Source organism: Halogranum amylolyticum, from assembly GCF_900110465.1.
Lineage (GTDB): Archaea > Halobacteriota > Halobacteria > Halobacteriales > Haloferacaceae > Halogranum > Halogranum amylolyticum.
In genome coordinates this window covers 57672-113659 of sequence record NZ_FODV01000011.1, presented here as the reverse complement: position 1 = coordinate 113659, position 55988 = coordinate 57672, and the positions used below count along the sequence as shown (strand labels likewise).

56 protein-coding genes and 7 pseudogenes (2 of these 63 cut by a window edge) are annotated in these 55988 nt (G+C 57.0%); 30 read left to right on the top strand and 33 right to left on the bottom strand.

Annotation, left to right across the window (positions count from 1 at the left end; all coding sequences use genetic code 11):
* Both BSG17_RS17265 and BSG17_RS17260 read right to left on the bottom strand, forming a co-directional pair.
* A protein-coding gene (locus tag BSG17_RS17265; RefSeq protein WP_089826316.1) for a hypothetical protein crosses the window boundary here: on the bottom strand, positions 1-313 show its 5' portion. 140 nt of this gene lie to the left of the window's left edge; 313 of the gene's 453 nt are visible here — the first part of the coding sequence; its start codon is at positions 311-313; its stop codon lies off the left edge, out of view.
* Between the two features lie 226 nt (positions 314-539).
* Positions 540-1556 (bottom strand): hypothetical protein, encoded by a 1017-nt coding sequence (locus BSG17_RS17260; RefSeq protein ID WP_089826314.1) that lies wholly within the window; start codon positions 1554-1556, stop codon positions 540-542.
* 101 nt (positions 1557-1657) lie between these two features.
* Between BSG17_RS17260 and BSG17_RS17255 the strand changes: the two genes are divergently transcribed.
* Positions 1658-2395, top strand: coding sequence for a hypothetical protein (locus tag BSG17_RS17255; RefSeq protein WP_211609187.1), 738 nt, complete (start codon positions 1658-1660; stop codon positions 2393-2395).
* A gap of 68 nt (positions 2396-2463) precedes the next feature.
* Positions 2464-2790: a hypothetical protein gene (locus tag BSG17_RS17250; RefSeq protein WP_089826312.1), complete on the top strand. Its 327-nt coding sequence runs from the start codon at positions 2464-2466 to the stop codon at positions 2788-2790.
* 191 nt (positions 2791-2981) lie between these two features.
* Here the strand turns inward: BSG17_RS17250 and BSG17_RS17245 are convergent, their stop codons facing one another.
* Positions 2982-3227, bottom strand: a complete 246-nt coding sequence (locus BSG17_RS17245) for a CPBP family glutamic-type intramembrane protease (RefSeq protein ID WP_170864842.1) — start codon at positions 3225-3227, stop codon at positions 2982-2984.
* 38 nt (positions 3228-3265) lie between these two features.
* Here BSG17_RS17245 and BSG17_RS17240 point away from each other — a divergent pair, with 38 nt between their 5' ends.
* Positions 3266-4153 carry a CPBP family intramembrane glutamic endopeptidase gene (locus BSG17_RS17240; protein WP_089826308.1) on the top strand — a complete coding sequence of 296 codons (888 nt, stop codon included), beginning with the start codon at positions 3266-3268 and terminating at the stop codon, positions 4151-4153.
* Between the two features lie 89 nt (positions 4154-4242).
* Here the strand turns inward: BSG17_RS17240 and BSG17_RS17235 are convergent, their stop codons facing one another.
* Complete coding sequence (locus tag BSG17_RS17235) at positions 4243-5034, bottom strand: 2-oxo acid dehydrogenase subunit E2 (protein ID WP_089826348.1); 792 nt, start codon at positions 5032-5034, stop codon at positions 4243-4245.
* A gap of 548 nt (positions 5035-5582) precedes the next feature.
* A complete protein-coding gene (locus tag BSG17_RS17230) occupies positions 5583-6146 on the bottom strand; it encodes a hypothetical protein (protein ID WP_089826306.1) in 564 nt (187 codons plus the stop codon).
* A 264-nt stretch (positions 6147-6410) separates the two neighbouring features.
* Here BSG17_RS17230 and BSG17_RS17225 point away from each other — a divergent pair, with 264 nt between their 5' ends.
* Both BSG17_RS17225 and BSG17_RS17220 read left to right on the top strand, forming a co-directional pair.
* On the top strand, positions 6411-7406 hold the full coding sequence (locus BSG17_RS17225) for an ABC transporter ATP-binding protein (protein WP_170864845.1): 996 nt from the start codon (positions 6411-6413) through the stop codon (positions 7404-7406).
* Entirely contained in the window at positions 7403-8242 is an 840-nt protein-coding gene (locus BSG17_RS17220; protein WP_089826302.1) for an ABC transporter permease subunit, read from the top strand. Before BSG17_RS17225 ends, BSG17_RS17220 begins: the two co-directional genes overlap by 4 nt.
* A 40-nt stretch (positions 8243-8282) precedes the next feature.
* On the opposite strand, the gene BSG17_RS17215 is transcribed toward BSG17_RS17220, so the two are convergent.
* The 3 genes from BSG17_RS17215 to BSG17_RS17205 all read right to left on the bottom strand — a co-directional run bounded on the left by BSG17_RS17215 (position 8283) and on the right by BSG17_RS17205 (position 11243).
* Positions 8283-8939 carry a hypothetical protein gene (locus tag BSG17_RS17215; RefSeq protein WP_089826300.1) on the bottom strand — a complete coding sequence of 219 codons (657 nt, stop codon included), beginning with the start codon at positions 8937-8939 and terminating at the stop codon, positions 8283-8285.
* Positions 8940-9066: 127 nt separating this feature from the next.
* Positions 9067-9939, bottom strand: coding sequence for a polymer-forming cytoskeletal protein (locus BSG17_RS17210; protein ID WP_089826298.1), 873 nt, complete (start codon positions 9937-9939; stop codon positions 9067-9069).
* Positions 9936-11243 (bottom strand): MFS transporter, encoded by a 1308-nt coding sequence (locus BSG17_RS17205; protein ID WP_089826296.1) that lies wholly within the window; start codon positions 11241-11243, stop codon positions 9936-9938. Before BSG17_RS17205 ends, BSG17_RS17210 begins: the two co-directional genes overlap by 4 nt.
* A 224-nt stretch (positions 11244-11467) precedes the next feature.
* Between BSG17_RS17205 and BSG17_RS17200 the strand changes: the two genes are divergently transcribed.
* Positions 11468-11908 (top strand): SDR family NAD(P)-dependent oxidoreductase, encoded by a 441-nt coding sequence (locus BSG17_RS17200; protein ID WP_170864841.1) that lies wholly within the window; start codon positions 11468-11470, stop codon positions 11906-11908.
* A 47-nt stretch (positions 11909-11955) separates the two neighbouring features.
* Here BSG17_RS17200 and BSG17_RS17195 read toward each other — a convergent pair whose 3' ends face one another.
* Positions 11956-12765, bottom strand: a complete 810-nt coding sequence (locus tag BSG17_RS17195) for a CPBP family intramembrane glutamic endopeptidase (protein WP_089826292.1) — start codon at positions 12763-12765, stop codon at positions 11956-11958.
* A 170-nt stretch (positions 12766-12935) separates the two neighbouring features.
* Here BSG17_RS17195 and BSG17_RS26180 point away from each other — a divergent pair, with 170 nt between their 5' ends.
* On the top strand, positions 12936-13184 hold the full coding sequence (locus BSG17_RS26180; RefSeq protein WP_139246678.1) for a hypothetical protein: 249 nt from the start codon (positions 12936-12938) through the stop codon (positions 13182-13184).
* Between the two features lie 135 nt (positions 13185-13319).
* On the opposite strand, the gene BSG17_RS17185 is transcribed toward BSG17_RS26180, so the two are convergent.
* The 3 genes from BSG17_RS17185 to BSG17_RS17175 form a co-directional block, all read right to left on the bottom strand.
* Positions 13320-14186, bottom strand: coding sequence for a hypothetical protein (locus tag BSG17_RS17185; RefSeq protein WP_089826287.1), 867 nt, complete (start codon positions 14184-14186; stop codon positions 13320-13322).
* Positions 14183-14764, bottom strand: a complete 582-nt coding sequence (locus BSG17_RS17180) for a flavodoxin domain-containing protein (protein WP_089826285.1) — start codon at positions 14762-14764, stop codon at positions 14183-14185. Before BSG17_RS17180 ends, BSG17_RS17185 begins: the two co-directional genes overlap by 4 nt.
* A gap of 148 nt (positions 14765-14912) precedes the next feature.
* Positions 14913-15809, bottom strand: coding sequence for a CPBP family intramembrane glutamic endopeptidase (locus BSG17_RS17175; protein ID WP_089826283.1), 897 nt, complete (start codon positions 15807-15809; stop codon positions 14913-14915).
* Positions 15810-15904: 95 nt separating this feature from the next.
* Here BSG17_RS17175 and BSG17_RS17170 point away from each other — a divergent pair, with 95 nt between their 5' ends.
* From BSG17_RS17170 to BSG17_RS28315, 5 genes are all read left to right on the top strand, one after another.
* Complete coding sequence (locus tag BSG17_RS17170; RefSeq protein WP_089826281.1) at positions 15905-16333, top strand: universal stress protein; 429 nt, start codon at positions 15905-15907, stop codon at positions 16331-16333.
* A 719-nt stretch (positions 16334-17052) separates the two neighbouring features.
* Positions 17053-17367, top strand: coding sequence for a DsrE family protein (locus BSG17_RS17160; RefSeq protein ID WP_211609186.1), 315 nt, complete (start codon positions 17053-17055; stop codon positions 17365-17367).
* 481 nt (positions 17368-17848) lie between these two features.
* Complete coding sequence (locus tag BSG17_RS17155; protein ID WP_089826277.1) at positions 17849-19252, top strand: selenium-binding protein SBP56-related protein; 1404 nt, start codon at positions 17849-17851, stop codon at positions 19250-19252.
* Positions 19253-19258: 6 nt separating this feature from the next.
* On the top strand, positions 19259-19576 hold the full coding sequence (locus BSG17_RS17150; RefSeq protein ID WP_089826275.1) for a 2Fe-2S iron-sulfur cluster-binding protein: 318 nt from the start codon (positions 19259-19261) through the stop codon (positions 19574-19576).
* A gap of 73 nt (positions 19577-19649) precedes the next feature.
* Positions 19650-19766, top strand: a complete 117-nt coding sequence (locus tag BSG17_RS28315; protein WP_280141188.1) for a plastocyanin/azurin family copper-binding protein — start codon at positions 19650-19652, stop codon at positions 19764-19766.
* A gap of 3 nt (positions 19767-19769) precedes the next feature.
* On the opposite strand, the gene BSG17_RS17140 is transcribed toward BSG17_RS28315, so the two are convergent.
* Positions 19770-20408 (bottom strand): helix-turn-helix domain-containing protein, encoded by a 639-nt coding sequence (locus BSG17_RS17140; protein ID WP_089826271.1) that lies wholly within the window; start codon positions 20406-20408, stop codon positions 19770-19772.
* 293 nt (positions 20409-20701) lie between these two features.
* On the opposite strand from BSG17_RS17140, the gene BSG17_RS17135 reads away from it, so the two are divergent.
* Positions 20702-21814, top strand: a complete 1113-nt coding sequence (locus tag BSG17_RS17135) for a heme-copper oxidase family protein (protein ID WP_211609185.1) — start codon at positions 20702-20704, stop codon at positions 21812-21814.
* Between the two features lie 78 nt (positions 21815-21892).
* Here the strand turns inward: BSG17_RS17135 and BSG17_RS27890 are convergent.
* Together BSG17_RS27890 and BSG17_RS17130 are read right to left on the bottom strand one after the other, a co-directional pair.
* Positions 21893-21991: pseudogene (locus BSG17_RS27890) on the bottom strand (glycosyltransferase); the annotation flags it as partial.
* 120 nt (positions 21992-22111) lie between these two features.
* A complete protein-coding gene (locus tag BSG17_RS17130; RefSeq protein ID WP_089826269.1) occupies positions 22112-22846 on the bottom strand; it encodes a helix-turn-helix domain-containing protein in 735 nt (244 codons plus the stop codon).
* A gap of 89 nt (positions 22847-22935) precedes the next feature.
* Here BSG17_RS17130 and BSG17_RS17125 point away from each other — a divergent pair, with 89 nt between their 5' ends.
* The 6 genes and pseudogenes from BSG17_RS17125 (at position 22936) to BSG17_RS17100 (ending at position 29312) form a co-directional block, all read left to right on the top strand.
* Entirely contained in the window at positions 22936-24048 is a 1113-nt protein-coding gene (locus BSG17_RS17125; protein WP_089826268.1) for an MBL fold metallo-hydrolase, read from the top strand.
* A 3-nt stretch (positions 24049-24051) separates the two neighbouring features.
* Positions 24052-25344, top strand: a complete 1293-nt coding sequence (locus tag BSG17_RS17120; RefSeq protein WP_089826266.1) for an MFS transporter — start codon at positions 24052-24054, stop codon at positions 25342-25344.
* 517 nt (positions 25345-25861) lie between these two features.
* Positions 25862-26698 carry an alpha/beta fold hydrolase gene (locus BSG17_RS17115; protein ID WP_089826264.1) on the top strand — a complete coding sequence of 279 codons (837 nt, stop codon included), beginning with the start codon at positions 25862-25864 and terminating at the stop codon, positions 26696-26698.
* 159 nt (positions 26699-26857) lie between these two features.
* Positions 26858-27220: pseudogene (locus tag BSG17_RS17110) on the top strand (MFS transporter); the annotation flags it as partial.
* Positions 27221-27990: 770 nt separating this feature from the next.
* Positions 27991-28866, top strand: a complete 876-nt coding sequence (locus BSG17_RS17105; RefSeq protein ID WP_089826262.1) for a ParA family protein — start codon at positions 27991-27993, stop codon at positions 28864-28866.
* The gene (locus tag BSG17_RS17100) at positions 28866-29312 is read left to right on the top strand and encodes a DUF7970 domain-containing protein (protein WP_089826260.1); all 447 of its coding nucleotides are present in this window, start codon (positions 28866-28868) and stop codon (positions 29310-29312) included. The genes BSG17_RS17105 and BSG17_RS17100 overlap by 1 nt, the downstream gene beginning before the upstream one ends.
* Positions 29313-29409: 97 nt before the next feature.
* Here BSG17_RS17100 and BSG17_RS17095 read toward each other — a convergent pair.
* A pseudogene (locus BSG17_RS17095) lies at positions 29410-30683 on the bottom strand (RNA-guided endonuclease InsQ/TnpB family protein).
* Between the two features lie 389 nt (positions 30684-31072).
* Between BSG17_RS17095 and BSG17_RS27120 the strand changes: the two are divergent.
* Entirely contained in the window at positions 31073-31330 is a 258-nt protein-coding gene (locus BSG17_RS27120) for a hypothetical protein (protein WP_089826258.1), read from the top strand.
* Positions 31331-31813: 483 nt separating this feature from the next.
* Here BSG17_RS27120 and BSG17_RS17085 read toward each other — a convergent pair whose 3' ends face one another.
* The 3 genes and pseudogenes from BSG17_RS17085 to BSG17_RS17075 all read right to left on the bottom strand — a co-directional run bounded on the left by BSG17_RS17085 (position 31814) and on the right by BSG17_RS17075 (position 33203).
* Positions 31814-32389, bottom strand: a complete 576-nt coding sequence (locus tag BSG17_RS17085) for an outer membrane protein assembly factor BamB family protein (protein ID WP_244531583.1) — start codon at positions 32387-32389, stop codon at positions 31814-31816.
* Between the two features lie 36 nt (positions 32390-32425).
* A pseudogene (locus BSG17_RS28640) lies at positions 32426-32770 on the bottom strand (outer membrane protein assembly factor BamB family protein); the annotation flags it as partial.
* Positions 32736-33203: an outer membrane protein assembly factor BamB family protein gene (locus tag BSG17_RS17075; RefSeq protein ID WP_089826253.1), complete on the bottom strand. Its 468-nt coding sequence runs from the start codon at positions 33201-33203 to the stop codon at positions 32736-32738. The gene BSG17_RS17075 and the pseudogene BSG17_RS28640, both read right to left, overlap by 35 nt.
* A gap of 752 nt (positions 33204-33955) precedes the next feature.
* Between BSG17_RS17075 and BSG17_RS17070 the strand changes: the two genes are divergently transcribed.
* Positions 33956-34666 carry an RPA family protein gene (locus BSG17_RS17070; protein ID WP_244531578.1) on the top strand — a complete coding sequence of 237 codons (711 nt, stop codon included), beginning with the start codon at positions 33956-33958 and terminating at the stop codon, positions 34664-34666.
* 19 nt (positions 34667-34685) lie between these two features.
* On the opposite strand, the gene BSG17_RS17065 is transcribed toward BSG17_RS17070, so the two are convergent.
* Positions 34686-34928 (bottom strand): hypothetical protein, encoded by a 243-nt coding sequence (locus tag BSG17_RS17065; protein WP_211609183.1) that lies wholly within the window; start codon positions 34926-34928, stop codon positions 34686-34688.
* A gap of 216 nt (positions 34929-35144) precedes the next feature.
* A complete protein-coding gene (locus tag BSG17_RS26165) occupies positions 35145-35747 on the bottom strand; it encodes a cupredoxin domain-containing protein (RefSeq protein WP_139246676.1) in 603 nt (200 codons plus the stop codon).
* A gap of 479 nt (positions 35748-36226) precedes the next feature.
* Between BSG17_RS26165 and BSG17_RS17055 the strand changes: the two genes are divergently transcribed.
* From BSG17_RS17055 to BSG17_RS17045, 3 genes are read left to right on the top strand one after another with little or no spacing between them, the layout of a single operon-like run.
* The gene (locus BSG17_RS17055; RefSeq protein WP_089826249.1) at positions 36227-37093 is read left to right on the top strand and encodes a PIG-L deacetylase family protein; all 867 of its coding nucleotides are present in this window, start codon (positions 36227-36229) and stop codon (positions 37091-37093) included.
* Positions 37090-38394, top strand: coding sequence for a neutral/alkaline non-lysosomal ceramidase N-terminal domain-containing protein (locus BSG17_RS17050; RefSeq protein WP_089826247.1), 1305 nt, complete (start codon positions 37090-37092; stop codon positions 38392-38394). The genes BSG17_RS17055 and BSG17_RS17050 overlap by 4 nt, the downstream gene beginning before the upstream one ends.
* A 51-nt stretch (positions 38395-38445) precedes the next feature.
* Positions 38446-39177, top strand: coding sequence for a glutamine amidotransferase (locus BSG17_RS17045; protein WP_089826246.1), 732 nt, complete (start codon positions 38446-38448; stop codon positions 39175-39177).
* A gap of 76 nt (positions 39178-39253) precedes the next feature.
* Here BSG17_RS17045 and BSG17_RS17040 read toward each other — a convergent pair whose 3' ends face one another.
* The 3 genes and pseudogenes from BSG17_RS17040 to BSG17_RS28635 all read right to left on the bottom strand — a co-directional run.
* Positions 39254-40318, bottom strand: a complete 1065-nt coding sequence (locus BSG17_RS17040) for a glucose 1-dehydrogenase (RefSeq protein WP_089826244.1) — start codon at positions 40316-40318, stop codon at positions 39254-39256.
* Positions 40315-40701, bottom strand: a complete 387-nt coding sequence (locus BSG17_RS17035; protein WP_089826242.1) for a Rid family detoxifying hydrolase — start codon at positions 40699-40701, stop codon at positions 40315-40317. Before BSG17_RS17035 ends, BSG17_RS17040 begins: the two co-directional genes overlap by 4 nt.
* A gap of 147 nt (positions 40702-40848) precedes the next feature.
* A pseudogene (locus tag BSG17_RS28635) lies at positions 40849-41181 on the bottom strand (hypothetical protein); the annotation flags it as partial.
* A gap of 194 nt (positions 41182-41375) precedes the next feature.
* Here BSG17_RS28635 and BSG17_RS17025 point away from each other — a divergent pair.
* Positions 41376-42107, top strand: coding sequence for a fumarylacetoacetate hydrolase family protein (locus BSG17_RS17025; RefSeq protein ID WP_089826343.1), 732 nt, complete (start codon positions 41376-41378; stop codon positions 42105-42107).
* Between the two features lie 150 nt (positions 42108-42257).
* A pseudogene (locus tag BSG17_RS17020) lies at positions 42258-42753 on the top strand (RNA-guided endonuclease InsQ/TnpB family protein); the annotation flags it as partial.
* On the opposite strand, the gene BSG17_RS17015 reads toward BSG17_RS17020, so the two are convergent.
* The 3 genes and pseudogenes from BSG17_RS17015 to BSG17_RS17005 all read right to left on the bottom strand — a co-directional run bounded on the left by BSG17_RS17015 (position 42725) and on the right by BSG17_RS17005 (position 45193).
* Positions 42725-43321 carry a sulfatase family protein gene (locus BSG17_RS17015; RefSeq protein ID WP_089826238.1) on the bottom strand — a complete coding sequence of 199 codons (597 nt, stop codon included), beginning with the start codon at positions 43319-43321 and terminating at the stop codon, positions 42725-42727. The pseudogene BSG17_RS17020 and the gene BSG17_RS17015 sit on opposite strands and share 29 nt — an antisense overlap.
* Positions 43322-43462: 141 nt before the next feature.
* Positions 43463-44728: pseudogene (locus BSG17_RS17010) on the bottom strand (RNA-guided endonuclease InsQ/TnpB family protein).
* A gap of 192 nt (positions 44729-44920) precedes the next feature.
* The gene (locus BSG17_RS17005; RefSeq protein ID WP_211609182.1) at positions 44921-45193 is read right to left on the bottom strand and encodes a hypothetical protein; all 273 of its coding nucleotides are present in this window, start codon (positions 45191-45193) and stop codon (positions 44921-44923) included.
* A gap of 178 nt (positions 45194-45371) precedes the next feature.
* On the opposite strand from BSG17_RS17005, the gene BSG17_RS17000 reads away from it, so the two are divergent.
* Together BSG17_RS17000 and BSG17_RS16995 are read left to right on the top strand one after the other, a co-directional pair.
* Positions 45372-45980, top strand: coding sequence for a hypothetical protein (locus BSG17_RS17000; protein WP_139246675.1), 609 nt, complete (start codon positions 45372-45374; stop codon positions 45978-45980).
* Between the two features lie 2 nt (positions 45981-45982).
* The gene (locus BSG17_RS16995; protein WP_089826234.1) at positions 45983-46837 is read left to right on the top strand and encodes a metallophosphoesterase family protein; all 855 of its coding nucleotides are present in this window, start codon (positions 45983-45985) and stop codon (positions 46835-46837) included.
* Positions 46838-46869: 32 nt separating this feature from the next.
* Here BSG17_RS16995 and BSG17_RS26160 read toward each other — a convergent pair whose 3' ends face one another.
* The 3 genes from BSG17_RS26160 to BSG17_RS16985 all read right to left on the bottom strand — a co-directional run bounded on the left by BSG17_RS26160 (position 46870) and on the right by BSG17_RS16985 (position 49458).
* Positions 46870-47976, bottom strand: coding sequence for an oligopeptide/dipeptide ABC transporter ATP-binding protein (locus tag BSG17_RS26160; protein ID WP_394327973.1), 1107 nt, complete (start codon positions 47974-47976; stop codon positions 46870-46872).
* Positions 47973-49049, bottom strand: a complete 1077-nt coding sequence (locus tag BSG17_RS26155) for an ABC transporter ATP-binding protein (protein WP_139246674.1) — start codon at positions 49047-49049, stop codon at positions 47973-47975. Before BSG17_RS26155 ends, BSG17_RS26160 begins: the two co-directional genes overlap by 4 nt.
* A 139-nt stretch (positions 49050-49188) precedes the next feature.
* Entirely contained in the window at positions 49189-49458 is a 270-nt protein-coding gene (locus BSG17_RS16985; RefSeq protein ID WP_089826232.1) for a hypothetical protein, read from the bottom strand.
* Between the two features lie 99 nt (positions 49459-49557).
* On the opposite strand from BSG17_RS16985, the gene BSG17_RS16980 reads away from it, so the two are divergent.
* Complete coding sequence (locus BSG17_RS16980) at positions 49558-49908, top strand: hypothetical protein (protein ID WP_089826230.1); 351 nt, start codon at positions 49558-49560, stop codon at positions 49906-49908.
* 356 nt (positions 49909-50264) lie between these two features.
* Here BSG17_RS16980 and BSG17_RS16975 read toward each other — a convergent pair whose 3' ends face one another.
* The 3 genes from BSG17_RS16975 to BSG17_RS16965 form a co-directional block, all read right to left on the bottom strand.
* Positions 50265-52124, bottom strand: a complete 1860-nt coding sequence (locus BSG17_RS16975) for an ABC transporter substrate-binding protein (protein ID WP_170864837.1) — start codon at positions 52122-52124, stop codon at positions 50265-50267.
* 281 nt (positions 52125-52405) lie between these two features.
* Positions 52406-53428: an ABC transporter permease gene (locus BSG17_RS16970; RefSeq protein WP_089826227.1), complete on the bottom strand. Its 1023-nt coding sequence runs from the start codon at positions 53426-53428 to the stop codon at positions 52406-52408.
* Position 53429: 1 nt separating this feature from the next.
* A complete protein-coding gene (locus BSG17_RS16965) occupies positions 53430-54452 on the bottom strand; it encodes an ABC transporter permease (RefSeq protein WP_089826225.1) in 1023 nt (340 codons plus the stop codon).
* A 788-nt stretch (positions 54453-55240) separates the two neighbouring features.
* Between BSG17_RS16965 and BSG17_RS16960 the strand changes: the two genes are divergently transcribed.
* Positions 55241-55988, top strand: the 5' portion of a protein-coding gene (locus tag BSG17_RS16960) for a DegT/DnrJ/EryC1/StrS family aminotransferase (RefSeq protein WP_089826223.1). Its footprint extends 572 nt past the window's final position; the window shows 748 of its 1320 coding nt (coding positions 1-748); the start codon lies at positions 55241-55243; its stop codon lies off the right edge, out of view.

The following is a 55988-nucleotide window of genomic DNA, read 5'->3' as shown; positions in this document are numbered from 1 at the left end:
CAAGCGTATCCTCGCTTGCGGAGATTTCCAAGTGTATGTCGGAGACAGCTGCGTGGATCTCGGCTACCGTGAACGCCTGCGGATAGTTCTCACTCAAAAACGCGAGTGCCTCTTCCGGCGTTGTGCACGAATGCTCGGGCGACGACCGCGGGCGTGAGCTGGAATATCTCCGCTGGGGCAAGTAGATGCGCTGTATCAAATGCGAGGACGACAACGACGATAGCCCCCAGATGAGCCAGGTCGCTGGCCGCTCGTCGACGGTCCGTGCCCCGAGGCGGACGTCGACGCCGATGAGTTCGAATCGTTCGATCAACCGGGGTACGCGAAGCTGGCGATCGGCGTTTCTGTGTGTCCCTCTGGTACCGATCGGACCCTCATCACCTACGAAGCACGCAGTGCCACGGTCGACAAATCGTCCCGGTGATGATTCAGGCGGTACTGGACGCTCATCGGCCCGTTCGCTGGGTACCTGATGGGAAAGGTGCTCGATACCGTCACAGCTGACCACGAACGGACGATGACCGCAGTCGGGTAACGGATTATCTTTTCGGATCTCGCGATGGCTCGATCCATCTCGTCGGTACCACTGTAGCCAGAAGCAGTACTGCCGGGCCGACGATGAACCCGGCCCAGGTCACCAGACTCACCGCTCCTGCGACCGCAAGACCGCTCCGCGTTCGGAACCCCAACACGAGGTCGTCGCGGAGCGCACATCGTAGCACCCAGGCGCCACACACCGCCGGGACGACGATGAAGATTGCCGTGACGAGCATTCCCGCTGTCAGGCCGACCGAAAACAGCGCGATCCCTATTTGGACGAGCGCACTCAGACCAGTCCCGAGAATTAACGAGCCCGCGCCAATCAACCCGTAGCGAATTATTGAACGTGCCCGGTCATCGCGTCGTCGAACGCGAAGCAGTGCGGCGCCACCGAGGAGGGTAACGAGCCAGGGACCGGCGACGACGAGTGGGTGTTGACCCTCCCAGAGGTGGATTCGAACGAGGTCGAACGGGACGGTCAGGTACTCGGTCGGCGAGAACTCCTCCTCGTATCCAATGGTTACGCCGACCGGACCGCTCGCGTCCCCGGGCGCGTAGATGGCCATCAGATACACCCCGTCCTCCTCGACGGTCCGATCGACGCTGACCGTGTGATAGTTCGCAGACGGGGTGAACGGCTCGTAGGTCGCTGCATCGGGACGTTCGCCCTCGAACACTACCGTACCCATTCCTTCCGGAACGGACACTCCGCTCGGCACCCGATCGGTCCGGGTCACCGACTCGCTCATCAAGACTACCGAGGGAGTGAACTCATCGCTCGATGGCGTGAAGGCCCCGAATCGCAACCGCTGGCCATCCTCGAGGGTCAATCTGTAGTACTTGGCCTGCCCGCGCTCCAGGCGGTCGTAGAACGACCACGACTTGGCCGCGTCCGGAACCACGAGTGCTCGCTCGGGGCTCGTGTTGTCGCCGGGAAACGCCGGCACGTGTGCGAGCGCTGGCGTCGCAACGAAGGCGAGCGCGAGCACGACGATTGCAATCCGGGTGACGTCCATCTCCAACGCCGTACTATTGGTCGCCCGGGGGCAAAGGTTCAGCGAGGAAGGGTTCACGACTATGTCGTCAGCGCGACTATATTGATTCAGGAGGAAATCGTATGACCACAGCTCGGGAGAGTGACCAGCTCGCATCGGACAACACGGCCTCGACGACGATAGGGCGGTGGCGGCGACGGATCGGATGGACGACGGGTGTCGCACTCCTCGTGGCAGCTTACTGGAAGCTCCTCCGCCCGCGGATGCTAAACTGGGGCGCGACGCCAATGGAGGTCAGCCGGTCGCTCCCGGGTGACGACCTGCTTGCGGACGCGGGCGCCGAGTCGACGATGGCGATCACTATCGACGCGCGGGCCGATGCCATCTGGCCGTGGCTGTGCCAGCTCGGCCAGGAGCAGGGCGGGTTCTACAGCTACGAGTTGGCGGAGAACCTCGTCGGACTCGACATCCACAACGCGGACCGTATCGTCCCGGAGTGGCAGGACCTGGCGGTGGGCGATCGGATCCGGCTCGGCGGGGGCGACCAGTCCGCTTACGCGACGCTCGAGGTCGCCACACTCGATCCGGAGCGGTCGCTAGTCCTGCGAACGCCCGACGATCCGACCAGGTGGGTCTGGTCGTTCGTGCTCGATCCGCTCGACGAGACGACGACACGGCTACTGATTCGCTCGCGCATCCGCCTGCCCGAGAACCCGGTGGTCCGAGTCGCTTCCCTCGCGGCTCTCGACCCGGTTTCGTCGCTGATGACTTACGGGATGCTCCAGGGGATACGGAGCCGGGCCGAACGACTCGCCCGGACGGGAAGGACCGAGACGGGGAGCGATCCGAGCCAGGAGTAGTGACTGCGATGCTCGGACTCGCGGTCGCGGTCTTCCTCGTACTACATGGGCTCGTCCTCCTCTGGTAGGTGGTCCTGAGCCATGGGTGGGTCGAGATGGAGGACGCGATGGGCTGGAACGGTCGGTCGTGGCTGCTCTCGGACCTACTGGCAGAGGGGACAGTCCTCTCGCTGGCGAGCCTCATTTACGTGCTCGTCGCGGTGGGGTTCCTCGTGGGTGGCGTGGGGTATGGGCTCGGTCGTGACTGGGCGACGCCCGTCCTGGTCGGCGCTGCCGTCCTTTCGACGGTCGTCCTCGTCGCGATGTGGGACGGCCGGTTCGACCTGCTGGTCGAGAAGGGCATCGTCGGCGTGGCTATCAACGTCGCTGTCGTGGGGCTTCTTACCCTCCGGTGAGTTGGTGGCGGACGACCGTGCCCCGTCCCCTCACTGTCCCCTCCTCCCCGTTCCTGACGTTCACGAGGAACCCTACGCGCTAGCCTCGCCCTTGCCTCCATGTCGTGGGGGAAAATGCTGTGCCCTCCGAGTCACAGTGGAACAGACGGAACTGGCTCCGATACGGCATCGATGGCCACGCTGCGTCACCGTCACAGGAGGAGTCCCATGCCCGCGAGGAACGTCCCACCGGCCAGTCCCAGTGAATCCTGGACGATGTGCGAGACGGTCCCCCATCGGATCGACCCGGTCACCCACGAGTAGTACCCGTACGAGAGCCCGAGGAGGATCGCATAAAGGACGAACGAGTACGGCGCACCGGGGAACTCGCTCGTCAGGACGGCCTGCGGGGCGAAGTGCCAGAGATCGAACCAGGTCGCCGGGTAGAGAAGACCCAACCACGGGTCCTCCGGAAAGTGGATGCCGGATTACAGACATGGCCTCACGAATAGGGGACTGGATACGAAACCACCGAATAGCGTCGTTCTTCCTTCTCGCGTACGCCATCTCTTGGGGCCTGGACGCCTCGGTCCTGCTCCTGGGAATGGAGCCCTCCTGGACGCGGTGGATCATCAGCGGCTTTCTCAGCGCCCTCGGGCCGGCCATCGCCGCGGGGGTTGTCCTCTCCGTCAGCGGGGACAGCCTTCGGGACTGGCTCGGACGAGTCCTCCGCTGGCGCGTGCATCCGAAGTGGTACGCCGCGGCCATCGGAGTCCCCGTGATCGTCGCGTTGGGTTCCGGTGCCGTCCTCCAGCTGGTCGGCGGCCCGGTCGATTTCGCGTCGTTCGCGTTCGACCCGATCACTCTCGGTATAGGGATCCTACTCGGCACCACGATCGGCGGCGGCCAGGAGGAGCTGGGCTGGCGCGGGTTCGCCCAGCCCGAACTCCAGGAGCAGTACGGTGGCCTATGGGCTGCTGTAATCATCGGGGTGCTCTGGGGCGGCTGGCACCTGCCGCTGTTCTTCGATCCGACGGCGATCCACTCCCAGTGGCCGCTGAGTTCCCAAATCGCCTATTTCGCCGGCATCATCGCGTTCTCGATCCTGATTGCGTGGGTCTACAACGGCTCCGGTGGAAGCATTCTCCTGGCGATGCTCATGCACGGGACGGAGAACGCCGCCGGAGGACTGGTCCCCCTCAACCTGGATCGGGCGATCGTCGAAGGCGTCCCGGACTGGGTGGCCCTCGCTCCGATGAATGTCTCCCATGCCGTGCTCATGTGGCTGCTGGCCCTCGTGGTCATCAGCGTCACCGGCGCGGGGTTGCTGGCTCGGCGTGAGAGGAGAGAGCGGCGTCGGTCGTCAGCCACACGAGGCGCGTGAATCCCGGCCGCCGACCGGACCGCCCAGGGGAACCTGATCGGGGAGAGCTGTTCGGACTATCGATGCGACCTCGCATCAGTGATATCCTGTCATTGTTCGTCTACTGTCGGCATTCCGTGGGCCTCCTCTATGAGGTCTCCCAACCGTTGAACGAACCGCGCCGCGGGCGCACCGTCGACGACGTCGTGGTCGAACGTCACCGTAAGGTCGAGAAATTCGCGGGTGGTGAGTTCCCCGTCGACGAGTCTCGGCTTCCTGCTGATTCCCCCGATGGTCACCTGCAACGTGTAATTCGTCGGACTGACTGCCCATCCACCCCCTTGACCGAACATCCCCACCGAAGTGACGGCGACGGTACCCGCCATGTCCTTCCACCGCCGCGGAAACCACTGTGGAAGCCGCCAGACGAGCCGCCGGACGAACCCGGGGAGTCGGAGCGCCATCGTCTCCAGACGCGAGAGCGCTGTCGGATCCGGAGCCTTCTGGGCAGTTCGTATCTCGTCGTGAATCGACCGGACAGACCGTTCGTTAGCCCCTCTGACGACGTGGGGGACGCCCATTCGCTCGCCGTCGACCGTCGTCTCGATGAGCACGTTCACGTCGACGTCGTCGAATACGTGGACCCGACCACGCCAATCACGATACGCGTTGATGTGGGGGTGGTCATCGACAGCTCGTGCGAGACAGAACACGACGAATGCGGTGAACGAGAGTTGCTCTCCCGTCTCCTCCTCGATGGTCCGGATACGTTGCCTTGCCTCGGTGACGTCGAACTCAACGAGGCCATGGACGTTGCTTCGCCGGCCCGCCGTTCGCATGTAATCGACCGTCCCTCGACGACGGGGGGAGAACGGCTCGATTCGGTCATCACGGTCGCTCATAACACTCATCACTCCGGATAGAACATACCTCTTGACCCTCCGTGTCGAATCGATGAGCGAAGAAGATCGAATGATCGAAGAGTCGGAAAAACGGTGGCGCAAGGGAAACGGTAACTACATTCGGTCAGTCGGTCCAGAAGTGCCTTGATCGCCGCCCTCTCCCTGGGCGTGATGCGGACCGTGTATCTAGTGGTCGTGAACTCCCCTGTGAGGACCCGAACAACGCAGGGATCGAGATCCGGGTCGAACAAACCGGGGATGGATCCCCGGAAATTCGACTGGAAGCGAACTGTCAGTCCGTGACTCTGGACGGAAATTCATCGAGAGTACATCGCCTTCACCACGTTCTCCGGGTCTTCTCAAGTTGTCGGAACGGGCTACTGCCACAGCGTGCCCTATATTCAGCACGAGTATTGAACCCTATTACTGCTTGAGGGCTCCAACAAGGTCTCAATCACCTATCTTGGTCTCGTTACGTGTCAAGAGAATCTCCAACAGCAATTCTATGCTTTTGAAAGTGCCAACGAGGGTAGGGGATAGTAACCCACTCACCCGGAGGCCAGTACTCTAATCCCGCCGATCACCAGCCTGTCAAGGGAGTGAGCCGCTACACTGTAGGCGACGAAGAACACGACCATTACGAACACCTCGGTGAGGTCGACTGCGACGACATCGACAGTGGCGACGACGGGAATCAACGTCAGCAGGGCCTCGACCGCACGGTCGAACGATATCACGGCGATGGCGGTGCCGGCGACAAGCGCCAAAAGGTACCCAGCTGTTCTCAGCGACGACGCGGTGACGCGCGACCACAGACGCAGCTGGAGATCGTCGTACGTAACGACCCCAAGCGCGGCGAGCTGGCGCCGCGTCTGATCGACGACGACGACCACGAGCATGAACCACAGCGCAGTCGCGAGCCCAAATCGGACGAACGAGGGCGACAGATCGAGAACCGTATCGCTGAACACCGTGACGATGGCCGGCGTCACGCGGTCGATAAGGACGTAAAACAGCACGTAGCCAAGGGCTGCCTCTATAGGCCCGTACGCCGGGAATTGGCGGTCAGTTTCGGAAACTCGGCGAAATTCACTTGCGACAGATGTATTCATACGTGAATAAACGACGGCAGACTTCTTGAAGTTCAACGACATTTTCCAGACGATGAGAACCGACACTCGGTTCTGGGTATCCGGAACCGCTGGCCTCTGGAGAATTTGGTACCTTGCAAGCGATCATTTCAGACGAATTTCGCGGTGAGTACGAGGGTTGCGACAGTCACGACGGATAGCCCGAATCAGAACGTATTTTCTATTCCATCACGTTGCGAATTACTCGTACCATGGAACTTTGAGGAGTGTCTACACACAGGCAATATGGAAACTCCTTCTCGTTCGATGCCCGATTCGAGAGAATCGGCCAATAACGGGGCGATTGCCATCCAGACGACAGGACTGACGAAACGCTATGGGAAGGATGTCCTCGCTGTCGACGATCTCGATCTGACAGTCTACGAGGGCGAGATATTCGGCTTTCTCGGGCCGAATGGCGCCGGAAAGTCAACAACGATCGATGTGATCATGGACTACGTCCGCCCGTCGGCTGGGAGTGCAACTGTCCTTGGGTACGATGCCCAAGATGAGACACGAGAGATCCACGAGCGAGTCGGTATTCTCCCAGACGGATATGGACTCTATGACCGGCTCACCGGTCGCAAACATCTCGAGTACGCGATTTCGCTGAAGCAATCCGACGACATTGTCGACGACCTCCTTGATCGAGTCGGCCTCGACGCTGCAGCTGCCGACCGAGTCGTCGGTGGCTATTCGAAGGGGATGATGCAACGATTGGCCCTCGCGATCGCCCTCGTCGGCGATCCCGAACTGTTGATTCTCGACGAGCCGTCATCGGGACTCGATCCCAACGGCGTTCGCCTCGTCCGTGAGATCGCTCGAGACCACGCTGATCGGGGGAAGACCGTCTTTTTCTCCAGTCACATTCTCAGTCAGGTCGAAGCTGTTTGTAACCGCGTTGCGATACTCAACCGAGGACGGCTCGTCGCTATCGATTCGATCGACGGGCTTCGCGACGCGCTCGGAACGGGGTCGACGGTGACACTCACAGTCGACGCCGTCCCAGACTCGCTGACCCTCGAGGCTCTAGCCGGTGTCTCCGACGTCGCAGTTGATGACCGGACTATTCGAGTGAGCGTCGACGAAGCCACAGCGAAAGTCGACGTTATCGACCGCATACGCGACGATGGCGCTGCAATTCTCGACGTAACGATCGAGGAGTCGTCGTTGGAAGACCTGTTCAGCGCCTACACTGGCGATGTACCTCTGCGGGCCGATGCTTCGGAGGTTGAACAATGACGCTTGCCACGATCTGGCTGACGATCGCTCGTAAAGAATTCACCGACGCCCTCCGGTCACGAATGATCTGGGGCATCGTCGTAATCATCGCTGTGATGACGTCGCTGTCCGCGGGCATCTCACTACTTGTCCCGAATGTCGAGGGAGGTGCCGAGATGGCGATCGGCGGTGCCTCGCAGTTCGCGGGACTTCTCGTCCCGATCATGGCGCCGATCGCCGCCTATCTTGCGATCGCCGGCGAACGGGAGTCGGGAAGCCTGAAGGTGATCCTTGGACTCCCGCCGTCGCGGGGTGAAGTGCTCCTCGGGAAGTTTCTCGGTCGGAGCGGTGTGGTCGCGATCGGTCTCGCACTGGGGTTCGTGGTATCGGGTGTGGTCACGGCGATTCTCTACGGCGGACTCCCCATGGTAGCGTTCATTGGAACGGCGGTCTTGACTATCTTTCTCGGCGTTTCATTCGTCGGCATCGCCATCGGGATTTCGGCCGTAACGGCGACACGAGCCCGAGCGATGACTCTGGCGATCACAGCATACCTCGGGCTGACGCTACTCTGGGATCTGGCCCCCAATGCGGTTCATTTGCTAATCACGGGTGAGATGCCCGGCGGAGTCGTGCCCGCCTGGTTCCTGCTCTTACAGGGGTTCAGTCCGACAGGAGCGTACAACGCGCTCGTCCAGCGGCTGTTGCTCGGTAGCGGAACTGCCGTGGAAGCGAGGATCGGCGGCCGAGTACCCAATTATCTCGATCCAGCGGTCTTCTTGGTTATCCTGTTCGCTTGGGCTGTCGTCCCGCTACTCGTCGGATATCTCAGGTTCCGCCGGGCCGATCTGAGCTAACCGGACCCGACACAGCCGGGGGTCACACGATCCGCCCTCCTCACCCGGCGACCTGTGCTATCGCGACCGCTTCACGGTAGCACGCGATTGCCAGCAGCAGGTACCCGCCGACCAGAAGCGCCCACTCGCGACGCGTCAGCGACCAACTCCTCGGGGACCGTACCCGTTCAAATTCTTCCTTCCACCGGGGCCCGGATTTCTGGTGCCAGAGCATCACACCCCGCGTTGCGACCACAATCGCGACGAACGCCGTGATCTCCATCGGGCCGCTCCGTTCGACGAGCACGGCCAGTGACGGCACGATGCGCTCCCCCGTCCCGATGGCGAGCGACCCGGTCCCCCAGACTGCCCCGTACCAGGGCGCCTGGACGACCTCGATGACGTAGCCCATCGGCGTGTTCACCGACCGGAGCGTGTTCGCGGCAACCGCGATCAACGAAACACCGACGTTCCACCCGAACAGCCATAGGAACTCCCGTGTGATACTCCCCGCGTATCCCGTGGCTGCACCCGGGTTCCCGCCGCCCAACAACCCTTGGGGGAGAGAGAGGTAGCTGAGAATCCACGCCGCCGTGAACACGCTTGCGACGACGCCCCATAGGGAGACAAATCGGACGAGGACGTCGTCGTGGTTGACGTACCGCCCGAGCCGCTTCGATATTCGACCCACCAGTCCAGTCGCGTTCGACGCCGCCATACGGGCAGGCATCGTGCCCCGCTGACAAATACATTAGCGAGCCGTACGGGCAGCGCCAAGCGACGGCCCAACGGTGATGAGGTGCGTAACGACGGCGATCGTAAGTGGGGGAGGGCTGTGTGCATGTCTAGGTTCCTCCCGGGATGGTGATGGGATCGAATCGCTGGAGGCCGAAGTACGTATTCAGGACGGCGCCGAACCCGACGACTGCGACGGCCAGTTGGGCGATCCCGCCGAGGTACGGGACGAGTCTCAAGACTTCGAGGAGGAGCAGGAACGTGGCGATTCCTGCGATCGTCGCGACGCTGTCGCGCTCGATCGGGAGGCGTGTCCCGATGAGATACCCGAACACGGCCTGCCCGTAGAGGACGATCAGGAACTCGGCGAAGAGTCCGACGATGGCGAGCGGGAGCAGGATGAGTGTGAACGCCATGTAGACGAAGAGGACGAGCAGGGTCGTTGCGCCAAGACTACCGATGACGCCGCTGACGAGCGCGTGCTCGGTGATGGCCGCACCGACGTTTTCGATGACTATCGGGTGCCGCTTGACGAGCCACCACCCGAACGCGCCGAGGACGAAGAACTGCAGGAGGAACCCTCCGACTCGTTGGGCGGGCGAACTCGACGGAGTGGGTGGCTCGAACTGCGACACGCGCCCGACCGAGGCGTCGGCGCTGACCGCAGCCGAGCCCGAATACGTCTGGAGGGTTCCGGTTACGGATGCGCCGTCGTGTACCGAGAGGTTGCCGTTGAGGAGCGTCACGTCGCCGTCGACTGCCCCGTCGATGACTGCAGTGCCGCCGATCACGTACACGTCGCCGTCGACAGTCGCGTCACCGGGGACGGTGGTGGTGCCGCCGGCGACAACGTGGACGTCCGCGAGTGCGTCGACGTCGGTCTCGCCCTGAAACGTCACGGACATCTCCTGTACGTCGCTGCCCCCGATGGAGATCATGAGCAGGACGACGATGAGGAGTGGGATGGCTTCGGTCGGACTCATGCACTCGCACCTCTGTTCGCGCGAGCGAGTTCGACCATCCGTCTGGCGTACAGTCCGACCGCGAGTCCGAACAGGAGGAGCAGGGAGAGCGCCTGCACCACGTTCAGGTGGGAGAGGAGCGTGAGTTCGGTCGCCTGGAAGTACAGCGCGAGTGCGGTGCTGGAGAACGTAGCGAGCCAGCCAGCGACGCCGATGCCGATCGCGGAGTGGGTACCGATCGTCTCGGGCGTAGAGAGGTCGGGCCAGAGCGCGAAGTTCAACGTCGTGTAGAAGCTCACTGCCACGGCATACAGGGCCGGATTTAGGGGAGACATTCCGTTGTCGGCGATGGTTGGGAACAACTCGGCGAACCGGAGATCGGAAGTGTACATGACGTGTGTGAGGGCGAACAGTGCGAACGTCCAGAGGAAGATGCGCGAGAGCGAGTAGTTCGCGTAGATGACGCCGGCCATCACCGCGCCGACGACGTGTGCGACGGCGATGAACAGGCGCGTCGAGAACTCCGGCGACTGCCAGGAGCTCAGGAGGAGCGACGGCGTGTCGATGATTCGAAGGAACCCGAGGCTGTCGATGAAGAACACGCCGAACATCAGGACGAGTGGGACGACGAACGCCAGACTCCGCGCACGAATCGGGTCCCCGTGACAGAACCGTCCAGTGCCGTACGTCTCGTGTTGTTCCCCGAGGACGTCGAGTATCGTCTCGAGACGGTCGAAGCTGGTGAACGACAGGATGCCGAGCACGAAGAGGCCCGGTGCCATCGCGGCGACCATTAACTGACTGAAGACGTCAACTGACCAGGAGAGTGGGATTGCGTTCGCCAAGAAGTAGGCGATCGCGGTGATCGCTGCTGCGACGTAGCCGCGGTCTGGAACCGGAACGAGGTCGACGGCGAGCGAGAACGAGACGGGAAATCCGACGCCGAGCCCGATCGACGCGAAGACGATCCATGCACCGAACGCGGGAACGGTACGAATCATCGGGGCGACAAGTGTGAGCGCGAACTGGACACAGACGACGCCGAACAGCAGTCGAAGCTTCGTTCGCAGGTCCGTGCTCCAGCCGCGGCGGTCCATTGTCAGGCCAGTCACGGCTGCGACGACGAGCGTCACGAGCGCCAGCGCCGCCATCCACATCGAGACGGTAGTCTCGGACATTCCGACGAGACGCGTCCCGAGGTCAATGAGTCCCAGCTGGACGAACGTGATGTTGTAGTAGTAGCCGGCGACCATCAGGGCGACAAAGAGGCCGTACCCGGACACTGTCGTCCACCGCCGTTTTCGCACGTGTGTTTTGAGTTCCATCGCTATTCCGATGTTCTTGCTACGTCGTGGGAATGCTTCCCCCTTAAATCGGTGCCACGGTGATGATCTGTGCTCCGGAGGTGACGTCATCGACGGGGCCACGCAGGCTGTTGTCGGCCTTGATGGGAGACGGCACTGGTTAGTGAATGTCTTTCCGGATATCACACCACCTATGCCCGCTACTTTCGGAAAGAGGAGGTTCCGATACTGGCGTCGAATGGGGGTTGAATCGCTCGCTCCTTTGTTTGCGCTGCCAGCTCGAAACATATCCCGAGCGAACAGACAGTGTGCTTGCTAGTCTCTCGGTGCGTATGCAGGGGTTGGAAAACAAGGTCACGGTCGTAGCTGGCGGCCGGAAAGGGATCGAGAAAGCAACTGTGACACGGATGACAGCGGAAGAGATCGCCGTTGTCGTCGCTGAATTGGATCGCGAGGCAGTCCGAGATACTGTCTCGGAGATTCGTGCATCAGACGGACGGGCGACGGCCATCGAAACCGACGTGACCGACACTGATGCGGCTGCGGAAACGGTCGAAATCGCATTCGAGGAATACGGGAAACTCGACATCGGGGCCAACAACGCGGCGGTCATCATTCCGCTCGGCTTCTTCAGATCTATTCACTGGAACTGCCGATTGTCGAATACGAGTCGTATGACGTGGTAATCAGCTCAAGTAGTGCCCGGTCGGCCGCTTGAGAGATACGATGCTCGTCAGAGCAGCGCGACTTGTATGAGCGAGAGTGCTACCAGGGGGACATGGAACGTGGCGTGGGCCACCATCGCCGCCTCGAGGCTCCGCTGCCAGTACAGCCATCCGAAGAGAATGCCTGCGATGGCGTTCAGGAGAATCGTTCGGGCGACTAGTGCTGGAGTCAAGCCGACTGACTGTGCGAGCGCCGGGAGGTGACCGATCCCGAACAGTACGGCGGAGATCACGATCGCGACCCACATGATTCCCGAACCAGGGTCGTCCGACTGACGACCAGTGACAAACCAGCCGACGAACGCGAGCGCCGACATGAGCCCGTATCGGAGCAGGAGCTCCTCCGTGATGCCACCGTAGAGGAAGCGAATCGGGGCGTACGCGAGGACGTTTGCCACGGTCGGTTCGGTCGCCCCAATCGCGGACTGGGGCAAGTCCTGAGCGATGAACGGCGCCAGCGCGACGTCGAGAAGCAGAATTAGTACGCCTCCGAGGACGCCGAGACCCACGGCGAGGCGGACTTCGGGACGGAGGCGTCGCCAGAGTTCGTCGCCTGTCCCCACCCAGTCTACGAGGTACGATCGTAACCCCACTCGAGGAGCCGTGTACGTACCGACCAGACACGCGACGACGAGAAGGAGAAGGGGGGTGAGACCGGAAGCCACAGCGAGGAACGGAAGCGACAGGCCGGCTGGGACGGCTGTCGGTGGTGTCGTGAAATAGATGTACCCGATGAGGGCAAGAATTCCAGGAATCCCCGGGAGCAGCGTCACACCGAACCGCTTCGCGAAGGAGCCGGTTCGCTCGGATGGAGTCATATCGGTGACGAATATTGGCACCGAAAAAACAGTTGTGTCACCGCTGTCTCTCCCGTGACCACCGTCGCGAATGTCACCCGTTGTATCTACCGCTGTCCGACGCTCCGTGTGTTCTCGATTGATTCATTCTGAAAACGGCCGGTAAGTAGCTCGTGTGGTGTGGTCAGAGAATGACCGTCGACATTGCCATCAACAATCCACCAACAGTAACTGCGGCGACGGTAGTGAACTCCCAGCATATGTCCGATTCATCCCACGCGTACTCGCAATCGGTGGAAGGGACGTTGCTGAGCGGAGCGAGAAACGACGTGTTCCTGATTGGATATCGCGTCTCGATGTCGGGATCGACCGATTGTTGCCACGCGATCGAGTACCTCGTGCCGCTGGGTAGCATACGGCAGCACCTGGATAGCTTCTAGTTCACGATAGTAGGCCGATTTCGGACGTCAGCCTTGTTGCGACGACTTGGCACGGATCCTCACTACCCGAAGCTTGTATACGAGCTCAATATCCTCGTACTCGCTTCTGGTGTGGGAAATCTCAGTACTTCTCGTTTAGTCTGTTCGGAGTTCAGTTCCAGCGTGTGTCTGGGTTTTGGAGAACTTGCGGGGGATGGCGCGAATGAATCGAGTCGTGAGTCCGAGGCCGATGAGACTCAGGAGGCTAAACAGCAGGATCTGGGGAAGAGGGACGGTTTGACCGTTCTGAAGCATGAATACGATCATGGCGAGAACCGCGAGACCGAGGGTGGTGCCTTTCACGAGGAGGACGCCGGTGAAGACGTAGCCCCACGCTCGCTGCTTCCAGAGGAGAGCCGCCGAGAGAGCGAACGACGGGACAACGACGCCGAGATCGAGAGACTGGATGACAGGCACAGGAAGCGTCGTCTCGGCGATGCTCGGGGGTCTGGTTCCGGCGAGACTCGCTGGGCCGACCTCGGCGAGCCACATCAGCGCCACGAGTCCGGCGACGAGTGCTTGGAAGGCGACGTATCCACGGACTGGATGACCGTCGAGTGCTTCCTTCAGGTCTGTTGGATCGATGCGAACGACCCCGCCGATGAGCGTGAACAACGTCAGTCCGAACAGCGCGACGTAGACAAGATAGAGCTCGTTGAATGCCGTGAGCAATGCATACGAAGCGTACGTGTAGAGAAGATAGCCGGTGACGCCGAGCCAAACGACGTAACCACGGAGTGACCCCTGGTCTGCGTAATAGAGGGCGCCGACAAGTATGGGGACAGCGACGACGAGCGTTAGCAGATCCTGCCCGTATAGCTGTGGGAGGAGGACTTCGGCATCCCGGTAGAACTCAGGAACGAACAGTCCGACACCGGCCGCAACGACGGTAAGCAAGAGGGTGAGCGTCGATGCAACGATATAGGGTCGGCTGAGGCGTCGAGGATGTTGCGTGGCGGTCATTCCGATGAATCCTCAGTAGTGTCCGGGGTGACACCGAGACGGTTTTCAACGAACGCGGCGACGTCCGCTGCGAACGCGTCGACCGCGTCCCAGTCAGTGAACTCGATATCACCGTCCTGCTCCCGTTCCTCGGTGAGAAGGTCCTTCGCGATCCGCTTCATCATGAGCCGTTTGAGAAATCCGTACTCAGAGAATCGAAGTGCACCGCCGAACTGCCCGATTCGATCCGGATCCCACCCGGTTTCTGTGAGGAACGACTCGACGTACCCTGCAGCTTCTTCGCGTTTCTCCTCGTTCGCCGAGGAGAGTGACACCTGGAAGAACGCGGTCGGCATCCCTGACAAGGTGTTTCGATTGTCGGTGACGAAGTCACGAACCTCGTCTTGGTGTTTGCCGACGTGGATCGACGCACCCACGACGACGGCGTCGTACCCTTCCAGGGTAAACGATTCCGGTCGATTACGGACGTCAAGTGCGCTCGCCTCGTGTCCGCGCTCGCTGATTGTCGTCGTGATCCGCTCTGCGATCTTCGCCGTTTGACCTTCTCCCGTCCCGTAGAGCACCAGAACTGAACTCATCTTTTCTCAGACCTCACTGAGGGTATTCGTTAGGAGACTCAATAAAATACTGTTCGACCTACAATTGTGTTTGAGCGGTGGCCGCTGGAGGTCTCGGGGGAGCCGAGAGGATTCGAGTCCGTATTCGATATTCAGTACGGGAGCGTGCTCACTCAGTGGCTTCCGATTCGGTTTCCGGTGGGAGGCCAGCGTCTTGAGGCGTTGGGGGCTCGCGATTCGCCAGACGGTCCCCGCCGTAAACGACCGCCAAGAGAATGGCAATCAGCACGAGGGGGAGGGCACCCGTGACTTCGGCGAGGAGGTTCAGCCAGGGGTCTGGCACGCCGTTTGGGAGGAGTGCGTCCTGGTCGGCGGGGTGGAAGATCCCCATCGCATTGATGCCGGCGTGGAACACCGCGACGGCGAGCACGCTTCCGCCAGTACTGTTGTACATCCACGTCCAGAGAATAGAGCCTGCAAGGATAGAGACCATCCAGAGGAGTTGTTGGGAGAGCGGCCAGCCGCCGTGAGTGGTCGTAGCGTTCAGGAACAGCGGGAGGTGCCAGGCCGCCCACGTGACGCCGACGATGACACTCGAGGTCAGCGCGCTGTAGGAGTCTTGGAGTATGGGCAGCATGAAGCCACGCCACCCGAGATCCTCTTGACCGCCACCCCACACGGTGCCCCACACCATCGCGAACAGGTAAATAAACGGTGATTCGAATTCGGTGAGGTCGATCGGGCCACCGGCTAGAACGAACAGTAGGACACCGAGCGAGAGGATGACGAACGGAACTCCGAGCGCGAGTGCCCACCATTTTGCACGGATCCGCCATTTGAACATCTGGCCGACCCACGTACGGAGGCTCCCACCGGAGGCCCAGATGACGACCGCCGCGCCGATCGGCGGACCGAATCCACCGAAGCCGATCAGGATTGAGTGCGTCCAGGAGGCTTCCATGCCCGAATACGCGAGCGCACCCTGGATCGTCCAAGTGAAGACATACGCGATTGCGACGAAGCTCAGTAGACGATGCTGGTCGACCCACGCACGGACACTGGACATACCGACGATTGTGACACACGTCGTAGTTAACGGTACCCCCAGCCGCGGTGTTTTCGGCAGCACACTCTTCTCAAATCGTCTCGAACCCTATTCGTATGCCTGACAACGTTCTCGTCGCCTTCGACGGTTCCCCGCTTGCCGAGCGTGCGCTCACGTACGCTCTCGAGAACTTCCCGGACGCCACCATCACCACGATTTACGTTATCAATCCGATCGACTCAGTGGTCGACGTGGAGGCAGGTGGCTTGCCAGTCGCCGAGGACTGGTACGATAACGCCCAAGAACGCGCCGCCGGAATTCACACGACGGCCATGGATCTTGCGGCAGAGCACGGTATTGACCTCGACACTGTCACGGAAGTCGACAGACCGGCGCAAGCAATCCTCGAATACGCTGACGACCACGACATCGATCAGATCGTGATGGGCAGCCACGGCCGCTCAGGAATGGACCGGATGCTCCTCGGAAGTGTTGCCGAGACAGTCACCCGCCGAGCACGGATTCCGGTGACGATCATTGGATGATCTCTCTGCCCAGAGTCCCGATACCAAGAAACTCTCCGAGGGCTCGGGGATCGACCCCGTATGCAGTCCGACGAATACTCGTAGGTCTACCTAAAAGGTGAAATTCAACCAACCTGTAGGTACCGAGAACGTGGCTGTTACTGAACCACCGTCTCTCTCGACGTGTACGGTCCATATCGAACGACGGGGTGGTCGTAGCGACGCGGGAGCGCGGGCACTCGAACGACATCTCGAGAGTCTCTCTGGCGTCCGCGACACGACGGCCGCTGTCACCGCCGACCCAGAGAATCTCGGGACCGTGGACGACTCCGATCTCATGACGCAATGTGCGACCGAGGCCCAGCGAATGCAGAACAGCTACGACCCTGGCAACGTGATTTGCCCTCGATTTGTACATAAGGAGTGTGAAATACAATAGACAACGAAAACACACCCATAGATATACAAATATTAATTTACATTAATTAGTTCTAACATAAATGTGCTGTGCCAATTCTCAGAGCCTGTAGTTAGTATTGTGGGTTTATTCCAATCTGGTGCAATACTTCTCTTGTATGCAACGACGGAATTTCGTGTCAGCAACTGGCGCTCTCGGTGCACTGCTCCTCGGAAGCGACCCCGTAGCCGCAACGGGCACGACCCGTTCTGCTCAGCAAGACCAGTGTGCGCGTCCCGCCCCGAAAACCAAAACTGTTCTCCACCTCTCGAGCGGTGATTCGATGGCCCAGAAAGGGGCCCTGATGAACGCAAAGAACCTGCTGGAGGATGAAACTGTTCCCGTCAAAGACTTGGTCGTAGTGGCAAATGGGAAAGGAGTACAACTGTATACGCCACCAACTGATGACAATGAATTTGCCGACCTCATCGCCTCACTGCAGGACCGTGGCGTCACGTTCCGTGCCTGCGGGAACGCCATGGATATGCTCGGTCTGACGAAAGATGATCTCCTGTCGGGGGTGGAGCGCGTGCCATCCGCTGTCGGTGAACTCGCTCGGCTGCAAGCACTTGACTACGGGTACATCAAAGTCCCCTGAACCCTCTCCTATTCGCAGACGCCGTCCACTCCTTGAGAGAAGGGTTCGTGCCCTTCTTTCAGCAACGAGTTCGGCTTTCTGTCGGGAGTGAGTCCGAATACGACGAGTTGGGGGTCGAGGTGGAAAACTGCGAAGGGAAGAGATTGATGAGTGCCTCTGACAGCTCTTCTTGGTCCCGGCCTACACACTCTTCTACTCGAATAGTTCTGGTGAGCAGGTCGATGGCGAGATCCTCCAGAAAACCGTCAATATCCGTTGGAATGGCACTAATCAGTATATTTTAGACAAGACGAGAAAACGGCGTCTCTCTGGTCGTGCTGAATACAGTGTGCGCATCACCCATTTCCCGGTTCGTCACGAGAAATTGACAATACACCATCGAACTACGCCGGCGAGCGCAAAAGAATTCCCACTCGGAGTGGGTTGCCTCGAGCGAACCAAATCATTAATAGTGTGTGATAAGAACGTGTTAGCACTTGCCATGAGCACCGACGAACCCGATCAGTCGACCGACGCCCACGGCCACGAACATCACGAGGTAGAGGGGCCGGGGTACCCGACACCGGCGGCGATGCGCACCGAATCGGAACGCGAGAAGACCGCCTTCGTCATGTCGCTCCGAGTCGGGATGGACGTGGATGCCCCCGACTTCGTCGGCGTCGTGGATGTCGACCCCGACTCTGACACCTACGCGGAGTTGGTCGACACCGTCGAGATGCCGAACAAGGGCGACGAACTCCACCACTTCGGCTGGAACACCTGCTCGTCCTCGTGTCACGCCGAGGGGCTGACCCGAGATCACCTGATCGTTCCCGGGCAACGCTCCTCTCGAATCCACATCATCGACGCCTCCGACCCGCGGAACCCGGCGATCGAGAAAGTGATCGAACCCGAGGAGGTGTTCGAGCACGACCTCTCGGCGCCGCATACGGTTCATTGCGTTCCCGAGGGAAAAATCGTCATCAGCATGCTCGGCAACGCCGACGGCGAACTCCCCGGTGGCTTCCTCCAGCTCGACCAGGACGACTTCTCCATCGAGGGCCACTGGGAGGTCGACCGCGGCAACATGGAGATGAACTACGACTACTGGTATCAGCCCCGGCACGGGGTGATGGTCTCCAGCGAGTGGGCTGCCCCCGAGACGTACTATCCGGGCTTCGACCTGGAAGACGTGGAGGCCGGCAAGTACGGTGACAGCATCCACATCTGGGACTGGGCGACGAAAGAACACCACCAGACCCTCTCCTTCGGCGAGGAGGGACTGATCCCGCTCGAAGTCCGGATGCCCCACAACCCCGAGGAGACCGAAGGGTACGTCGGCGCCGCACTCTCCTCGAACATCCTCCGCTTCTGGGAGGACGCGGACGGGAACTGGGACTGGGAGAAGGTCATCGACATCGAGGACCGGGAGCACCCCGACTGGGACATGCCGGTCCCCGGCCTCGTGACGGACCTCCTCCTCTCGCTCGACGACCAGTACCTGTTCTTCTCGAACTGGCTCCACGGCGACGTGCGGATGTACGACGTCAGCGACACGGGGAACCCCCGGCTGGTGGATCAGGTGTGGGCCGGCGGCAACTTCGGCGACCGGCAGGCGGTTGGCGGCCACGAGATCAGGGGCGCCCCGCAGATGCTCCAACTCTCCCGTGACGGGCGCCGTCTCTACTGGACCACCTCCCTGTTCTCTACTTGGGATAACCAGTTCTACCCCGAGATAGGCGAGAAGGGATCGCTGATGCTGAAAGCGGACGTGTACCCCGAGGAGGGGCGGATGGAACTCGACGAGGAGTTCGTCGTCGACTTCGGAGACGCCCCCGGCGGCCCGGCTCGCGCCCACGAGATTCGCTGGCCCGGCGGCGACTGTACCAGCGACGTCTGGCAGTAGCCGTCGATGACCCACACAATCACTCTAGAGTGGCGCGACGGCCGGGAGGCAACCGTCGAGGTCCGGGACGCTGAGACGGTCACCGACGCTACCGAGCGTGCAGGCCTCGGCATCCCCTACGGCTGTCTGTACGGTGCCTGCGCCACCTGCACCGGACGCCTGCTGGAGGGTGACCTCGTTCACATCAAACGCACACGGGGGTTGAAACCCCGACATCGACAGGACGGTTACGTTCTGCTCTGCGTGGCCGAACCGCGCTCCGACTGCCGGATCGAAGTGGGTGCGGAGATACAGGCCGACCTCGTGTCAAACCCGTGGAAGTAAGCTACCACGCCCTGAAGCGCGTGACATTCAGCGAGGACTCCCGCTCTAACCGCTGAGTACATTCAAGAGCGATTTGTTCGGTGAGAAGGGACATACATTCGAACAGACGTTCGATGAGAAAGGGTCGTACCGATACTACTGTGAACCGCACAAAGCGATTGGAATGGAAGGCGGGGCTTTCGTCGAATAACGATTACTGTACCGCGGTTGTTACAAACCAATCGACGATTCTTCCCTCGGCCCGATGGAGGATGTCGCTTGCCGTGGCTTTTGAGATATCCATCGACTCTGCGACATCCGTCAATGTCGCTCGACGTGGCGTCTCGTAGTACCCCTGTTCGACTGCTGCAAGGAACACTTGCTGTTGGCGGTCGGTCAGGATGGACTCAGCGTCGCTGTCGCCGATGCGTCGAACGTACTCGAGCTCGAACTGGATTCCCGATGCCTCCAACTGTTCACCAAGTGCGGAAAGTCGAGTCGAAGAGGTCGTCAGTTCCCACCTCGCGGTCCCGTTGACGACCTCGAATGGGGTCTGCAACGGAACCCCAATTTCCCAGACCGGGTCTAACAACACGGGATTCGTCGTTTCGACCTGTAACAGTGCTTCGTCTTCCTCCTTCCAAAGCAGTTCGAGCGACGTGATATCCTCGTGGCGTTCCGTGTCGGAAAGTATCGACATAAGATCCCGTGCCGTGAGTTCGAAAAGTGCAATACTCCTTTCGACTCCCGAGAGGACAGTTATGACTTTGAACACACAGTCCGGATGTGCTTTCGAAACCTGGGCTATCCACGTCTCATCCGGGATAGTGATGGTGAATTTAGCTCGTGGCACTTGCTTTCCTCGTCGAAGATATATAGGACATGCATGAGCAAAGAGGCCTTTCCTAACATGTTCGCATACAGCTGACCAGTTCGCACGAACTGTTTCAGTCGTCTCCGACGACGAGAGTACAAGAGGTAAGCGAATACATGCATCAACGAAACAATCCGTTCTTCGTCATGGCAGGGCTGTACCTGACAGTTGGGGTACTAGCCGTAGTCGGGAAACTCGCGGTCGAGGTCGGATTCGTAGAACCGCTTTCACAGCTTCGCTGGGTGATAGTTCACTTAGTTACCATTGGCGCGATGACACAGGCGTTGTTCGGCGCACTTCCCCACCTCATCAGCAACGTCGGCAGTTCGACGATTCGTCTTTCGCCTCGACTCCGTTGGTCACAGTGGATTTCCCTGAACACGGGGTATCCACTCATCCTCTTCGGGATGACGACCGGTTCGACCGTCGTAGCCGTCACTGGTGCGACCATCGTGCTGGTCGCGCTGGCGCTACTGCTGGTGACGGTGTACCGTCTCAGTGCTGATTCACGTGGCTCACTGCTGAGCCGATACTACCGCGTCGCACCGTGGTTTCTCGTCGTCGGTATCTTCGCTGCGTTCGGGATGTTGCTTAACGTTCACGGGCCCGGTGGTTACTTCGGCTCGATTGAAGCACACGTTCACGCGAACGTCTGGGGGTTCCTCGCCCTCGTCGTCGCTGCGACGTTGCTCCAGCTCATCCCTGCACTGACGGGTACTGAACTCCGTTATCCTCGTCTGAAACGCATTACGTTCTGGGGTATGACCATCGGCACGGTCGGTCTCGTTTCGGGACCGTGGTTGGCGATGCACGTGTTGACCTTCACCGGACTCGCTATCTACGTGATCGGAACGATCGCGTTGCTGGCGAATATCGTGGGGACCAAACGCGCGAGTGGCTGTACGAAGGATGCTCGGGTCGGTCACATCCTCGGTGCATACTTATGGCTCGTCTTCCCGGTACCGTGGGCGCCCCTCGTGCTTCTGTTCCCGAACGTCGTTCCAGGAGCTCCCATCGAAACGGCGGCTATCAACGGGTTGGTCTTCGGATGGATGCTCCAGTTGGCGATGGCGTTTCTGCCGATCGTGGTTGGTGCATTTGGGGATACGGAAGGTGTTGTGGATGTGCCGAGTGCGGTCGAGTCAAGCTCGTATACTCCATCGTGGCTGGGCGTTGGCAGCATCAATCTTGGGATGCTTGCTCTCTGGGCGACGGCGCTCCCGATGGTCTCGAACGTTGCGGAGATGCTCAGCGTCGCTGGTTTCGCGCTCATCGCCCTTCCGTGGGCTGTGTTCGTCGTGCGGTTGTGGCAGACGTTCATTGGTGATGAGCCACGTGCTCAGCGTGAGGAACCAACCGATACGTCGGCATCGCTCGGCGACTAAGAACCACGGTTCTGTTCACCGAAAAATGCACCCCGTTTTCATCGCAGAGCAACTCATCGATACTTGACTCGGGTCGCGCTATTCAACAATCGTCACGTCGAGTTTCTCGCGCCAGCGGTAGCGTCGCCTGCCCCAGACGAATGTTCGACGGGTAAGCGCGTAGGAGACGAGAGGTACGAACACGAACGGTGCTTCAGACCTCGAGCGACGATGTAAGACTGCCTCTGAGTCGTCGAAGATGTCGATAAGGTACTCACGATCGGCTGACTGGAACCCAGTCGAGCGTGGAGACTTCAGTTAGTCGGCCGTCTGCTCGGCTTGGCGGGTCTTTTCGATCTCTAATGGATCTGCTGTCGACGTCGCCGTAACTAGTCGCAGGAACTGTCCGGCGTTCGTGAGAATTTTGTTCTCCGCCTTCCGAAGATGTTCTTCGTACGTCGAACGAGCGACTGCGGTCTGTTCGGCCAGCTCTCTGAGTGATGTCTTTCGGGGTTGCTCGTAGTATCCGCTTTCTAACGCCAACCGAAGCGCCGCCAGTTGTCGCTCAGTTACGTTCTCGAACAACTGGTCGACTGGAGCCAACATACTGTGTGGGATCTGTTGTTCCGTAATCGCGGTCTTCGAGAGGACTTCGATATCGCGATCTGTCTCCAGATCGTGTAAGAGTGCTCGAACGTCACTCTCGTCGAATGCGATCACCGTATAGTGTTCCCACCCCTGACGATGGATCGTCGGTGGCTGGTAGAGGCAATTATGTGCTTCGAACCGCTCGATGATGGAGTCTTCCAGTGAACAGAGGCAGGATTGCGTGACGACGTGAAGCCCAGATTCATCGATCGACTTGTGGAGAATCGTCCCTATGTGGTCAATCTCGTCGAGTAATTCGTCAGTCGGTGATCCAGGTGCTGTGATTTCGATCACCTGACAGTCGCTCAGGTACCACTCGCGAATCGTGAGATCCGGGTAGCGTTCCGAGATCTCTCGATACGGACACTCGTGTTTGACCCGGAACGAGGCCTCGTAAAGACTCATAGAGGTGTATTTGGGCTAAATTAAATTAACAGTGCCGGTCATGTCCGGCAGCAGCTATACCTCAATACTTCTCGTATCGGTAGCCACTGATGTCGGAGATTTCCCCCGAGGAACTCGGCGCACGATTACAGACTGACGAAGGCGACCTGCTCGTGGTCGACATTCGCCACCAAGAAGCGTTCGATGACTGGCACGTACCGGGGAGCGTCAACGTCGACGTCTATGACGAACTGACCAGCCACCCTGACGAGGCCAAGGACGATCTTTCGGATCTCCCTGAGCAGAAGGAGGTCGTCACTGTCTGCGGTGCGGGCATCGCTGCTGAGACGGCAGCGGACGTCCTTCAAGAGATGGACTACGACGCCAAGGCTCTCGCTGACGGCATGAACGGGTGGAGCCGAGTTCACCGGCACGCGCCGGTCGGCGTTGACCTTGACGGCACGCTCGTTCAAGTCGCACGGCCGGGGAAAGGCTGTCTCTCACACGTGCTCATCACTGACGGTGAAGCGGTCGTCTTCGACCCATCACACTACCTCGAGGAGTACGAGGCGATTCTCGACGAGTACGACGCCGAACTCGTCGGCGTCTTCGACACGCACGCTCACGCCGATCACGTCTCCGGCGCTGCGGAGTTCGCTGACCGTTACAGCGTCCCCTACTACCTCCATCCGAAGGATGCACTGGCCATCGACGCGACGCCTGTCGAAAACGAGCAGTCTGTAACGATCGGCAGCCTCGACATCGAAGTCATCCACACCCCGGGACACAGCGAAGGAAGCGTCTCGTTCGATATCGACGGCGCAGCGTTGATCACGGGCGACACGCTCTTCCACGAGAGCGTGGGCCGCGTCGAACTTGGCGTCGAAGCCGGAATCGAAGATACCAACGTTGAGCAGAACGCCGCGACGCTCTACGAGAGCCTCCAGCGACTTCAGAACCGAGCAGACGACGCTCTCGTCCTGCCGGCACATGATCCCGGTTCGCCAGAACCGCCAGTGACCGCGACGCTGAGCGAGGTCCGAGAGCGGAACGAAGATCTCGGACGTGACCGCGAGGAGTTCGTTCGGGAGCTCGCGTCAGATATCCCGGATCATCCGCCGAACTTCGAGCGCGTCAAGCGGACGAACATGGGACAGGAATCAGTTCCTGCTGACGAACTAGCCGAGCTCGAACTGGGTCCGAACAACTGCGCAGCGGAGTGACTCATGAGTACGGATACTGAACTCAAACAAGGGATCAGCGAGCACCTCGGACAGTTCTCGCTGCACGTCCTCTTGGTGTTCGCCACCGGGTTGACGATCGGGTCCGAACGCGCCGTCGTGCCCGTTTTGGGTCGTGACGTCCTCGGCGTCGAGTCTCTGTTCGTCATCGGGTCGTTCGTCGTCTCGTTCGGCTTCGTCAAGGCGCTGCTAAACCTCTACGCCGGCAAATGGGGTGGTGAATACGGCCGCAAGCCCGTGCTCGTCCTCGGATGGGTGACCGCACTTCCACTCCCTGTCATCCTCATCTTTGCCCCGAGCTGGGGGTGGATCACCGTCGGGAACATCCTGTTGGGAATCAACCAGGCGTTGACCTGGAGTATGGCCATCAACGCCAAGATCGACATTGCAGGTCCCGACCAGCGAGGACTCGCCGTCGGTATCGACGAGGCCTTCGGGTACAGCGGCGTCGCCGTCGGTGCCTGGATTACGGGCATCATCGCCGCCCAGACGAGCCTCCGACCTGAGCCGTTCTACTTCCTCGCCGTCGTCGTCGTGCTGGCGTTCCTCATCTCGGTCTTCCTAATCAAGGAGACGGTTCAACTCGCGGAGGCCGAAATCGACGATGAAGACCACCACGACGCGAACCTCCCGTTCGTCGAGGTGCTGAAGCGGGCGACCTACGGCGATAAGACGCTGTTCGCCGCGGCACAGGCAGGTCACATCGAGAAGTTCGTCGATACGTTGTTCTGGCTCGCCGTCCCGCTGTATCTCACGAGTCAGGGCCTCGGTATCGCAGCCGTCGGGTTCATCGTCGGCGTCCACAGCGCGATGTACTTCCTCCAGATCGCAACGGGTGGCCTCGCGGATCGGATCGGTCGGCGTCCTCCGGTCGTCGCAGGAATGTTCCTCGCCGGTGCGGGTATCCTCGGAATGGTGCTCGTCGACGGCTATCTCCCGTGGGTCATCCTCTCGGGTATCTCCGGTCTCGGGATGGCGTTACTCTACCCGAATCTGATGACCGTTCCCGGCGACGCTGCCCACCCGACGTGGCGTGCGACCGGGATGGGCGTCTACCGAATGTGGCGTGACTCAGGGTATGGGGTCGGTGCGATCCTGATCGGCCTCTCGACGGAATTCGTGAACGCCGAAGCCGCATTCTACATGACCGCTGTCCTGATGTTCCTCTCTGGTGCAGTCGTCTATCTCTGGATGGAAGAGACGCATCCAGACTTCGGAACGCACGAACCACCTGCCCCTGCAACGGAACAACCGACTCAGGTGGCTCCTCAAGACTAGCTCAGTAGAACGCTCTTTTCGTGGTAGTGATCGTATCCGACGTTTTCTTGGTCGTACTACGGACAATATCAGAGACTACTATCTAATTGGCAGGCGCTAAAACCTCGCGCTTCAGGGCGGGGATACAGTTTGTACTCGAAATATTTCTCCAGCAGTGCCCCGAGCATGCCGTATTTCTGTCGAAATCGAACTGTAGTGTGACCAGCACACCGTCCTCGCGTTCTTCGAGCCTCCATTCTCCTTCGAGCCGAGTGGACCATGGCCGGTGGAAGTCGCTCGTTTCGACGTCAACATTGCAGTTCTGGCAGCGGTAGTTAGTCGAGAGATGGCCCGCTTCGAGGGTGTCAAGAATCTCCATGACATCTCGCTGGCACAGTTCGGATAGATGCCGTCCATCGCGAGGGGGCGAATTCGGGTTCTGGGACAGTCACGTGCCTCGATTTTTCCACCGTACCGATTGTTATAGGCAACAGGAGTTTAGGAGAGGATACAGTACTATCGACGGAGGTTTCTACAGATGACAGCCTACCGCGAGTGGACCGAAGCACAGGAGTCGACGGCCGTCTCGGTCGACGGACACGACCTCGATGTCGCGTACTACGACGAGGGGACGGGCGACCCGGTCGTGTTTCTCCACGGGATTCCGACGAACTCGTTCCTGTGGCGAGACGTCGTCGACCCGATCGCCGAGGAGCGACGAGTGATCGTTCCCGACATGGTCGGATACGGCAACTCGTCGATGCACGACGGGTTCGACCGGTCTATCCGGGCACAGGAAGAGATGATCGCCGACCTTCTGTCGTCGTTAGACATCGAGACCGTCTCACTGGTCGGTCACGACCTGGGCGGCGGTGTCTTCCTTCGGTACGCGACTCACCATCCCGAAGCCGTCGAGCAACTAGTGCTGTCGAACTCTGTGGCATACGACTCGTGGCCGATTCCGGTCATAACCGATCTCGGATTGCCGCAGACCGCCCGCGAGACGAGTGTCGAGGAGTTACAAGAGATGATGGACGACCTCTTCCGCGAGACGCTCTTCGGCGACGACCCGAACGAAGAGTTCCTCGAAGGGATGAAATCTCCCTGGAACTCGGAGGAGGGTGTCACTTCGGTCGTCCGGAACGCTGCTGCGACCAACACGAATCACACGACCGAGGTCGACCCCGAGACAGTCAACGCAGAGACGCTCCTCCTGTGGGGGACCGAAGACGAGTTCCAGTCGGTCGACTGGGCCGAACGGCTCGAAGAAGATATCGACGACGCGAGGTTAGTTGGCCTGGACGAGGCGAACCACTGGGTGATGGAAGACCGACCAGACGCGTATCGTGAAGAACTGCGTTCGTTCTTGCTTTAGCGCGGCACAACTCGGTTCCTCGGATCAGTCACAACTGTCCATTTCGGGTTTCGGAACCGAGCTCTCGACGACTTTGGCCTGCACGGGAGAGAATCCATCGCAGTGTGAACGCCGGCGAAGAGGCCGCCGACACGCACAGGATGTGAAACGCGGACGGTTTTGCTCGTGTCGCTGTGGCAGATCTCGGCGAGTATCTGTTACTACACGGTGTTTGCGGCGATGCCGTTCTTTCGCGACGCTTTCGGACTTTCACGGTTCACGGTCGGGTTCGTCGTGACTGCGCTCACGATCGGCTACGCAGTCTGGTTGCTACCTCTCGGCGCATTGGTCGATCGGTTCGGTGAACGACGTCTGCTCGTGGTCGGCCTCATCGGCCTCTCCGCCGGGGCTGCGACGGTCGCAGGCGCTCCCACGTACGCCCTTCTGCTCGCGGCGGCCTTTTTCCTCGGGCCGATGTACGCGACGGCCATTCCGGGAACGAACAAAGCCGTCTACGACAACATCGCTGCGGGTCGCCAGAACCCACCTACGGCGTTCGACTCGAGCCGCCGGTCGACGAGCCAGCAATGCGGGAGTGACAGTGACTGCGGCCTGTTATCGAACAACCGTTAGCCACGCTAAGTCGGTGGGTTGTGAAATGTAGTGTTGGATTCATCCCACCCCTAAAGGAGTGGGCTTTCTCCTTGATTTCTGTAAGTTCGAAACCCGACGGCGCCAGAGATTGCTCAGGACGGATGTCAGCCTGCAGGAACCTCTTCTCTACGAGATAAGATGACGAATATGGAGGGTATGCTTCGAGAACGAGCGAGATCTCGATGGGGTCCGAGGTCGAGGGCGGTGACGAATGTATGGAGGAGGAACAACAGCCAAATCAAGCAGAGCTGGCGCAAGACCGACCGATCGCTCGTCCCGAACTCGCACGTCCGATGACCGCACCCGAATTGGTCGTTGCATCCACAGAAGATCACGGGACATGCTTCGAGGCTGACCCCGAAGCGGGTCACAGCGATCAACATCACTGCTCAACAAACGCTTCTTAGGCACCTTGGTATGACAACTCTTCTACTCTCACATGCATAACATTCATTCACGCCAGTACATTCATTCACTCTCACACATTCGTGTATGTTGATAAAGTCTAGAAGGTTATTCATGTTATACCCGTGAGGAAGTTCGTGAATTTTATACATGTGGTATACTGCGTGCCTCTCGTACACTCTCGACCATGCAAAACAAGAACCACATCTTCGACAGGCACCACAGTTTATACCTTCGGGGCATGAACCGCCGTTATGCCCACATCGGAACCTGAGAAATCGCCCCGTGCCGTCGCCGTGAACGTCCTCAAGGGCGGCTTCGGCAAATCGACCACCGCAATCAACCTCGCTCGCGAACTCGGTGGCCGTAACGGCACTGCTCTCCTCATCGACCTTGACGACAACGGCCACACTACCTTCAATCTCGGCTACCGCGACCGCTACGAAGGCGACAACCACCTCCAACAGATCCTCATCGACGGTACTGACCCCGCCAACCACATCGTCTCGGTCACCGACAGCCTCGATCTACTGCCCTCACACGAAGCTCTCGAAGACGTCGAAACCAATCTCCAATCGGCGATGGCCTCCAGCCAACGCCTCCACCGAAACGTCGTTGACCCCCTCCTCGGCGACAGTTACGACTACATCGTCGTCGATACGCCCGCCAACCGTGGGAAGCTCAACGACAACGCCCTGTTCGCGACCAAACACCTCATCGTCCCGCTCCGGCCGGAAAGCGGGTGGGAAAGCGGCATTACCCAAACCAATAAGCGCCTCATTCAGGAAGCTCGCCAGTATTTCGACCTCGATCTCCTCGCGTTGGTCCCGACCGATCTTTCAGAACGGCTCGACCACGACACCCGCGACCGAAACCTGTTGTACGCCCTCAACCGCCGGGAGGACCTCGCACAGTACGTCCCTAACTTCGCCCGACTCACACCTTCGGACTGGGACGCCATCGACAACGGCGAGTACAACGGTGAGCTCCCAGGTATCCGACACCGCGCCAGCATCGATAAGGCCCATCGTGCTCGCCAACCCTTGCGCGATTACGACCCCGAGTGTGACCAGCTCGCCTGCTATGCGGAACTCGCCCAGATTGTCGAAGTTGGTGGGGTGGTGCGCTGATGCCGTTCGATGATCTTGCCGACGAGAACAATGACGAGAACAACGACGAGACCGAGGAGACGGGTGATCCGGGTAATGAAGCTCTCGGCGAATTGGCCGGTACCCTCTCGGGAAGTGATAGCGGGGACGATTCTACCGGAGCCGACAGCGAGTCCGATAACAGCTACAACCCAGAGACTGATCCGGCATTTCCCACGGCAAAAAGCCAGACCCAACACTCCGTCTATTGCCTCCCCAAAACGTGGGAAACGCTCGATGGCCCGTCCGGATTACTGTTCGAAGCTGAAATCGCTCTCCGACGGAACGGCTATGGTGCGGTCCAGAAACGCGAACTGCACAACGCCTTCCTGCAGGCTGCGGTCAACGAACTCTCTGTTGAGGATATCACGGACCGATTCATTGCAACACGGGACGAACGCGTTGATGGTCCGCTCCTCGACGACTAAAGTTGTACAGCCGGCGGTTGAGCATTGAGAGGATTGACATCCTCCCGCGCCTGAAGACGCGGGAATCCCACGGCACCCCCACCGCTGAGTTGGGATATTACGGTTCGCGGTTCACAACTGTTCTCGTGGGGCGAAAACGCCCTCACTACGGTCGAACAGGCGAACCGCTGGCTGTGCCAACCAGCCGTTATCCCTATCGCCGCCATCCGTGGCGAGACTTGGGAGTACCTTTTGCCGAATGTTCTCCGCACCGTTCACGTCCGCGTTCGCAACCGTCTCGCAGTTCTCACATACGTACAGTCCACGTTCGACGCGCTGGGCATCGTCCGTGTGACCACAGCACGAACACGACTTCGACGTATCACGTTCCGACACCAACTCCACGTCGATGCCTTCGGCTTCCGCCTTGTAGTCCAGAAGGGTCGTGAAGCGGTCAAACGCCCACCCGTGCAAATCAAGATTGCCGTGGTCGCCCCAATTCCGAGAGGCGCCTGTCTCATCGTCGTCTCGGATACCGCCGAGATCGCCCACGACAAGTGTACCAACACCTCGTTCGACGCACTCCTCTACGATTGCTTTCGAGAGTGCGTGCAAGAAGTGTGTCCGGCGACCCGTTCGCTTCCGGTCAAGACGAGTGGCCTCCCGGGACGAGGAATCGCCGCATTTGGCTTTCTTCTTCGTGAAGTAGTATTCGTCTTCTTTGAGTGCGCCACCCGGATACAACACTGACTCACCGCCGAACGAGACGGCGGCGAAGTTGCAAATCCCGAGGTCAACACCTGCCACCTCGTCACCCGGCGGTTCCGGATCAATAGTGGTGCGACAGACGAATTGAAGCCGCCACTCGTCGCGCTTGTAGACGGCTCGAACCTGCTGAATGTCTCACTCGGTCAGGTCAACGTCTGGGCGAGTCTGATACTCGCAGAGGATGAAGTCTGAGCGGTGTTCTTTGAGATTGCGGCCTTTCGAGAGGCGAACGCGGGTGAGCTGTGCGTCGTGCTTGAAGCCAGCCGCTCTGAACGACACGGTTGAACGCGGGTGGGAGTCTCCGTTTTTGCGGTAGCCGGGCGGTCGGGCACGGTCATCGCCGTTCTGACGTTTACCAGACCAGCTGTTGAACGCTTCATCGAGTTCTTCAAGAACTCGTTGACTGGATTGAGAATGCAAGTCCGTGTAGCGTTCGTGGCTTTTGAGTTCGGATTTGAGTTCCCCGTCATCGGGAATCTCGCCCGTTTCGTCCCACTGTTCTTGTGCGTAGTAGCGACCGACGTTCCAGAGTTTTGAGGCGGCCCATCCAAGTTGGTCGAGGTCGTCACGAACCTGTCGCTGGTTCGTGATGGTGGCCTCGAAGGTTCGGACGGTTCGACTCATTTTCTGGCTTCATAACTGGTTATGAAGTTGTTTTCTTAATAGTGTCGGTTGGCGTGGAATATCCTGCCGTGCCATCGACGGTGGATTGTATAGGAGTTGTCGGATTCATCCCGCGCCTAAAGGCGCGGGTATTCTCCTTGCTCTTTATAAGACGATTAGAATACGCTCTTGTGTAGCACATTGTTGATGGAGAGCCGTCTGGTGACGAGAATGGGACCAACAATCTCCGACAGATGAGCGATAGGCCAAAGTTTGGGGTGTGTCTCTGGGTTGTTCTCAGCGAGTAGATTAAAGCGGGTCGACTCTATATCCTCATACCATCTGATGATCGTCACAGAAACCCGATGTTTCAGCTCTCACGAGCCCTCTCCTCCGAACGCGGTGACTGAATGAGCGAATCTGATCCGTGGTACAAGGGGGCGAAAATCCCCACTCGAAGCGACGACTGGGAGATCGACTGGATCGCACACCGGTCGATTGCCTCAGACGAGACCTTTGAGTGCGAAATAACCGGCCGCTCCATTCCGGCGAATTCGCCACATCTCCTCGTTACCATTCGTCGCAAGGGGAGGCTCCGAACACAGACCGAAGAGTTCGTCGTTCAGGACGAAGACACCCTACGTGAGTGGGTACAAATTCAAGATTGAATTACGGCAACGATGTGAACCCTGCCGAAAGTATGCGGCCATATTTTTGTGCTGCAGTTGCGAATGCCAGAATCTGTGCATGCGATCCTTGTCGGCCTGTCGAGGGAGACTCTGGAGGAACGAGTGACTGCTGCTGGTTGACATCCTCCCGCGCCTGAGACGCGGGAATCCCGACCGCAGTTGGGAACCGACACGCTCCCGAGAGGTGGTACAGCCGGCAAGGCTGGCAGTCGCAGTGGATGCGGCCAACAGGAACTGACGGCGGCGTGTGGAGGGCACACGCGACGGTTCTATTCTGTCAATATAAATGTTGAGAACATAACCAGCAGAAGTGTTTGCTAATCTCGCTCGGTTACTGCCTTCTTTAGAGTATCCACCGTGCTACATACGCGTTCTCTATTCAGCACGACCGCTGAAATATCTCTAATTTCTGCCAAGATTCTTGGGTACACGAATTCTTGGACAGCATGAATCCAGACCAACTCAGCTGAATCGAGCCAGGGAGATTCCGCCCTCATCGACCCCGGATGCGTAAACCGCGCCGTCGACGACGGCCGTCCCCCTATAGAACCTCGCGTCGGGCGACTCAAACCCACCCTGGGTCGGGGCAAGCGTCTCACTAGTCGCCGCATCAAGCACGCCTGGGAGGCTGCCATACTCTGACCCTGATATGGTGAGTGGAGTGTACACGCGGCCGTTACCGACGGCGATACCGATCCCGTTGGTATCCCCATAGGTAGTCGACCAGCAGGATGTACCGGTCGTGGCCTCGAGCGCGTGGAGTTGACCGCCAGTACCGACGTACACATGGGACCCATCGGTCGCAGTGACATGTGGCTCGGAGCGCACGTCGTGCGTCCAGGCGTGCTCGCCGGACGCCGCATCGAGCGCGTGGGCGACCCCTGCTTTGCTGGCAGCGAAGACAGTGCCGCCCGCGACGGCGACGTTACAGTCGATGTGTGCGTTCGTCTTGACGCGCCAGCGTTCCTCGCCCGTCATCGCATCGACTGCGTAAACGTAGGTGTCGTAATCGCCATAGTAGACCGTATCGCCAACGATAGCCGGCGTCGCGACCGTCTCCTCGCCTGTCGTGTGCTGCCATCTGATCGTCCCGTCGGCGAGGTCGAGCGCGAGCAGCGACAGTTCGGTCGGGACGTAGACCGTCTCATCAGCGATGACTGGACTACCTTAGAACAGGCCGGCCTCGCTCTCGGGACCGGTCCACTGCGTCTCTCCCGTCTCGGGGTCCAGCCCAAGGACCGTGGACTCAGCGAGCGCGACGACCACATCGTCGCCAAGAGCAAGTGATCCATGGGGTCCGTCCACGCTTCGCTCCCACACAGCCTCGCCGGATGCGGCGTCAACTGCACACAGCAGCGAATCCATCTCGTGTGCGTAGACTCGGTCAGCGGTGGCGACGGGTCGTGTCGCCCCGGCCATCGCCGACGAGGATGGTCTCACCCGCGAGTGCCGGGTCGCCGCTTGCCAGAGACGGGAGTTCGACCCGCCAATGCAGCTCGCCAGTCTCGTCGTCGAGTGCGACGAGGTAGCCGGGAGAGTCCAGCTCGTGCCGATCGAGCTGTCGTATCGAAACGTACTCCGCCCCATCGCCGACGAGAGGGGTACTGAACAAGCCGTTCAGCCGAGGTCCGTTGCCAGCCTCACGGTCGGTCTGCCACTGTCTCTCGCCGCTCGACGGTCCAGCTGGAACGTAGGCAGTGTTCGTCGGGCCGTATCCAGCTATCGGCCAGCGGTCGCCTGATCTGTCGAACGTCTCCTTGGGTGGTCCACAGGACTGTCTCGTCGTACTGCAACCGGTGATAGCCACGGAACCATCGGTAGCAATCGTGGCGAGGAGGGCACGGCGTCGCATGCTCGTATACTATCGAATACTGATATATACGGTTGCTGATTGAATCAGTCCGCGCTCACTGTACGACCGTCCTCTGGCTCGCATACCGGGGGCCCTGATGTTTCCTCTTTTCTCTCGTGACAGCTACTCACACCGAGTGAGTCTAATTCTGACTCGATGGAAATTCTGCTACCCATAGAAAGCGTGAACAACGTATGGGGCGCAAGAGACCGACCTGAGTTCCGTGCTCGAGAGCACGTCGTGCTGACTGGTCCGAGTGCGTAGGAAGCCGAGACTTGGGCGAAACAGCCCGGATGCCGCGCCTCGCGGCATCCGGGAAAGCCCGTATAGGTGAATTTCTGTTCACGCACCGGCGTCCCGGAGGAACAAACCATGTACCTTGGAATCGACTTACACAAGCGGTACGCGCAAGTGGCAGTAATCGATCAGGCTGGTGAGCTTGTCGAAGAGGTTCGCGTCAAAAACGCGGTCGATTCATGTACTCGAAGTTGTCGACCGAGTAACTAAATATCTTGTGTGATGTTTTCAAACAAAAATAAACATGCTCAGACATCAAAATGGCCGAGCAGGTTAAACGAGGCCGACCGACTTACGCGCTGAGTTCAGCACGCAGATATCAGGAGGTGACGTCGAAGAGTCCAAAGATTTCCGCTAATTGCTATAATATCGCTAGTGACTATGACGAAATACATACAGCCTGAAGGACTCCATCTTCCCGAGAGAGTACCCACAGATGAGTCAAGGCAGCCCCCATGCGAGAGGTAGCCCAGCGAGCGTTCGCCCGCGAGTTCAACGCTGCCACCTACACGTTTCGAGAGGACGATGACGAGCGAGCGCCGATCTATGCGCTGTTACCGACCGGTGCGAAAGCCAACCGCGTGTTCATCGTTGGGGCGCTCACAGAAACAGAGGATGTCGGCAGCGACAACGAATACTGGCAGGAACAGATCGTTGATCCCACGGGGACGGTCTTCGTTTACACTGGCCAATATCAGTCCGAAGCAGCCAGCATGCTTCGGGAGACTGAACCCCCTGCGTTCGTCGCCGTTGTCGGCAAACCCCGTACCTACGAAACCGACGACGGTACTGTCAACGTTTCACTCCGCCCTGAGCATCTAACGGTCGTCGACGCCGACACCCGTAATCGATGGGTGACTGCAACTGCTCGGCGCACGCTTGAACGCATCGAGCGGTTCGATGACCGAGCCAACGAGTACGCCCGAATGGCCCACGAGCAGTCTGGTGACGACACAGAGCAGTACCGGCAAGCCATCATTGAAGCCCTCGAATCGCTTGGATCTACGCCCGAAGAAGCATCGTCTCAAAAAGCCGAAGAAGCAGACAGAGCCCGTGAAACCGAAGCGACGAATCCGGCCGCTTCAACGCCAGGCGACCGAGAATCTTCAGCGGAATTAGCCGCTAACGCTGAATCGGACGATCTCGGCGACTTCGATTCCAATTAGTGCGGTCCAACTCGTGCAATCACTCGCTCGATGAGCCCGCACGCTCGGTAACGAACAGCTTGCCGTCAACTTCGTAGAGGTATCCCCGTAACAGGAGACGTTCGAGCGCATATTCAGCATCACCTTCAGAGAATCCTTCTTCCCGGAGGTGGCCCAGAGCTTCTTCGAAAGCAAGTCCCTCTGATGACTCGATTGCGGTCAGCAGGAGCTCATAGGCATCGCCAGAAAGCGGGCCCAGCGATCGATTATTGGTATTGTACATCCAGTCGACTGCCTCTTTATTAGGGAACCCTCGATAAGCCCATTAATTTCACGGTGAGTTTTCCTTTAAGATCATTCGAGTACAGATCAACCAGATTCAGCACTGATCGGACCAAATCATGAGATCCTCGATATGATGGGTGTGTTCACCTCGTTAAATTGTCTCTTTGGTACTTCACCCTCTCTATTCCTCAACCAACGGAGAGGTCCTCAACGACTATTCTTCGCTGACTTCGATTGTCCCGCGCATCGACTGTGGATGATACTCACAATAATACTCCGCCATCTTCTGCGACGCTGTGAACGTGATTGACCGTGTTGCCCCCTGCTGTGAGGCAGATTCTGTGGCTGCTAACTCCTCCCCATTCGCGTCTTCGATAATGAGTTCGTGCTCAGCACCGTCGAGATTCCCCCAGATAAGCGTGTACTCTGTTCCCGCAGTCAATTGAAGTGTCGGGTTATTCTGTCCATCGACACGGGTAGGCTTCTGCCCAACCCAGGCCTTGACCATTCCGCCGAGGAGAATATCAGCCTCACTTGAGGCAGTACTCGTCCCAGTGCCAGTTTCAGTACTGGAACTCGTCTCAGTGCTCTCCTGGGTTTCTGTACTCGTCTCACTACTTGTCGTGGTTCTCTCGCCTGTCGTGGCACTTTCACCGGTTGTGGATCTGGTTCCACCTTCGGTTGTTCCTCCCTCGCCTTCCTCAGTGGCAGTCGAATCACTCCCCCCATCGGCACACCCAGCAAGTCCGACTGTGCACGACAGTGCAGCGACGGTCTTTTGCAGGACAGTTCGTCGAGATGATTTGTTCCGAGACATGTGAATAGAGTTCAACTACAATTGCTTGAAAATTTTGGCCGAGAACTTGTAGCAAAGTGCAGTGACAGAGCACCGGAATGTCGAGCGCCCCCATGGTGCGGATGAACTCGTTGAATCGATCGATTTCTTCATCCCGCCCCCAAGCCCGAGTCGAGTCGTATCGGTCAGTGGAGTACCACCTTCGATAACACCGACTTCGAGACCGGTCTGTTCGAAGGCGTTCTGCAACCGGAGGAGTGCGCCGTACCCACGGGGTATCGCCACGTCAACCGTTATCAACATCGCTCATGTGTGGATGTACGACTGCCTGTTCGACACCGAGCTATGCGGCGAGATCCCAGCGGTAATCACGCTGTGCAGGAAGCGCAAGTGCTGTCTTCATGGCGTAAACCACACAAACAAAACTCATGTGAGATACTTCATCATTTCGTTGAGTAGGCATATCTTTTTGTGACTGTCGCGTATCAAATTAACCACGGATGAGCCTAGAGACCCAACGGGTTCTAGTCATCGGTGCGCATCCCGATGACTGCGATCTCAAAGCTGGAGGTGTCGCTAATAAGTACTGTGCGAACGGTACGGATGTCAAGTTTGTCTCGATGACGAACGGGGCGTCCGGCCATCATACACAGGGTGGTGCAACACTGGTCCAGCGGCGCACACAAGAGGCGCAAAACGCTGCGGACGTTGCTGGTCTCGACTACGAGATTCTCGACAACCCTGACGGGGCGCTCGAGCCATCACTCTCGAACCGCCGAACAGTGATTGAGCTCATTCGAAACTACAACCCGGATCTCGTGCTTACTCATCGTCCACACGACTACCACCCAGACCACCGGTACACCTCACGGTTAGTGCAGGATGCTGCCTACATGGTTACTGTTCCAAACGTCTGTCCAAACACCCAAGCACTTGCACAAGATCCAGTCATCGCATACCTCAGTGATGAATTTCAGCGTCCCTACAAATTCTCACCGGACGCCGTCGTTGCTGTCGACGACGTCATGTCGGAGAAATTTGAGATGCTGGACAGTCACACGTCGCAGTTCTACGAATGGCTTCCGTACAATGCCGAAATCCTCGATACCGTCCCGGACGACCCAGAATCACGGCGGGCATGGTTACAGCGGGGTGAACTACCGATCATCGCAGATCTCAAACGTGTCGCCGATCGCTTCCGCGACCAGCTTGTAGAGCGGTATGGGGAAGAACGAGGCCAGCAGATTCAGTACGCTGAAGCATTCGAAGCCTGTGAGTATGGTCGGCCGCTTGATGAGGTGGGAGTTGACGTATTATTCCCCTTCGAGTTGACGGCGACGAACAATACTGCACTACACGAACCATGACTGAATTCAGAGCCGCTAGTGCACGCTACGATATTACTCCCGATTCGCCACAACAGTTGAGCGGCTTCGGCCCTGGCAGTATCGAACGTGTCTCGACCGGCGTCCACTCACCGCTTGGAGTGACTGCACTTGTCGTCGACGATGGTGAAACGACGGTTGCACTTGTTTCACTTGATCTCTTGAACGTCAGCCGAAAGTTCACAGCCAAAGTCCGTGAGCGCGTCGCTGATCTCGATCTTGCATCGGTCACGCTCGCGGCGACACACACCCATTCGGCACCGTACATTCCCGGTGAATTTCTCGAAGTTAATCCGCTTCTCTCCTACGAAGCAGATACGACCGAATATGTCGATGATGTAATCGACGTGACAGTGACCGCCATACGCGAAGCAACCACCAATCTCGAACCCGCGACGCTTCGGCTGGGTCGTGCGGAGAACGCAGACGTTCTGTGGAATCGTCGCGGTGATGGTCCTGTTGACCCAGAACTACTCGTCCTCCTTGTTACGGGTGAATCGGGATTGAGAACCGTCCTCTTCAATTTTGCGTGCCATCCGACGATTACCCGTCCGCTGTCCACGCTCGTCAGCGCTGACTGGTTGGCCACGGCCTACGAGATGGTTCGCAACGAGATGGATGCTACAGTACTCTTCATTAATGGAGCAACTGGCGATGTGAATGCACGCGATAGCCGCACGCCACGGTCAGATGAAGAGGCTTACGAGTGTATGGAAACCGTTGGTCGCGAAATTGGTGAGACAGTTCTGTCCGCGGTTGCTGACGCTCGGGCTGGAGAGCCGCTGTCGGGGGACATCACTCTCTCTCGACGTGACGTATCGCTCCCAAAGCGTGAACTGCAGCCACGATCAGAGCTTGAAGAAGAATATGCTGCACTCACCGCCAAGATTGATGCGCACGGTGGTGATGAGGTGGCTCCGAAGTTCCAAGCGTTATCGAGCGACGACCCACGGAAAGAACCACTCCTCGAACGGTGGTACGCCGAAGAAAGAATCCGTCTCCACGATATTGGTTGGGAAGAGTACGTCACCTCACTTACCTTCATTGAGTGTGGTGAGCTAAGCATTCTGACGGCCCCGGGTGAAGTCCATGCACAGCACGGGATAGATTTCAAAGCCGCTACTGACACCTCGGCGCTCCTTGTGGCGGGCTATGCAGACGACTACATCAGCTATCTTCCAACTGAAGACGTGTTTCCAAACGGCGGGTACGAGGTACGAACCTGTAAGTTCAGTCCTGAGGCAATCAGACGATTCCGGGCTGCTGCATACGACCTTCTGTAGTAAGTCAGTGGCGTCCGTACCCTTTTCCATTCGCACTGAGAGAGTCACATAATGGCTGACATACTACTTGCTGGCGAGTCGTGGGTAACTGTTCAGTTCGAAATCAAAGGCCGGAACGTCCTCCGTGACGCCAGTTATGGTGAGGCAGCCGACCGATACATCGAGACGCTTGAAACGATTGGTCACGATGTAACGTTTCAGCCATGTCACGTCGCGACCCAGGAGTTCCCTCGGACTCGCGAACAGTTGGATGCGTACGACCTCGTTGTGTTGAGTGATATTGGCGCTGATACCTTGCAAGTGACGCCACAGGTAGCCGCCGGAAAGACAGATGCCGACCGCCTCACTGTCCTCGCTGAGTGGGTGCGTGATGGCGGCGCCTTAGGGATGATTGGTGGCTACATGAGCTTCGGAGGAAAGGGTGGACAGGCTCGGTATGCCAACACCCCCCTCTCTGATGTACTCCCAGTCGAAATTTCAGCGGGGGATGACCGCGTTGAGACGCCCGCCGGAGCAACCCCACAAAACCAGGGTGTTCCAAACGCCGATCTCCCTACCGAGTGGCCACACGTTTTGGGGTATAACCGCGTTCGTGCATCCGAAGAGGCAGAGGTATGGGCTACCGTCCAGGAGAATCCGTTCATTGTTTGTGATGATGCTGACGCCGGTCGGGTGTTCACATACACGACAGACTGTGCACCTCACTGGGCGCCAGAGGCATTCTTAGAGTGGGAGCAGTTGCCAACGCTGTGGAATGCCATCATCGAGTGGGCACTCCATTAATCGCCGTCCAGATTTCTGAGGCGGTGCGAGTCTTTTCTCAGGATGTGGCTGTCGGCAATTCCTGGCACGTATTAGCTCACATCTCGAAATTGATGACTGCCTTGATATTCTGACGATCCGATTCAAATGCAGCTTCGATCTCATGCGGCGGAAACACGCCGGTCACTAGTTGGTCGACGAACCACGAGGGAGTGTCAGTAAGCGCCTCACGAGCGGTCTCGAAGTGTCCTACGTGAGAGTTAACGCTTCCCACGAGTGCTTGGTTCTTGAGGACCATTTCGCGGTGGAGAGTCCCCCCATCCAATTTGAATGTTGAGGCAGAGGGAATACCTAAGAGCGCAGCGACACCGTTCGGTGCGAGTGCACGAACAGATTCTACGCCATGGCGAGCATAGCCCGTTGCCTCGACAACTAAATCCATAGGTTCGTGTATCGTAGCGAGGTCAGACAGCGAGGTTTCCCGCGAATCGACGTATGTTGCACCGAATCGCTCAATGATGTCTATGCTCTGGTCTGGGCGGTCTCGGCGACCAAGACAGTATAACCGACTGTATCCTTTGTGCCGAAGGAACGCGAGTGCGAGGAGTCCAAGCGGTCCATTGCCAAGCACAATTGCAGTCTCGGGTGCCCATCTGAACGCTGACCGTGAGGCTTCAGCGTGCTCGATAGCTTTGACCGCGTTACTCAGTGGCTCCACCAAAAATCCGAATTCACGGAACGAATCCGGAACGGGAACGAGGAATTCCGACGGGGCGGTAACGAACTCTGCCATGTGACCGTGGGCACCGTCGATACCACGTTCAACATACAATCCGGCAGGAGCCATGTCCGGTTGTCCCTGTTTGAAGTATTCGTTCGATCCTGATGCAGGTGGACGACGAACTGTTGGAACGACCATCTGACCAGATGTAAGGTCAGTATCGCCACCGTCTTCGACGACACCGACTGCCTCATGCCCGAGTACCATATGCTCAGATTGTGCCGGAAACCCACCGTGGTTGCCAGCGATAACCTCATGGTCAGTCCCATCGATGCCAACCCGGAGTACTCGAACAAGCACTTCCCCGGAACTGACACTAGGTTTCCCGATCTCGATAACCTGAGGGGTAGGATCATCTCGAGTGACTACAACAGCTTTCATGATTGGTCAACCGCCGATGCAACGAGTTCAATTTCGACTTCGATATCGACAGGGAGGTCGGAGACTTCGACGGCGCTCCGAGCGGGATACGGTTCGCTCATATATTCAGCGTACACCTCGTTGATAGCATCGTAGTTAGTCAGATCCCGGACAAAAATAGTCGCCTTCACCGTATCATCGAGCGACCTTCCCGCAGCGTGAAGCACGGCGTCCATGTTTTCCAGTGTTTGAGCAGTTTCGGCTGCGACGTCGCCACTGATTATTTCTCCAGTTTCGGGATCGATAGGTCCCTGTCCGGAGACGTAGATACGGTTCCCGTCTCGAATCGCCTGTGAGAACGGCCCGATACTTGGCGGTGCATCATCAGTTGCTATCGCTTCCATCTCTACCGAGAACGTGCGGTGAATGCGTATAAAATTTGCTCCGGAGTTGGTTGAAAATAGTGGCAAAGCCTCTTTCCTCAATGAGTGAAGGGAGCGAGTGACAGACAGTTGTTCACTCCATCGCCACTGTGATGAACCCATCGAACGTCAATGATCGCAGTCGTTCTTTTCAGCAATCTCGACAATACAGTCCGCCTGCTCACTATCTTCTGCGATTGCGCCTATTATCTCGAACTCTGTATTGGCGTCAAGTACCGAGGTAGCCATATCCGTGGCAAAACTGCGTGCTGCTTCGAGCGGTGTTTCTGATTTGAATGAGGTATGTTCGGCCGAAGCAATTCGTTGGGGCGTTTCTTGATCCTGTTTGAATCCCTCCTCACTGATGAACGAGAGGAGGACAAGATCTGCATCCGTTCCATTCGTACAATTTGCCGCCTCGCGAAGCAGTTGTTGTGAGGGCTCTTCTGGGTCAAGAACAACAAGTACGCGATCCTTGGTACACTGTTCGTTCGATCATATATCAATTCTTGCCTCTTTGACAGGTAATCGTGCTTCATATGTGATTTTACACGGCCTTCAGAGAGTCAACGAACACAGTCGCAAGATGTGGGTTTTCGAGACGTTCACCCCTGACCGAAACTATGTTATGCTCCCACATAGACAAGATAGATACGATGCGACAGCTTCGCTTCCGTGACCCGACCGGCAGGACCCGAACCGGCGAATATGACGATGGTACTGTTACGGCGGGTAACAGATCCTATAATGTCGATGACGTCGATGTGTTACCGCCATGTGAGCCGACAAAGATCGTCTGCCAAGCTGGTGGATATCAGGACCATCGTGACGAGACAGACCGTGAACTCCCTGACCGACCAGATTTCTTCCTGAAAGGGCCAAATACGGTTGCCGCCCATGGCGATGCGATCGAGCTCCCACCAGGCAAAGAGGAGATCGACTTCGAGGCAGAGTTCGGAGTGGTCATCGATAGACAGTGCCGAGAGGTTGATGCCTCCGAGGCGATGTCGTACGTTCGCGGGTTTACCTGCGTCAACGATATCTCGAACCGTGATGACCAGCGAGAAGAGCAAAACTGGGTTCGTGGGAAAGCCTTCGATGGCTCGCTCCCGATGGGCCCAGTCCTCGCCACACCCGATGAGATTCCCGACGACGCGCGTCTTGATCTCCGGGTCAATGGCGAGACCAAACAAGAAGCGACACGTGAAATGCTCATTTTCACTGTCGGCGAACTCATCGAAGAGATCACGAAGCTCATCACACTCGAACCAGGCGATGTCATTGCGACAGGAACACCATATGGTCCTGGACCACTTGCAGAAGGTGATGTGGTCGAAGTAGAATTTGAGGGTGTCGGGATTCTGAAAAACCACGTGACGACACGGTAACATCCGGGTACCTCTTTTCGCTTAGGGATCACCGGTCAGTGTGAAATCTACCCGCTCATATTGTCTTTCGTCAACCCGGTAGCTATCGACGCGTTCAGCATGGCAACATGGAGGCGACTCACTGTATCGTGACCCGTCCCAGAGAGGTACTACTACGCCCGCGAGTACGACCTTGTGGCGGTCGAAGACTGGCTTGGTCGAGCTACCGGGCAACTCGCGGAATCGAGCAGGAGCGGCGTGGGGGACGTTCCTTCGGATGCTCGAATACAAGTGTGAACGCGAAGGAACGCACTTCGTCGCGGTCAATCCGCGCGGAACGACCAAGGAGTGCGCGTCCTGCGGCGTTTCGACCGAGAAGCCGCTGTGGGTCCGTGAACACTCCTATCCGGCGTGTGGATTTGAGGTGGATAGGGACGCGAATGCAGCGTGGAACATTCTTTCTCGCGGTATCACAAAGCGGTTAGGAGCGGGACGCTCCGAGTCAACGTCCCCAGAAATCAAAGATTTCTGGTGTGCGAACGAATCGCGTCGCAATTCGGTAACGCCTGTGGAGACTGCGCTCCCTGTGTCCTCGGTTGTGGATGCAAGGCGCGTCGTGGAAACAGGAAGCTCTACCCTCAAGCGCGAACCGTCAGGCGAGCGGTAGGGTGGGGTAATTCACGGTGGGAGTCGCGTTCACCAAGAATGAGCGGAAGGAAACTCTCGCTGTGGACGTGCTCAGGGATAGAAACGTCCATCGTATCGAGAAAAGTTGCATAGAGATCTACGGCTGTTGTGAGCGCGTCTACACGCTCATTGTTGTGTATATCATCCGGATGCCAGACTAGAGGCGGTGTTCGAGCGAGCTCGTCGTAGCGCGGTGCATGCGGCTTCCCTCTCCAACCGTGCTCACCGAGGTAGTGGCCATGGTCGGCAGTGACGATGACGACTGTGTCATCCCAAGCGTCTATGTCGTCGAGCGCGTTAAGGACGCGACCGAACCATCGATCAACTATCGTTACCTTGCCGGCGAACTGCGCTCGGACGAAGTCGAGTTCGCGCTCGGAGAGTTCGGCGAGACCCTCACCAACACGGCCATAGTGGTGCCAGAACGTCAGTTCAGGGTCACGAGGATTCTCGTCAGTGCACATCGAGGCATACGGTTTGGGCCAGTGAAACGGCTCATGGACGTCAAAACTGTCCACATAGGTGAACCACTGGTCTAAAGCCGTGATTCCCGTTCGGCAGGAAGCTGTGCATTCAGGTCAGGTAGAGCATTATTGACACAGTACATACCGTATCCAGACATGTGTGTGATTGACATCCTCCCGCGCCTGAAGACGCAGGAATCCCGACCGCAGTTGGGATATTAAGGTCTACGACGTAACCTGTTCTCGCGGTACAAACGCACCGCTCTCTGAATCGAACAAGCACACCGATGGCTGTGCCAACCAACCGTTATCCCTATCGCCGCCATCCGTGACGAGACTCAGGAGTACCTTTTGTCGAATATTCTCCGCACCGTTCACGTCCGCGTTCGCAACCGTATCGCACTTCTCACACACGTACAGACCGCGTTCGACACGCTGAGTCTTATCTGTCTGTCCACACGCCGAACACGACTTCGACGTATCGCGTTCTGACACCAACTCAACGTCGATGCCTTCAGATTCCGCCTTATAGTCGAGTAGCGTCGTGAATCGGTCAAATGCCCACCCGTGCAAGTCGAGGTTGCCGTGGTCGCCCCAGTTGCGGGACTCGCCACTCTCGTCGCCCTCTCGGATACCGCCGAGGTCTCCAACGACAAGCGTGCCAACACCTCGTTCAACGCATTCCGTGACTATCGCTTTCGAAAGTGCGTGCAAGAAGTGTGTCCGACGACCGGTTCGTTTCCGGTCAAGACGAGTCGCCTTACGGGACGAAGAATTGTCGCACTTGGCTTTCTTCTTGGTGAAGTAGTATTCGTCTTCTTTGAGTGAGCCACCGGGATACAACACCGACTCACCACCGAAGGAGACGGCAGCGAAGTTGCAAATCCCGAGGTCAACACCGGCCACGCCGTCGCCCGGAGGGTCCGGGTCGATAGTGGTGCGACAGACGAACTGAAGCCGCCACTCGTCACGCTTGTAGACGGCGCGAACCTGTTGGATGTCCCACTCGGTCCGGTCAACATCCGGGCGAGTCTGGTACTCACAGAGGATGAAGTCTGAACGGTATTCTTTGAGGTTACGTCCTTTCGAGAGGCGAACACGGGCGAACTGTGCATCGTGCTTGAAGCCAGCCGCTTTGAACGACACAGTTGAACGTGGGTGGGAGTCTCCGTTTTTGCGATATCCGGGCGGTCGGGCACGGTCATCGCCGTTCCGACGCTTGCCGAACCAGCCGTTGAACGCTTCAGCGAGTTCTTCGAGAACGCGCTGACTGGATTGAGAATGTAAGTCCGTGTAGCGTTCGTGGCTTTTGAGTTCGGATTTGCGTTCCCCATCATCAGGACTCTCGCCCGTTTCGTCCCACTGTTCGTGTGCGTAGTAGCGACCGACGTTTCAGAGTTTTGAGGCAGCCCATCCGAGTTGGTCGAGGTCGTCACGAACCTGTCGCTGGTTCGGTATCGTCGCCTCGAAGGTTCGGATGGTTCTACTCATTTTCTGGCTTCATAAGCAGTTATGAACGCTGTTTTGTTAATAGTGTCGGTTGGCGTGGAATATCCGAACTTGCCATCGAACGGGGGGCAGTGTAGAGTAGTGTCGGATTCATCCTGCGCCTAAAGGCGCAGGTATTCTCCTTGTTTTCGTATAACATACTCAGCATTATTGTTGGGAAGGTGTCATAGGGGGTCAGTCAGAAGTGTTCTTGGTTGTCGATAGTTTCCTACTCGAATCGATACTGAGACCACCATAAACCTCTTCCACGGATACCTCCCTAGGTAAGCTGCTTTGTGATATCGGTGTGAGAGTAAGTATCTCACCATCTTGCGCTTCCACCCACTCAATTCCGGTTTCTGTGTCCCAGCAGAAGGGAATCCACACTCCGCACTCGAACTGTTGCCACAAGTCCACGTCACCGTAGTAATACCCATCACTCCCGCTGTAGGCGGTTCCGTTTCCCATGTAACTCAGTAGCGGTTCCAGATAGGAGAGTAATTGTTGATTTCTGCATTTTATAAGAATAAAACTAAGTTTTAATTACGATATAACTAATTTAGAAATATATAATCGCTTTAGAGGTATTAGTAAATATCTGATATATCGGGCAAAGCTTTACGCACCTGCCAGAGATGACTATGGTATGGCACGACAGCCCAGAAACCAGAGCGATAGCGATGCCCATGTGGATAAAGGCGGAGTTCCTCAACCAGACACAGCCCGTAACCGTATGATTGAACGGCGGGATCCCAGTCAGGAGAGCGCTTCTGGGCTAGTTTCACGTGATTATCAGCCACGTACTGGTGGCCCTGAGATGGTCGCTTCATGGCCGCTCGGTGCACCACCGACCCAAAACGGACTGGGGGACGATGAATGGGAGATCGCCACCGAAGAGTTCGTCACAATTCAGCGAAACCTCACAGTAACGAATTTCCTCGGTGCCATCGAATACACCAAACTCTATGGCGGTGTCCGCGGTCGTGTACGGGTCACTGACGGGGCAACACTCTCACTCCGCTTTAGTCCCATCCATCTCGAGAGTGAACAGTACGAGACGACAGTTCAGTTCTCTTGTACGGAGACATCTCCGTTTATCACTCCGATGGTTGAGTTTACTCCTGACTCTCGAGATTACCGTGAGCATTCTTTCATTGGGCGGGAGATGTACGGTGGCTACGAACTCGAAGCATGTGTTGAGGATGGAACTGGCTACCTTGACCAAGGTACTGCGGTTCATCTATGGAGTGAGTGACGATGCGTACAATCGGCCTCCTCTATGACCTACACGTTGGAGTCGGGCGCTACGAATACGAAGATGAGTCTGTTCAGCATGCAGCCATCGACAAGCTCAACGAAGTGGGCGTCGACTGGACGCTTGCTGGTGGCGATTTGCGGCTTCTGTCCCCGTGGGAAGAAGAGACTGAGTGGGGGTCATGGCATGACGACTCCGACGATGCCTTCTACCACAGTGAGTTTCGTCGGGCGAAGGAACTGCTTGACAATCGTCTCGAGAGTGACTACTATGTTATTCGGGGCAACAACGAGCGTCCGATGAGTGCCTACCGGAAGCATTTCCCGGCCGATGAGTTCCCGCAGTGGTTCCACTTCGAAGACGATGGCGCACGCTTCGTGTTCCTCGATTCGAACCCCCACGAAGGATATCACCCACTCAATGAGATTCAAAACTTCGTCACTGCACCGCAGATCTCAATGCTAGAACGGCTGATGGACGAAGATGACGAGATCCCGACCTTCGTATTCTGTCACGCACCATTGTGTCGCCATTACGAACTTGACGACAACTGGGAGACACACTCCAAGCCGTACTTTTACGTGTTGAACTGCAAGACTGTGCAAGCCGTCCTTGAACGCGGAAATACAGTGATGGTGAATACAGGTCACTACTGGTACGACCATGGTCGCGGCAGTCGCGTTATCAACGGTGTTGAGTACATCCTCGCACGACATCTCAGTCACATGTCTGAAGAAGCCGAATATGGTGGCGACGTCCGCTGGCTCACGGTCAATGCTGATGCCCGTGAGGCGGCCGTCCACTACTATGATGTTGGTACGAACGAGGAGGGAGTTCTCACAACGACGACGTGGTGACCCGAAACAAGTGAGTCAATCACAGCCAGCAATCAGTCGTCGCTCGTGGCTGTGGTCTCGGCTGATTGGTTCTCGTCGGTGAGTTCAGCACTCTGCCAGTACTCGTGACCGTCATCAAGACGGAAACATGCCCCGTGGGTCCCGAAATCTGACTCTTGTAATTCTGGAACCGTGTGTGTACAGATTTCGCGTGCTTCTGGACAGCGGGTGTGGAACCGACACCCAGCAGGCGGGTTGACTGGGTCCGGAATGTCGATTTCGCGGACTGGTGGTTCCGTTTCCTGTGCCTGTCGAGCGAGTTCGGGGTCAAGCGGTGGAGATGCCCATTTGAGAACCTTCGTATATGGATGACGCGGGTTCTGGAGGACTGTGTCTGCTGGACCAATCTCAACGAGTTTCCCGAGATACATAATTCCGACACGGCCGCCCGCCTTCTCGGCGAGATACCGAGCGTTCGAGAAGTCGTGACTAATAAACAGGAAGGAAGTATCGACCAGTTCCTGCAGTTCAAGCATCAAATCCATCATCTCGACGCGGAGCGAGACGTCAAGTGCCGACACAGCCTCGTCTGCCAAAATGAGGTCCGGTTCCATCAACAGCGCTCTGACCAAAACGACCCGCTGTTTCTCGCCCCCAGAGAGCTGGTGGGGAAACCGAGATGCGTAGTCTTCGGGGGGTTTCATTCCGACGCGTTCGAGAAGCTGATAAATCGAATTCATTCGCTCTTCAGCAGTCATTTCGGGACGCCATCGTTTCAGAGGATCTGAAAGACAGGACATCACCGTCCGGTTACTATTCAGCGATCCGCCGGGATCCTGATGGATAATCTGTAACGAGCGTCGGATGTCCTCGTGCGAGATCTCGGGATTCTTTTCGTCGCGAGCCTCCCAGATATCCTGACCCCGGTATTTGACGCTGCCACCGGTCGGCCGCTGGAGACCGATGGCAGTTTTCCCAAGCGTTGTCTTACCGCACCCGGACTCCCCAACGAGAGCGACTACGTCTTCCTCGAAGATATCGAGACTCACGTTATCAACAGCCTCAACAGTATTCGTATCTCTCCGAAGAAGGTTATCCAAAAACCCCTTGTTCTCAAAGTGGACTTCGACATTCTGCATCGAGAGCAGTGGTTCGCTCACTGACCCTCACCTCCCGCGAGTCGCTCTTCGGAAACGGTGTAAGGAACTTCTGTTTGGGCCTGTTCAACGTAGAAACACGCTGCAGCATGGTCTGCTCCAACTTCGTCGAATGGGGGGTTCGATTCGACACATCGTCGATCAGCAAGTGGACAGCGTGGATGATACGAACACCCTTGTGGTACGTTAACTGGATCTGGTGCTTCACCTTCGATTGGACGCATTTCTTTCAGCGCGGCATCGACACTTGGCACCGACCGTAACAATGCACGGGTGTAGGGATGTCCTGCATCTTCGACGACCTCTGCACTCGGCCCGTACTCAACGAAATCAAAGGCGTACATCACACCGAGACGATCGGCGAGACCGGCAACGAGGGGAAGGTCATGTGTGATGAAGATAACCGTAAGGTTGTAATTCTCCTGAAGATCCGCAAGAAGACTCAGAATCGACCGCTGCATCAGTAAATCAAGCGCTGCAGTTGGTTCGTCCATCACGAGCACTTCCGGTTCAAGAACGAGTGAGAGTGCAATGAGTGCCCGTTGTTTCATCCCACCGGAGAGCTCGTGAGGATAGCTATTGAGGACACGATCTGGGTCGAGATAGAGGTCTGAAAGCAAGCGTCGGGCATGTTGCATGCGCTCAGTGTAATTTGCTCGGTGAGCGTGAATTGTCTCTTCGAAGTGGTCTTTGATCTTCATCGTCGGATTGAACGAACTCATCGCCCCTTGGAACACCATCGAGATTTCGTTCCAGCGGAGACGTCGAAGTTCGTCATCTCGAAGGTTGAGTACGTCTACTGGCTCGCCGTCTCGCGGATAGTACGTGATTTCGCCAGTAACGACGCCAGGATGGACGACTGCATCAAGTAATGCAGCAGCGAACATCGACTTCCCCGATCCAGATTCACCGACGACGCCGAGAATCTCCTCCCGCTTGATGTCCATATTCACGCTATCAAGAACGCGGCTTTCCCCCCGTTCCATCTCAAAGCTGACGCTGACGTCTCGAAGCTCGAAGATGATGTCGCCCTCACCGGTTGCCGGACCAATATCGGTTGTGTTAGTTGCTGTCATTTGCTTCCCTCCCAAGTTGTGCCACTAGCGGGCATCATGGTTGGATTTGCGCTCCCCATTGAATCGTGGATATCAATTGTCGTAGGTATCATAGATTTTGTGTCTCGTTGTGGTTATCGTTCTCTTAGTCGTCGTTCTTTCAATAGTCCCGCATGTATCGGAGTGTTCCATACCCCACTGTCCCGATAAGCAGAGCCGTCATCCCCCAGATACCAAGCATTCCCGCAACGACGCCATCCTCAAGTGGCATGCCAATCATCCAGAGTAGCTCTAGTGTGGCGCCCGCGGCAACGAGCAGAGAGCCGAAGACCCCAAACGAGAGGAAAAACGACCGTCTCAACGAGTATATTGCACGTGCTAGAAGAGAACGCCGATTTGACTGCTCACCTGTTACGGAGTTCAAGTTCATGGTGGTTGATACCTCGTCACACCCACATGTAAAACTACCGCCGTCTCTGGATTCAGATTCATCCCTATATTTATTCCTGATCGCTCGGTGTATGTGGGTATGGACCGATGCGACGTGAACGTTACTGAAAGGGAGATCTTCGTGGAGAGACACGACAAGGAACTACGGATTGGGTCACTTGACTCCCTCTACGATGCGATTGGTGGAAAGAGGTACACTGTCGAGTTTAACCACCAACAGGCGATGATGGCTTGGCACAATCGTTTTGACCGGGAACTCACTATCGACGTACGAGAAAATGTCGCGTCCATGGATATCCCGTTGAAGCTCGCTGAAAGATTAGCCGAGCTTGACGACGGTGCTGGTCAGAACGAGAGGATTGAGCTCCTTGCGGATGTTTTGGAAGCAGCATGGTCACAACAGGGGATCGATGGCGGTCCTGAACCGTGACCAATCAGCGGAACGGTTAACAGATCGGAGAATCCACATAGATTCAATGACGGGCCGACGCAGTTTCAGACACGTCTTGCTTGATCACATCTGCGCAGTTGAGCGCGGGATTCGAGCGCTTTTCGGTCTTTGTGTCGTTCTCTTCATCCTGATGCTTGTCTCGCTTACTGTCGTAGCAGCTGGCAGTGCGACATACGTGATTGTTGTCGTCAACCTCGTCAGCCTTGTGGTTATCGGGGGCGTTTCTGGTGGACTACTACTGGTTTGTCGACCGAATTGACACTCTCCCCTACGATTCAAGTCGTGAGCCTTCTCCTCAAATCTCTACGAGGTGATGAACCGACGTTGTCGAGCTGTTAATTGTCTTTGAATTTCACGAGCCCTTGCTTGACAGCGTTTCTGGTCCCTGAACCATTAACAAGTTGGAGTTTCTCCTCGCTAGGCCACTCAAAGTTCTTCGTATCTCCCCACACACCCTGTCGAGTGGTATAGAGGTCGATATCCGGAAGATGAAAATTCCACGCCCACGAGAGATCCGAGATTATCTCCTTTGTTCTCTCTTCAGAGATCGGGGTGAAGCTTTCTTCGAACAAATCGTAGATGTTAATCGTCTTTGTTTCCCCATCTAGCGCCTTCGCGCCAACCTGGGTCGGGATTTCCGGAGTGAGTGGTTTCCCATTGTATGGTGAGCTCTCTTCACCGTTCTCCAGCCACTTTTTGATGTTTGACCGGGCATTTGCGTCAGGGCTGAACGTCGCCTTTGTGAGCCGCCATCCCCAGAAGGAGCCCCAGTTGAAGTAAGAGATAGGATGGTTAGTGCCAGCCGCATAGTGACTTTCAGTGGTAAGATCCCAGTCACCCATCTTGTTCTCGATGATGTCCAGCTTCGTCGAGCGTTCGACTGAAGTGAACTCAACCGGGAAGCCGTACTCTTTGAGTTGGGAAGACGCAGCGCGACCAGCGACGAACCATTGATTACCCGTTCCGGTCACGAATCGCAGTGTCTCGAGCTCGTTCCCGTCAGGATCGAGTACAGTGCCATTCTCCCGCGAGTAGCCGGACATCTCTAAGAATTCATCCGCCTTCTCGTAGTTCTTCTTTGTGCCGTAATCAAGATACTCGTTGGCCTGCTCTCCGGCATACTGCTTAGTGAAGTTGGTGTCCATTCCGGAGTGTATCTTGATCGAATACCCTTGACCGACGTTGGATACGATGTTCTCTGAGTCAATCACGCAGGCCATTGCACGTCGAACGTTAGCATCTTGGAGATACTCACGGTTTTTCCAGTTGATGAGCATCTTGATGAGCCACTTCGCTTCCCAAGTAGTGAGGTTCTGAATATGGTCCGGCTTTGCCCCCTTAAGCCGTCCTGACAGCGGCGCACTGCCGAAGTCAACCTTATCGTTAGTGATCAGTTCGTCCTCACGAGAGTTCGTTGCGGCAAAGGGCAGCCGGAGTGTGCGTACCTCAATTTCATCAGCAAGGCGGTGACCGTCCCAGACTTCGTACTCGATATTCTGTTCACCGACGGACTTCAGTTTGAAGGCGCTAGTACCCCATCCTTTGTCCATCATCTTCTGGTGCGAGACAGTGAAGTTCTTCAACTCCTCTGCAATCTTATCGCGCTCTGACTGGTCAGCAGCATTCCTGAGCTTGTTCATCCAGGGTTCCCAGAGCTCTTTGCTATAGCCGACGACCGTTCCATGAACGTCGTACGTCGCTGCAATCTGTGGATTCTGAGGTTCTTTATAATGATACTGGAGGGTCGACTTATCAGGGGCAGTGAGATTTTTCCATCGACTTGATTCTGGATTGAGCCAGTGAGAGACGCTGTAATAAGCCAGTAGATCCTCCGAGGTGAATTTGTTCCCGTTCCAGTTTTTCAGATCGTCCCGAAGCGTTACTTCGAGGAAATGCCTATCCTCATCGTAGGACCACTCTTTGAATGCTATCGGAGTGATATTCCCACTTGCGTCAAGCAGCCCACCATACTCGATCGCGAACCCAGTTATCATCCCGGAGTAATCCTGTCCGGACCACGGATTCCATTGAACGTCGGTTGGAATCGTCCCTCCGTAGGAGTGTTCAATGGATTGTTCACCAGACTGTGCAGTGCTTCCGGTGTTGTTTCCCTCACTTCCAGATCCGCCATCAGCTGAGGAGGGTGCTTGGTTACGGCCTTGGCTACCACACCCAGCGAGGGCCGTTGCACCCACTGCACTAACTCCAGACAACCATTCACGCCGTGATAATTCAATCTGTCGAACGTGTTCTGAACTCTTGTTACCACTTGGCATACAACATATCATTAGAACCGAAGTAAATATAGTTTGGCCCTCTGGAAGATGATGAAATAGCGTTACTCACAGGCGTCAGTAAGATTCTCTACTCATCAGGGACACTAACTTACTTCTCGATTATGAGCGAAGTGTATGAACGGGCGAAGACGCTCCAGAGAATTGAGAATAAATATAGTTTCTCTAGATAGGGGGATTATCTACTTATTCTGAATGTCTGCTTCGTCGTCATCACTGAGTGTACGTGCATGTCGTGCGCGGAGTTGAGGGTTGAATACCCGATCAAGCCCCTGTGAGAGGATAATCAGTCCGAAACTGAAGAGTGTTAATACGAACATCGGAGCAAGCAACCAGTGGCCTGCACGTCCCATATTTGAGAGGGCTCCCGCCTGGTATGCAAGATTCATCATTACGCCCCAATTGAACGTCGAGAACGGGAGGAACCCCAAGAAATAGAGCGCAACCGACTCGAAGATCACTGCTCGAGCGGAGCTAGCAGCGTTAATGAGGATGTAGGGCATCAACTGTGGAGCAATATCCCGTTCCATAATCGTTGAGGATGAAACACCCATTGCACGGGCTGCTTCGACATACGAATCCTCACGGATTGTAAGCACCTGCGAACGTAATGAACGGGCTAGCCCAGGCCAGTTATCGATTGCAAGAATGATTCCCACTAAGAAGGGATTTTTCGGCTGGTACACAGCAGCCAAGAGGATAACCAGTGGAAGTGCTGGAATTGTCATCACAATATCCGTCATGGTCATCAACCCACTATCGACTTTGCCACCTTTGTATCCGGCAACAATACCAATAATCACTGCAACTCCGGTTGCGAAGATGGCGCCAGCAAGCGCCATTTGAAGCATCGCTGGTGTCGCATGAACGAGCTGTTTCGCGATCCCTTGTCCCATTCGATCGGTTCCAAGTGGAACGTCCATGTTCACAAAGGGGGCTGTATATGGGGCTGCCTCATTCAGTGACGGCTCTGGAACGAACCGAAATCCAACGGTTCCGATTACGATGAATACACTGACGATAGCGAGACCGAGTGGCATCCGCCAGTCAGTAAAGCCAACTTTCGCTGGTGCGTAAACGAATCGGTCAAACCATTGGTAGACCCGTTCTTGACGGGTTGCTGATTTCCGGTTACCTTGCGTTGGGGGGTCGAAGAGACTCGTTTCGGAGAGGCTCTGTCTCGAAGTGTGGTCGTCGCGGGACATATCAATATGACTCCTTCTCAGCAGTACCAGCACGTGGGTCGATAAGACCGTACGTGAACTCAGCGATGAGAACGCCAAGTAGTGTAATTATCGTGAAGAAGATCATCACGCCCATCAGCAATGGGTAATCTCGGTTCTGAATTGCGCCAAACGTATACCACCCGACGCCTGGATAGTTGAATATCTGTTCCATGATCACGCTACTGGAAAAAATACTTGCAATTCCAACCATCAGTGTTGTGTACATGGGCAAGATGGCGTTCCGGGTGACATATCGGGTCGCAATACGAGTTTGGCTCAGACCACGGAGACGGGCGACCCTGATGTAATCTTTGCCAAGAATACGGAGACTGTTTCCGCGCATGGCGAGGGCACCCCCACCGAAGCCGACGACAAATCCGGTGAGTATCGGGAGCGCAGCGTGCTTCACGACACTAATCATGAACGGGGCATTGAACCCAGGTGCTGTCAACTCAGAGTTGTACCGGCCACCAGTTGGGAACCAGCCGAGTTCGAAGGCGAGATACGAGAGCATCAGTATGGCTGCGACGTAGTAGGGTACTGATGTGGAGATGGTGGCAACAAGTGACATCCCTTTATCAAGGTAGCTCCCCTCGCGGTAGGCCATCAGGGCTCCGAGTAGGACATTAGTCGTGAATCCGAGGAGGAGACCGTAGATACTTACGAACACTGACCACGGCATCGCAACAAAAAGAATCTGGAAGACAGGCTTGTTTTTCCAGATTGATCTCCCAAAGTCTTGGTAGACAACCACGTCACGCAGGTAGTGGAGGTACTGAATCCAAATCGGTTCATCTGGCTGAATGCCAGTGTACAATTCAACAAGTTGATTGATCCGTTGTGTATCCACTTCACCTCCGTTCTGGAGTGCTTGCTGAATCAATTGTTGTCTCATCGCCTCCACGGGACCACCCGGTAACAGGCGGTACATAAAGAACGAGATCGTGATGACGGCGAACAGAGTGACGATTGCCTGTCCGACGCGCTTGGCGTGGTAGTTCATGCTGGACTGTATGTGAGATATCAATACTACAATTTATGTGTTTTGGTAACACGCCATTTGATACAGTATAATAAGGAGTGAAAAATTAAATTCTAGAACGATTCGTAGCTGTTCTTTGATGCCGACGTACAACTTCCCTACTAGATGATTCCGGAGGCTTCAGACATTTTGTTGCCCCAGTCGAATACGTAACTACGCGTAATTGAGAAGCGACCATTCGATTGTTTGGTAATATGAAACGCGGCAAATCAAACCGGATACTCTCTTTATATACACATCTCAGCATCTTACAATGATAACGAAACCAATCCGAGAGAGTAGCGCATCGTTTTTGTACACGAAACAGCTTCTCGACTCACTAGCGATTTGTTCTGTTGCCACCGGTAGAGGGTTGATCGGGACTTTGCATTCCAAGATCAACTAATCCGTAGGTGAGAACTGCTGCCACACCAATGCCATTACAGAATTATTATTGTAACACAACTTGTTACGAACATACTCCTCAGAGATAACAAACAGACCATTATAACGGGAGTCAACCACTATATTTTAGTAATAGAATCTTTGTAACTGTATTTTGTGCCTTCGTTTCGCGCTGCAAAACGAATAGCGTCTCATTGCTTCTCCCTCTCAGGTCGTTTTACCCTGAAATTCACCGACGAGGAGCCCGGGCTCCGCTCAGACAGTCGTTTTGAAGTAGCAAGTACAATTCTTCGCTGCAAAATCTCCCAACAGTGGGATGTCAACCTACTATTTTATAGGGTGGCAAGGTAACATATGACAGTACGATGGCGGAACAATTGGCAATTCACGGCGGTCAACAGACTGTCACGCACGATGAACCTGAGCGCTGGGAACGTCCAGTCCAAAAGGAAAAAGACCTCGTAAACGATCTCATTGACCGGTTAGAAATCTCAGCGGCAGGATCCGGGCTCCCAAAGGAGTTTGAGGATGCATTCGCCGATTATACTGGTGCAAAGCACTGTGTCACGCTTAATCACGGTTCGACGGCACTTGAGGCGGCCTATTACGCGGTCGGTGTCGGCCCAGGTGATGAAGTTATCACGCCTACAGCAGGCTACATCGGAGCTTACGCGGGCGCACTGCACATGGGTGCACGGCCTGTATTCTGCGAGGTTGACCCTGATACCCTTCTCGCAGATCCGGCTGATATCGAATCACGAATTACTGACCGGACGGCGGCAATAAATGTCACACATTGGAACGGTCGTGTTTGTGATATGGACGCCCTCCTCGAGATCCGAGATCGATACGAGATTCCAATCGTTGAAGATGCAGCGCATGCCCATGGCTCCTACTGGGATGGCGAACACATCGGAACTGTCGGCGACATCTGTTGTTTTAGTTTGCAAGGTGTCAATCCCTATGGAAAGCCGCTTGCTGGCGGAGAAGGCGGGATTTTGACTACGAACAACGACGAGTATTACCAACGACAGCTCTCATACTGCCATCTCCATCGTAGTGGTATGCGCGAGGAACTCACCCACGAACCATACACGCATCTCGATTACGAAG

Excerpts from the sequence above, each read along its gene's own strand:
- BSG17_RS17220 (WP_089826302.1), top strand. The coding sequence starts at position 7,403 with ATGACGCTTGCCACGATCTGGCTGACGATCGCTCGTAAAGAATTCACC.
- BSG17_RS17170 (WP_089826281.1), top strand. The coding sequence starts at position 15,905 with ATGCCTGACAACGTTCTCGTCGCCTTCGACGGTTCCCCGCTTGCCGAG.
- BSG17_RS17115 (WP_089826264.1), top strand. The coding sequence starts at position 25,862 with ATGACAGCCTACCGCGAGTGGACCGAAGCACAGGAGTCGACGGCCGTC.
- BSG17_RS17175 (WP_089826283.1), bottom strand. The coding sequence starts at position 15,809 with ATGTCCAGTGTCCGTGCGTGGGTCGACCAGCATCGTCTACTGAGCTTC.
- BSG17_RS17210 (WP_089826298.1), bottom strand. The coding sequence starts at position 9,939 with ATGAGTCCGACCGAAGCCATCCCACTCCTCATCGTCGTCCTGCTCATG.
- BSG17_RS16970 (WP_089826227.1), bottom strand. The coding sequence starts at position 53,428 with ATGTCCCGCGACGACCACACTTCGAGACAGAGCCTCTCCGAAACGAGT.
- BSG17_RS16980 (WP_089826230.1), top strand. The coding sequence starts at position 49,558 with ATGGACCGATGCGACGTGAACGTTACTGAAAGGGAGATCTTCGTGGAG.
- BSG17_RS17225 (WP_170864845.1), top strand. The coding sequence starts at position 6,411 with ATGGAAACTCCTTCTCGTTCGATGCCCGATTCGAGAGAATCGGCCAAT.
- BSG17_RS17075 (WP_089826253.1), bottom strand. The coding sequence starts at position 33,203 with ATGCGACGCCGTGCCCTCCTCGCCACGATTGCTACCGATGGTTCCGTG.
- BSG17_RS17005 (WP_211609182.1), bottom strand. The coding sequence starts at position 45,193 with ATGGGAAACGGAACCGCCTACAGCGGGAGTGATGGGTATTACTACGGT.
- BSG17_RS17155 (WP_089826277.1), top strand. The coding sequence starts at position 17,849 with ATGAGCACCGACGAACCCGATCAGTCGACCGACGCCCACGGCCACGAA.
- BSG17_RS17235 (WP_089826348.1), bottom strand. The coding sequence starts at position 5,034 with ATGAGCGACCGTGATGACCGAATCGAGCCGTTCTCCCCCCGTCGTCGA.
- BSG17_RS26165 (WP_139246676.1), bottom strand. The coding sequence starts at position 35,747 with ATGTCTCGGAACAAATCATCTCGACGAACTGTCCTGCAAAAGACCGTC.
- BSG17_RS26155 (WP_139246674.1), bottom strand. The coding sequence starts at position 49,049 with ATGACAGCAACTAACACAACCGATATTGGTCCGGCAACCGGTGAGGGC.
- BSG17_RS17100 (WP_089826260.1), top strand. The coding sequence starts at position 28,866 with ATGCCGTTCGATGATCTTGCCGACGAGAACAATGACGAGAACAACGAC.
- BSG17_RS17255 (WP_211609187.1), top strand. The coding sequence starts at position 1,658 with ATGACCACAGCTCGGGAGAGTGACCAGCTCGCATCGGACAACACGGCC.
- BSG17_RS17240 (WP_089826308.1), top strand. The coding sequence starts at position 3,266 with ATGGCCTCACGAATAGGGGACTGGATACGAAACCACCGAATAGCGTCG.
- BSG17_RS27120 (WP_089826258.1), top strand. The coding sequence starts at position 31,073 with ATGAGCGAATCTGATCCGTGGTACAAGGGGGCGAAAATCCCCACTCGA.
- BSG17_RS17160 (WP_211609186.1), top strand. The coding sequence starts at position 17,053 with ATGGCCCAGAAAGGGGCCCTGATGAACGCAAAGAACCTGCTGGAGGAT.
- BSG17_RS17105 (WP_089826262.1), top strand. The coding sequence starts at position 27,991 with ATGCCCACATCGGAACCTGAGAAATCGCCCCGTGCCGTCGCCGTGAAC.
- BSG17_RS17260 (WP_089826314.1), bottom strand. The coding sequence starts at position 1,556 with ATGGACGTCACCCGGATTGCAATCGTCGTGCTCGCGCTCGCCTTCGTT.
- BSG17_RS26180 (WP_139246678.1), top strand. The coding sequence starts at position 12,936 with ATGACCGTCGACATTGCCATCAACAATCCACCAACAGTAACTGCGGCG.
- BSG17_RS17215 (WP_089826300.1), bottom strand. The coding sequence starts at position 8,939 with ATGGCGGCGTCGAACGCGACTGGACTGGTGGGTCGAATATCGAAGCGG.
- BSG17_RS17135 (WP_211609185.1), top strand. The coding sequence starts at position 20,702 with ATGACACAGGCGTTGTTCGGCGCACTTCCCCACCTCATCAGCAACGTC.
- BSG17_RS17230 (WP_089826306.1), bottom strand. The coding sequence starts at position 6,146 with ATGAATACATCTGTCGCAAGTGAATTTCGCCGAGTTTCCGAAACTGAC.
- BSG17_RS17035 (WP_089826242.1), bottom strand. The coding sequence starts at position 40,701 with ATGGAAGCGATAGCAACTGATGATGCACCGCCAAGTATCGGGCCGTTC.
- BSG17_RS17185 (WP_089826287.1), bottom strand. The coding sequence starts at position 14,186 with ATGACCGCCACGCAACATCCTCGACGCCTCAGCCGACCCTATATCGTT.
- BSG17_RS17050 (WP_089826247.1), top strand. The coding sequence starts at position 37,090 with ATGACTGAATTCAGAGCCGCTAGTGCACGCTACGATATTACTCCCGAT.
- BSG17_RS17130 (WP_089826269.1), bottom strand. The coding sequence starts at position 22,846 with ATGAGTCTTTACGAGGCCTCGTTCCGGGTCAAACACGAGTGTCCGTAT.
- BSG17_RS17065 (WP_211609183.1), bottom strand. The coding sequence starts at position 34,928 with ATGTACAATACCAATAATCGATCGCTGGGCCCGCTTTCTGGCGATGCC.
- BSG17_RS17180 (WP_089826285.1), bottom strand. The coding sequence starts at position 14,764 with ATGAGTTCAGTTCTGGTGCTCTACGGGACGGGAGAAGGTCAAACGGCG.
- BSG17_RS17025 (WP_089826343.1), top strand. The coding sequence starts at position 41,376 with ATGCGACAGCTTCGCTTCCGTGACCCGACCGGCAGGACCCGAACCGGC.
- BSG17_RS17150 (WP_089826275.1), top strand. The coding sequence starts at position 19,259 with ATGACCCACACAATCACTCTAGAGTGGCGCGACGGCCGGGAGGCAACC.
- BSG17_RS17000 (WP_139246675.1), top strand. The coding sequence starts at position 45,372 with ATGGCACGACAGCCCAGAAACCAGAGCGATAGCGATGCCCATGTGGAT.
- BSG17_RS16985 (WP_089826232.1), bottom strand. The coding sequence starts at position 49,458 with ATGAACTTGAACTCCGTAACAGGTGAGCAGTCAAATCGGCGTTCTCTT.
- BSG17_RS17040 (WP_089826244.1), bottom strand. The coding sequence starts at position 40,318 with ATGAAAGCTGTTGTAGTCACTCGAGATGATCCTACCCCTCAGGTTATC.
- BSG17_RS17055 (WP_089826249.1), top strand. The coding sequence starts at position 36,227 with ATGAGCCTAGAGACCCAACGGGTTCTAGTCATCGGTGCGCATCCCGAT.
- BSG17_RS17125 (WP_089826268.1), top strand. The coding sequence starts at position 22,936 with ATGTCGGAGATTTCCCCCGAGGAACTCGGCGCACGATTACAGACTGAC.
- BSG17_RS17120 (WP_089826266.1), top strand. The coding sequence starts at position 24,052 with ATGAGTACGGATACTGAACTCAAACAAGGGATCAGCGAGCACCTCGGA.
- BSG17_RS17205 (WP_089826296.1), bottom strand. The coding sequence starts at position 11,243 with ATGGAACTCAAAACACACGTGCGAAAACGGCGGTGGACGACAGTGTCC.
- BSG17_RS16965 (WP_089826225.1), bottom strand. The coding sequence starts at position 54,452 with ATGAACTACCACGCCAAGCGCGTCGGACAGGCAATCGTCACTCTGTTC.
- BSG17_RS17070 (WP_244531578.1), top strand. The coding sequence starts at position 33,956 with ATGCGAGAGGTAGCCCAGCGAGCGTTCGCCCGCGAGTTCAACGCTGCC.
- BSG17_RS16995 (WP_089826234.1), top strand. The coding sequence starts at position 45,983 with ATGCGTACAATCGGCCTCCTCTATGACCTACACGTTGGAGTCGGGCGC.
- BSG17_RS17195 (WP_089826292.1), bottom strand. The coding sequence starts at position 12,765 with ATGACTCCATCCGAGCGAACCGGCTCCTTCGCGAAGCGGTTCGGTGTG.
- BSG17_RS17045 (WP_089826246.1), top strand. The coding sequence starts at position 38,446 with ATGGCTGACATACTACTTGCTGGCGAGTCGTGGGTAACTGTTCAGTTC.